Consider the following 56,614-nt stretch of genomic DNA (forward strand, 5'->3'; position numbering starts at 1 on the left):
GGGCTGCTGGCCATTTTCGGCATCGCCGCCGGCAATCTCGTCCAAGGCACGGCGGTGGGGCTGGGGCTGGGCACGCTGCTCGTGCGGTCGCAGCCGCTGTTCTTGACACTGCGCTGGGCCGGAGTGGTTTACCTGTGCTATCTCGGCTTCCAGGCGCTACGCGGGGCGTGGCGCGGCGACTACGCGAAGCTCGATGTGCTCGGCTCGCGCGCGACCGGATTCCGGCGCTGGCGCGAGGGTTTCCTGTCCAACATCACGAACCCGAAGGTGCTCGCGCTGTACCTGTCCGTGCTGCCGCAGTTCCTCGACCCGCACGGCACGAGCGCAGGGGACGCTCTGATGCTCGCGTACACGGTGGCGGTGCTGGGCGCCTTGTGGCTGCTGGTGTTGATGGCGCTGGTGCACCGCGTACGCATCTGGCTGCAGCGCCGCCGGGTACGCCGCTCCCTCGACGCGGTCACCGGCACGGCCCTGATCGGCTTCGGCATCGCGCTGGCCGCGGAAGCCTAGAGCAGCTCGTCGAAATGCACCGAGAACGCGAATGGCTGGGCGAGCGACATCTTGGTCGTGAATACTCCAGCCGAGGCGTAGGTGCCCGTCGTCGGGTCGAGCCGGTAGCAGAACACGCTGATTCCGCTGGGCTCGTCGTTGCTGTTCTCGACGCGCCAGAAGTGCGGGATCCCGGCGCGGGCGTACTCCGCGGGCTTGTCGGTCTGGTCGGCGGTCATCGAACCGGGTGACATGACCTCGACGACGAGGGTGCAGTGCTCTGGCCTGAGCACCTCGTCCGCGTCGAGCGAGGCGTCGTAGACGACGATGTCCGGCCGCCTGTTCAGCAGCGGCACATCCCGCAGCCGAAGATCGACGTCATTCGCCACCGCCGAATCCGAGTCGGTAGCCGACTCCAGCAGGTTGGCTAGTCGGCGTGCCAGAATCTGATGCGGTCGGCGGGGGGCCGGGTTCACGACAATCGCTCCATCGACGATCTCGAGGCCCCGGCAGACATCCTCCGGTAGTGCCTCGTATTCGGCTGCGGTCAGCCCTTCAGGCGGGAGGACCATCCAGTCAGGCAGCGCTGTCATGAGAACCCCAAACTGTGCGATCGTTTCCCCATCATACGGTGCCACGGGGTCATCGATGCACGTGAACGCGGTCGCGGTCAGGCGCGGTCCGGCTCGCCGGTGACGCGCTCGATGCGGGCGCCCAGCCGGTTCAGGTTCTCCACGAAGTGCGGGTAACCGCGGTCGATGTGGAAGACGTCCCAGATCTCGGTCACCCCGTCGGCGCACAGGCCGGCCAGCACGAGACCCGCGCCGGCGCGGATGTCCGAGGCCCAGACCGGCGCGCTCGACAACGCCTCGACACCGCGCACCACCGCGTGATGCCCGTCGGTGCGCGCGTCCGCGCCGAGGCGCTGCATCTCCTCGATGAACCGGAAACGCGCCTCGTACACGTTTTCCGTGATCATCGACGTCCCCTCCGACACCGCGGACAACGCGACCGCGAACGGCTGCAGGTCCGTCGCGAAACCGGGGTATGGCAACGTCACGAAGTCGACTGCCTTCGGCCGCTCCGCCTGGACGATGCGAAAACCCTTGCCGTCAAAGGGAATCACCTCCGCGCCGGCGAGGCGAAGCTTGTCCAGCACCAGATCCAGATGGTGGGGGTTCACCCCCCGCACCGTGAGATCGCCACGCGTCATCGCCGCCGCGAACGCCCACGTCGCGCCGACGATCCGGTCGCCGATGACGCGATGTTCCGTCGGGTGGAGGGCATCGACGCCGTGCACGGTCAGCGTGGACGTGCCCGCGCCCTCGATCTTCGCGCCCATCTCGATGAGCATCGTGCAGATGTCGGCGATCTCCGGCTCACGCGCGGCGTTGTCGATCACCGTCGTGCCGTCCGCCAGCACTGCGGCCATCAGGATGTTCTCGGTCGCGCCGACACTCGGGAAGTCCAGCCAGATCTGCGCGCCCCGCAGCTCGTCGGCCTTCGCCACCACGCAGCCGTGTTCGATCGTGCTCGTCGCACCCAGCGACCGCAGCCCGCTCTGATGCATGTCCAGCGGCCGCGAACCGATCGCGTCCCCGCCCGGCAATGCGACCACGGCCCGCTTGAGCCTGCCGACCAGCGGGCCGAGGACACACACCGACGCCCGCAGCTTGCCCATCGCCGGCGAGTCGGCGCGGTGGGAGAGCGCGGAAGGCGTGGTGATCCTGACCGTGTCGCCGTCGATCTCGACCTCGCAGCCGACGCTGCGCAGCACATCCCCCATCAGCGGGACGTCCAGGATCTTGGGGCAGTTGGTGATGGTCGTGGTGCCCTCGGCGAGCAGCGCCGCCGCCATCAGCTTGAGGACGCTGTTCTTGGCGCCCACAACTTCGACTTCGCCCACCAGACGGGCCCCACCATGCACATCGAAGTGCTCGCTCATGGCCGTCATCATGCCTGCCGGACACGCCACCCGATCGGTGGGGCACGCGATGACACGCCGCGACACGATTCATGCAGAAGTGTGAAACACTACGCGCTCTCGTAGCGACAGACGGCTGATCGCGTGACCATTTTGGGGAAGGAAGGCCCGATGGTGGCTCGCCCGGCCGTGCCGGATCTACCGACAGTTCACCGGACCGAGGTAGACGGCGTTCCGGTGTTCTGGCATACCCAACCCGGTCGGCTTAACGCGAGCCTCGTGTTCGGGGTGGGTGTCGCCCACGAGACGTTCCTCGGCACGGGCCTGACCCATCTCGTCGAGCACCTGGCGATGCGCCCGTTGCGGACCGCCCGGTACGACGCCAACGCGACGACCGCGATGGTGCATACCAGTTTCGAAGTCACCAGCGGTCCGGAAACGGTCGTCGAGCACCTGCGCCGGATCTGCGTTTCGCTGGGCAACCTCGACACCGGGCCGCTCGAGCTGGAACGCGGCGTGCTCGTCGCCGAGGAGCGCGCCAGCGAAGGCCCCGGCGTGACCGCGTGGCTGCCGGCGTCGATCTGGTTCGGTAACCAGGCCTACGGGCTCGCGGGGAACCTCCAGGTCGCGACCGTCCACGCCGGTGCGGACGACGTGCGCGCGTGGTGTGCCCAGTGGTTCCATCGCGGCAACGCGGCGCTCGTACTCTCCGGACCACCGCCTGCGGACCTGCGGCTCCCGCTGCCGGACGGGCCGCGGCGCCCGGCTCCCCAAATCACGCCGTTCCCGCTGGCCACACCCGCGCAGACCACCGTGCCCAACGGCGTCGTCGGCTGCGCACTCGTCGGCTGGACCGCGGAAATGGCTTGTGCGGCAAGCATTCTGATCACCCGGCTCACGGATCGCCTGCGTCATCTGGAAGGTCTGGTCTACGACATCGCGTTCGACCACCAGCTGATCGACGGGCGCCGGACGGTGCTCGGGTTCGGTACCGACGTACCGGACCGGCACGCGCCCCGGGTCTTCGCCGCGATCCGCGCCGAACTCGCCGCACTGGGCGAGCAGGGGCCGACGGACGACGAGCTGGCCGCGGACCGGATGGGCCTGATGGAGCAGCTCACCGAGCACGAATTCACCGGGTACCGCGCGTTCGACGACGCGATGAGCGAGCTGACCGGCTGGCCTTCGTCGGCGGCGCACCAGAAGCAGGTCCTGGCCGGGCTCGACGCCGGCGCGGTGGCGGCGGCCGCCCACGAGCTGGCCGGACAGCTCGTACTGTGTGGTCCCCAAGGCCGCCTGCCCGCGGATCTGCCGGAGCTTCCTGGCAGCCCACTCGCGCCGGTCCGGGGCCGGGAACTCAAGCGCGCGATGGTCGGCTCGACGGCGCCACGCGGCTTCCGGCTCGTGGCCGGCGACGAGGGGCTGACCACGTATTACGGTTCGAGCCCGATACCGGTGACGGTCGTGCGCTTCGACGACGTCGCGGGCGTCGGCGTCGAGCACACCGACGGTGGGCTGCCCATCCTGCACGTGTTCGCCCGGCACGGCGGCATGATCACCGTCCGGCCCGGCGACTGGCGCAGCGGCCGGAATCTGGTGCGTGACCTGCTTGCCCGCCTTCCCGCCGGGTTGTGCTTCGACGCGCCGGACGCCATGCGGCTGTTCGAACAGTCCTGACCCGGCCCCTAGCGCCGCAGTACTCTCGCGGCATGCCCGTACGGATCAACCGCGTGTACACCAAGGTCGGCGACAGCGGCACCACCGCGCTCGGCGACGGCTCGCGCGTCCCGAAGACCGACCCGCGGCTGGGTGCCTACGCCGATGTCGACGAGGCGAACTCCGTCATCGGGCTGGCGCTCGCGCTGGGCGGGCTGAGCGACGAAGTCGCCGACGTGCTGCGCCGGGTGCAGAACGACCTGTTCGACGTCGGCGCCGACCTGTGCGCACCCGTGGTGGAAAATCCTCCGTATCCCCCGCTGCGCATCACCGATGCGTACATCACGCGGCTCGAAGGCTGGTGCGACACCTTCAACGAGCGGCTGCCGAAGCTGACTTCGTTCATCCTTCCCGGCGGCACTCCGGGCGCGGCGTTCCTGCATCAGGCCCGCACCGTGGCACGCCGGGCCGAGCGCAGCGGCTGGGCCCTCGTGGCGGCCGAAGGTGAGCGCACGAACACGCGCGCCGTGAAGTACCTGAACCGCCTGTCGGATCTGCTGTTCATCCTCGCCCGCCTGGCCAACCCCGACGGCGACGTACTTTGGCAGCCCGGCGGCGACACTCAGGCGAACGGCTGAGCCCAGCGGAGCCCGGGAAACTTGGCGAAATCCCGGTCGTTGCTCACCCAGGTGGCGTCGTTCTCGAGTGCGAGCGCCGCGTGGTAGGCGTCCGGGACGAGGTTGGCGCGAGCATCGACGGTCCGGCAAAGGCCGGCGAAGATCTGCCAGTGCCGCGAGCCAGGCCGGATCGAAACCGCGGCAGGGGCACGTCGGATGGCCTCGCAGAACTCCAGTGCCGCACTCGGGGTGGTGGGCACACGAAAGATGCGATGGTTGGTCACCAGCCGGAGAAAGCCGGAGAGCACCAGCTCGCTGATTCCGACGGGTTCAACCCCGAGGAGCTTGTCCTGCAACCAGGACCGGTGTTTTTCGTGCTGCTGGGCATCCACTCGGAACGCGTACACCAGCACGTTGACGTCAACGATCAGCATCAGCGACCTTGGATGTCCTCATCAAGCAGCGCAGCAAGCTGCTCCTTGTCGTCCAGGTCCACACCCGGCTGCAAGCCACCCTCGCCACCGGTGGGCAGGTGGAAAGTCGATGCCGTCCGCTGTGCATCTGCCGCCCTGCTGATGAAGACCCGGAGCGCATCGTCGACGACGGCACCCAGTGGCCGACCGCTTTGCATGGCGAGACTCTTCGCCTCCCGCAGCAACGTGTCGTCGATATTCACCGTGGTCCGCATGCGAACATCATAACATCACCCATGTGCATCATGATGCACCACAACGCTGACCTGCGGAAATCAGCTTGCGCGCGGTAGTCGCCGCCCCGGGGGAGCCGATTCCAGCCAAGACAGGAAGCCCGTCAGCGCGCCCGGGCCCATGGCGATTTCGATCGGCTCGTGTCCGTCGCATTCGCAGCGCAGTACGGTCGCGTCGGCAGGCACGGCGTAGGCCTCGGTGCCCGCCGGGTCACGGCGGTCGGCGATCATCAGGGACTGGCGCTCGAACACCCGATCCGGCCCGGTGCGAAGGCTCCACACGCGGTACCAGGCGAAGATCTCGCCCTCGTACCGGCCGATCCCCAGATGCCAGCCCGCCCTGGTGTTGTCCGGGTTCCATCGCAGCGCGACGCTGACACCACCGCCGCGGCGCATCCGCACCCAGCGCAATCCGTACCAGGCCGCGATGACAGCAAGGCCAAGCAGGAGGACCAGGACCACCAACGCGATCTCCATGGCCGGCTCCTGCTCGTCGCCCGCGTCAGGCCGGCTGACCGGCCGCTCGCAGGCGGGCGCTCGCCCTCGCCCGTTCCGCCTCGTCCTCGGCGCTGAGCGCGGCCCGCGCGGCTTCGACGTCGATCTCGTCGGCCAGCTCGGCGGACTCGGCGAGCACGCTCACTCGCTCGTTCGTCACGGACAGGAACCCGCCGTGCACGGCGGCGTGGACCGTGTCGCCGTCAGTAGTGTTGATCTTGACGATGCCGCCCTCGACGAGCTGCCCGAGTACCGGCTCGTGACCGGGCATGATGCCGATCTCGCCCTCGGTGGTCTGCGCGACCACGAACGTGGCCTGGCCCGACCAGAGGCGGCGCTCGACGGCGACAAGCTCGACGGATATCTCAGCCACGTAGCCATCTCCTTGCTGTGTCAGGGGGCGCCGCTCACGCAGAGTGTAATACGCCCGGATCGGTTGACGAAAACGGCGGGACTTGAGTCCATAAAGGACACACGCCCCGCCGTGTTCCGTCAGCTCACTTCTTGGTCAGCTCGTTGTACTTCTTCTCGAGGTCGTCCAGTCCACCGATCCCAAGGAACGCCTGCTCCGGATAGTGGTCGAAGTCGCCCTTGGCGATCTTGTCGAACGCCTCGACGGTCTCCGAGACCGGCACCGTCGAACCCGGCTGGCCGGTGAACGTCTCGGCGACAAGCATGTTCTGCGACAAGAACCGCTCGATCCGGCGCGCCCGCTGCACGGTCAGCTTGTCCTCTTCGGACAGCTCGTCCATACCGAGGATCGCGATGATGTCCTGCAGTTCCTTGTACTTCTGCAGGATCCGGATGACCTCCGACGCGACGCGGTAGTGGTCCTCGCCGACGATCGCGGGGTCGAGGATCGTCGAAGTGGAGGCCAGCGGGTCCACCGCGGGGAAGATGCCCTTCTGGAACACCGACCGGGAAAGCTCGGTGGTGGCGTCCAGGTGGGCGAACGTGGTCGCCGGGGCCGGGTCGGTGTAGTCGTCCGCCGGCACGTAAATCGCCTGCAGCGAGGTGATCGACCGGCCCTTGGTCGAGGTGATCCGCTCCTGCAGCTCACCCATCTCGTCGGCCAGCGTCGGCTGGTAACCCACCGCCGAAGGCATCCGGCCCAGCAGGGTCGACACCTCGGAACCGGCCTGGGTGAACCGGAAGATGTTGTCGATGAACAGCAGCACGTCCTGGTGCTGCACGTCGCGGAAGTACTCCGCCATCGTCAGCGCGGACAGCGCGACCCGCATACGGGTGCCCGGCGGCTCGTCCATCTGGCCGAACACGAGCGCGGTGTCGTTGATGACGCCGTCCTCGCTCATCTCCAGGAACAGGTCCGTCCCCTCACGGGTGCGCTCGCCGACCCCGGCGAACACCGACGTACCACCGAAGTTCTTGGCGACACGGGTGATCATTTCCTTGATCAGCACCGTCTTGCCGACGCCGGCACCGCCGAACAGGCCGATCTTGCCACCCTGCACGTAGGGGGTGAGCAGGTCGATGACCTTGAGGCCGGTCTCCAGCACCTCGGTCTTGCCCTCGAGCTGGTCGAACGCCGGGGGCTTGCGGTGGATGCCCCAGTGCTCGAGGTCCTCGCCGTAGCCGGGCTGGTCGAGGCAGGCGCCGAGCGCGTTGTACACGTGCCCCTTGACCTTGTCGCCGACCGGCACCGAGATCGGGCCGCCGGTGTCGAGCACCTCGGCGCCACGGACGAGACCGTCCTGCGGGGCCAGGGAGATCGTGCGCACCAGGTTGTCACCGAGGTGCTGGGCGACCTCGAGGGTCACGGTCTTGCGCAGCTCCGCGAAGTCGATGTCGACCTTGAGCGCGTTGTAGAGGTCGGGCACCGCGCCACGCGGGAACTCGACGTCGACGACGGGACCGGCGACGGAAACGATCCGCCCCTTGGTCCGGGTTTCAGTGGTGGTCATCTACTCATCACTTCCTACAGCGGCGAGCGCATCGGCCCCACCGACGATTTCGCTGATCTCCTGCGTGATCTGGGCCTGCCGGGCCTGGTTCGCCTGCCGGGTGTAGGTGTTCACCAGGTCGTTGGCGTTGTCCGAGGCCGACTTCATCGCGGTCCGCCGCGCGGCCAGCTCGGATGCCGCCGACTCCAGCAAGGCCGAGAAGATCCGCGTGTTGATGTACTTCGGCAGCAGGGCCGACAACAGGCGGTCCGCGCTGGGCTCGAACTCGTAGGCGGGCAGGATCTCGCCGGGCTGAGCCGCCGCGGCGCCTTCCTGCTCCTCCTCCGCGTACTCGATCTCCAGCGGGGCCATCCGCTTGGCCGTGGGCACCTGGCTGAGCATCGAGCGGAACTCGGTGTACACGATGTGCACCTCGTCCACGCCGTTCTCGGCCAGGAACGACTCGGTGAGCGCCCGGCCCGCCTCGGCCGCGTTCTCGTAGTGCGGCTGGTCGGAGAACCCGGTCCAGTGCTCCGCCACTTCGCGGCCGCGGAACCGGTAGTAGTTCAGGCCCTTGCCCCCGATGACGTACACCGACGGCTCCTTGCCTTCCTTACGCAGCAAGGAAAGCAACTCCTCGGTGGTGCGCAGCACGTTGGTGTTGTAACCACCGCACAGGCCCTTGTCACTGGTCACCACCAGCACCGCCGCCCGTGTCGGGTTGACGCGCTCGACGAGGAACGGATCGTCCAAATTGGACGCCGCTCCGGCGAGCGCCGAGAGCACCTTCGTGATCTCGGTCGAGTAGGGCCGGGAAGCCTCCACCCGCGCCTGCGCACGGCCGATACGCGAGGTGGCGATCAGTTCCATCGCCTTGGTGATCTTGCCGATCGATTTGGTCGCCCGGATCTTTGCCCGGAGCTCACGAAGTTGCGCCATCAGCTATCCGGTCAGTTCTTCGGGGCGGGCTTGTTGACCTTCACGGTCTCCTGCCCGACCTCGTCGGCGTCCAATGCCTCGGCCTCCGCCTCGTTGACGATGCGCCCGCCCTCGGCGGTGGTGAAGCCCTTCTTGAACTCGCCCGTCGCGGTGACGACGCGCTCGGCCAGCTCGTCGGTCCACTGACCCTTGTCCCGGATCTCGGCGAGGATGTCGTCGTGCTTGTGGCGCAGGTTCTCCAGCAGCTCGTGGTTGAACCGCGCGACATCCTCGACCGGCACGTTGTCGAAGTGCCCGTTGGTGCCGAGGTACACGGTGACGACCTGCTGCTCGACCGGGACCGGCGAGTACTGGGGCTGCTTGAGCACCTCGTACAGGCGGACACCACGGTCCAGCTGGGCGCGCGAGGTCGCGTCGAGGTCGGAGGCGAAGGCGGCGAACGCCTGCAGCTCCTGGTACTGCGACAGGTCGATCCGCAGCGAACCCGAGACCTTCTTCATCGCCTTGATCTGCGCGTCACCACCGACGCGGGACACCGACGTGGTCACGTCGACCGCGGGGCGCTGGCCCGAGTTGAACAGGTCCGACTGGAAGAAGCACTGGCCGTCGGTGATCGAGATGACGTTCGTCGGGATGTAGGCCGAGATGTCGTTGGCCTTGGTCTCGATGATCGGCAGCCCGGTCAGCGAACCGCCGCCCAGCTCGTCGGACAGCTTCGCGCACCGCTCGAGCAGCCGCGAGTGCAAGTAGAAGACATCGCCGGGGAACGCCTCGCGGCCCGGCGGGCGGCGCAGCAGCAGCGAGATCGCGCGGTAGGCGTCGGCCTGCTTGGACAGGTCGTCGAACACGATCAGCACATGCTTGCCCTGGTACATCCAGTGCTGGCCCAGTGCCGAACCGGTGTAGGGGGCGAGCCACTTGAAGCCGGCCGAGTCCGAGGCCGGAGCCGCGACGATCGTGGTGTACTCCAGTGCGCCGGCGTCTTCCAGCGACTTGCGCACACCGGCGATGGTCGAGCCCTTCTGGCCGACCGCGACGTAGATGCAGCGGACCTGCTTGGCCGGGTCGCCGGTCTCCCAGTTCGCCTTCTGGTTGATGATCGTGTCGACGCAGACCGCGGTCTTGCCGGTCTTGCGGTCACCGATGATCAGCTGGCGCTGGCCACGGCCGATCGGGGTCATCGCGTCGATCGCGGTGATACCGGTCTGCAGCGGCTCGGACACCGGCTGCCGCTCGACCACCGAGGCGGCCTGCAGCTCCAGCGCGCGGCGCTCGTCCGAGGCGATGTCACCGAGGCCGTCGATCGGCGCGCCCAGCGGGTCGATGACCCGGCCGAGGAAGCTCTCGCCGACCGGGATCGACAGGATCTGCCCGGTCCGCTTGACCTCCTGGCCCTCTTCGATCTGCTCGTAGTTACCCAGGATGACGACACCGATCTGGCGCGGCTCCAGGTTCTGCGCGACGCCGAGGATGCCGCCGGGGAACTCCAGCAGCTCGTTCGCCATGGTCGAGGGCAGGCCCTCCACGTGCGCGACGCCGTCACCGGTGTCCACGACGACGCCGACCTCTTCCCGGCTCACGTCGGGTGAGTAACTCGAGACGTAGTTCTCGATCGCGCTCCGGATCTCGTCCGAGGAGATCGTCAGCTCCGCCATGTCGTTCCCGCTCTCGCTTCGTTCTTGCCAGTGTCCAAAGTCTTTGTTGTCGTCACGCCAGCTGCCTGCGCAGTGCCGCGAGCCTGCCGGCCGCGCTGCCGTCGATGACCTCGTCGCCGACCCGGACGACGAGTCCGCCGCCGAGCCGGGGGTCCACCTCGACATGCAGGGCGATCGGCCGCCCGTATATCCCGTGCAGTTTGTCGGCCAGCTGCTCTTCCTGCTGTGCGGAAAGGGCGCTCGCGCTGGTGACGTAGGCGACCGAGCGCAGACGCCGTTCCGCGGCCAGCTTGACCAGCCGGTCGAGGCCGAACCCGACACCCCGGCCCGTCTGACGGACGACCACCTGCTCGACCAGCGCCAGGCTCACCGCACCGACCTTGCCCCCGAACAGGTCCCGCACGAGCTTGCGCTTGGCCTCGGCGGGCGCGGTCTGGTCGGACAGGGCCTGCTCGAGTTCGGACTCACCGACCACAATACGGGCGATCCGGAACAACTCGTCTTCGACGGTGTCCAGGGTCCCGGCCTTTTCCGCGCTGGTCAACAGTGCCGTGCGGCCGAGCGACTCCAGTCCGTCGAGCAGCTCACGCGGACTGGACCAGCGCTGGCCCGCGACGGTGTCGAGCACACGCAGTGCCGGCGCGGACACCTTGCCGCCCAGCAGCGACGAGACGAGGCCCTTGCGGGACTGCGGGTCGGACGATCCGTCACCGACGGCCCGGCGCAGCCCGATCTCCCTGGTCAGCAGCTCGACCACGGAGAACAGCTCCGCACCGACGGCGTCCGGTTTCGCACCGGCCTGGCCCAGCACCTCGTCGAGCGTCCGTTCGGACTCGGCGAGTGCTTCGCGGCTGGCGGCGTGCAGTGTTGTCGGGCTAGTCATGGGCCCTTACTTCCCCGCGCCGTTGCCGGTGCCGAGCTCGGCGAGGAAGCGGTCGACCGTGCCACGGCGCCGGGCCTCGTCCTCAAGGGACTCGCCGACGATCCGGCTGGCCAGCTCGACGGAGTTCCGGCCCAGTTCGGCCCGCAGCTCGGCGACGATCTGCGCCTTCTGTGCCTGCAGCGCGGCGTGGCCCTGCGCGATGATGCGCGCGGCCTCGTCCTGTGCCTCGGCACGCAGCTCTTCCTTGATGCGCTCGGCTTCGAGCCGCGCGTCGTCGCGGATCTTCGCCGCTTCGGTGTAGGCGTCGGCGAGCTGGGCCTTGTACTTGGCCTGCGCCTCTTCTGCTTCCGCCTGCGCCTTCTCGGCCTTCTCGATACCGCCTTCGATCTTGGCGGTGCGCTCCTCGTACAGCTTCTCGAACCGCGGTACTGCGAACTTCCACAGCAGGAACAGCAGGAGAAGGAACGCGATCAGCCCGACGATGATTTCCGGGATGTTCGGAAGGACCGGGCTCGGCGCATCCTCCGCCGCAAGCACGATCTGGGTCTTCAGCACAACGACTCCTTCAGCGAGCGGTCAACTCAGGCGGCGGAGGCGATGAAGTAGACGACCAGACCGATCAGCGCCAGCACCTCGGTAAGCACGAAGGTGGTCCACGCGATACCCATCAGCTTGCCCTGCGCCTCCGGCTGACGGGCGGTGCCGTTGATGACGGCGGCCCAGATCAGGCCGATGCCGATACCAGGGCCGATGGCACCGAGGCCGTAACCGATCGCAGCGAGACCGGGGTTGAGGTTCACGGCGGCCTCGGCGGCCTGGGCGACGACGATGTTGCTCACTTGGTACTTCCCTTTCAGTCGGTCCGCGGTAGGTGCGGATCGGGCCTTGTGGTTTTCGTTTGGCCTGTCAGTGGTCTTCGGAGAGCGCGGCGCCGATGTAGTTCGCGGACAGCACCGCGAACACATATGCCTGGATCACCTGGATCAGCGCTTCGACGAAGGTCATCAGGATCGCGAACGCGAACGAGATGATCGAAACCGGCTTCGCGATCGGACCACTCGCCTCGACCAGCAGAAACTCGCCCGCCACGGTGAACACCAGCAGGATGAGGTGGCCGGCGAACATCGCCGCGAACACACGGATGGCGAGAGTGATCGGGTTGAGCACGAACTTCTGCAGGAACTCGATCGGCGTCAGCAGCAGGTAGATCGCCGCGGGCGCGCCCGGCGGGACCGTCTGATGTTTGAGGTAGCCGACGAAGCCATGCTTGCGGAAGCCGACGTAGTGGTAGACCGGGTAGACCACCAGCAGGGACAGCGCAAGCGGGAAGCCGATGTGAGCCAGCGTGGGGAACTGGAAGATCGGGATGAGCCCGAACAGGTTGTTCACCAGCACGAAGCTGAACAACGAGAGAACCAGCGGGACGAACGGCTTGAAGTCCTTCGAGCCGATCTGCTCGCGGGCGATGCCGTTGCGCGCGAAGTCGTAGACATACTCGGCGACGAACTGCCCCTTGCCCGGCACGATTTTCAGCTTGCGCGAGCTGATCAGGAAGTACGCGGCGATGATGATCATCGCCAGCACGACGAGGATCATCGGCTTCGTGATGCCGGCGAAGATCGGCGGCAGGTTGAAGTCTCCAGCACCCGGGGGTGTGAAACCACCCGCGGTCAGTACAGGCGCGCCCAACTGGGCTCCTTCCGGTTCTCCCGGCCGGCGTTCACTCCGCCGGGGGAATCGTCACGATCTGGACTTAACGTACCCGATACGTTTCGGATAGTTGGAAGCGGCTCCCGTCAGTGAACCGGGGGTTAACGATCGGCTACCGGAGAGTTCGGCGCTGCGTTTCCGAAGACGGGTCAGCCTGCGACCACACCCGAGGCTCCGTCACGATCGCCACAGTGCTGGTCGGGTTCCGCCTTCGGGAGCGCGGCCGGTACCCGCCTCCACAGTCGGGACGATACCAGCCGTAATCGGGCTGCCGTACGGGCGTACTCCTTACGACTCGCTCGCGGGAATGATCGTGGGAATTTTCGTCCGGCGAAACGCGGCGAACTCGGCGGCCGCCCAGACCAGAATGACGGCCAGCATCGTGAACGCGAGCGCTTTCGAATGCAGGAACGATACGTGCCGCAGCAACATCATCACGCCGAGTAGCACCAAGATCTTGAGGATGTAGCCGCCGAGCGAAACGGCCAGCACCGCCATCGGGTCCATCGCCGCGGTCTTGCGCATCATCCACAACGTGACCAGCGACGACCCGAACGCGATGACACCACCGACGATCGCACCGAACAGGCCGGGCAGCCCGACCAGGAACACCGACACCACCGCGCCGATGACAACGGTGGCCACCGCGGGCCACAAAGCACCGCGGTACATCGCGTCCGCGAGTTTCAGCACGGACTGCGCGTGCGGGTTTTCGGTCTTCTCGGTCATGACACTCCCTGCTGGTTCCTCGACCTCAGTCTAGGGATGACCGAAACGATCGCCGCGAGCACCAGTCCCGCGACAAAGATCCACAGCACCGCGGCCGTATTGAACAGGGTCAACGAAACGGCCCCGAATCCGAGCAGACCGGCCCACAGATAAATGAGCAACACGGCCCGGCGTTGCGAGTGGCCGATTTCCAGCAGGCGGTGATGCAGGTGCATCTTGTCGGCCGCGAACGGGCTTTCCCCGCGCCGGGTCCGCCGGACGATGGCCATCAGCAAATCCAGCACCGGAAGGAAAAGCACCGCGACCACGACCAGCAGCGGCGACAGCAGCGCGAGCGCGTCCGAGCCGCCGAACCGGGTGTAGTTGATCTTGCCGGATGCGGACGTGGTGGCACCGGCGAGCATCAGGCCGATCATCATCGACCCGGAGTCGCCCATGAAGATCTTCGCGGGCTGGAAGTTGTAGGGCAGGAAGCCAAGGCACGCGCCGGCGAGGGTGGCGGCGATCAGCGCCGGCGGGTAGGTGCCGACGTCACCGCCGGCCGAGTTGAGCAGGCCCAGCGAGAACGCGCAGGTGGCGGTCGCGGCGATGAACCCGAGGCCGGCGGCGAGCCCGTCGAGCCCGTCGACGAAGTTCATCGCGTTCACCAGCACCACGACCAGCAGCACCATGAGCAGGCTGCCCTGGTTGGAGTCGAGCGTGACGACCTGGCCCAGCGCGGCGCCGTTGCCGCCCCACGGCACCCAGAACACGTTCCATTGCACGCCGAAGATGACCAGGATGCCGGCGCAGAGCACCTGCCCGGCGAGCTTTGTCCAGGCGTCGATTTCGAACCGGTCGTCGACGGCACCGATCAGCACGATGACGGCACCGCCGATGAGCACGCCGATCGGGTCGAGCGAGTATTCGAACGCGCGGCGCAACACCGGCAGCTGGTGGGCCATGGCCATGCCCCCGGCGACGCCGAGGAACATCGCGAGCCCGCCCATCCGCGGGATCGGGATGACGTGCACGTCGCGCGCACGGGGGTTGGCGATGGCGCCGACGCGGATCGCGAACCGGCGGACGAGGCCGGTGAGCAGGAAGGTCAGGGTCGCCGAGATGAGCCCGACGAGGATGTACTCCCGGATGGGCAGCCCGGCTGTGGCGATCGGAGTCATCAGGACGGGACGGTCACCGGAAAACCGAGCACTTCGGACACCGCATCGGCGCTCACCGCACCCGCGCGCAGCAGCACGGGCTCGTCACCGGTGAGATCGACGATGCTGGAGGGCACCGGATCACCACTGGGACCGCCGTCGAGGTACACCGCGACGGACTCGCCGAGCTGATCCTGCGCCTCCTGCGCGTTGGCCGCGGGCGGCTGCCCGGACACGTTGGCGCTCGAGACCGCCATCGGGCCGACCTCGCGCAGCAGTTCCAGCGCCACCGGGTGCAGCGGCATCCGCAGCATCACCGTGCCCTGCGTGCTGCCGAGGTCCCACTGCAGGCTCGGCGCGTGCGGCAGCACCAGCGACAAGTCGCCGGGCCAGAACGCTTCGATCAAAGTTCTTGCCTGAGGCGGCATCCCGAGCACCAGACCGTCCACTGTGGACCAAGACCCGACCAGCACACCGACCGGCATGTCCGGCCCGCGATGCTTCGCCCGCAGCAGCGAACGCACCGCGCCGGCGTCGAACGCGTCCGCGCCGATGCCGTACACCGTGTCCGTCGGCAGGACGACGAGACGGCTCGAACGCACCGCACCCGCGGCCGCCGCCAACCCTTCCGCCCGTGACTCCGGCAGGCTGCAGTCGTACACCGCACTCATGGACCAGAGACTATTCCGTGGCGCGAAGCGTCTCCGTGTGAGGGTGGGGGCGTCAGGCTCGGCGCGCGGTGACGAACCGGGGGCGGCCGGCCAGATCCTTGTGGTCCTGGACGTCGGTGAGGACTTTCCGCGACGCGACGACGGCGGGCGCCGCCGCACCGTGGGAGTCGTCGTGTTCGATGGCCATCCCGCCGCCGGGTTTGAGCAGCCGCGCCGCGGTCGCGACCGCCTGGCGGATCACGGCGAGCCCGGCCTCGGCGGCGAACACGGCCTGCGCCGGGTCGTAGTCGAGCACCTCGGGTGGCAGCTCACCGCCCGGCGGCACGTACGGCGGGTTGCACAGCACGAGATCAACGAGCCCGTCGAGCTCGGCGAAAATCGTGCTGTCCCCGACGTCGCCCGAGTACAGCCGGATCGGCGTGTCACCGTCGGCGGCGCGGGCATCGGCGTTGTGCCGGGCCCAGGCGAGCGCGTTCGGATCGATGTCGACCGCGTAGACGACGGCATCCGGCCTCGCGTGCGCGACGGCCAGCGCCAGCGCGCCGGAGCCGGTGCACAGATCGACGACCACCGGGTACTCGCGGTTCTTGAGCAGCTGGAGGCCCCATTCGAGGAGCAGTTCGGTCTCCGGGCGCGGGATGAACACACCAGGCCCGACGCTCACCGTGATGTCGCCGAGCGCCGCCCACCCGGTCAGGTGCTGCAGCGGCATCCGTTTGGCGCGCTGCGCGACAAGCTGGCCGATCGCGTCGATCACCGGCGGATCCACCAGCGGAATCAACGGCAGCCGCCCGCGCTCCACTCCCAGCACGTGCGCGGCCAGCAGTTCGGCGTCAGTCCGCGGGGACGCGACGCCGGCCTGCTCCAGGATCCTGGTCGCTTCGAGAATCGCCAGGCGCAAGGGTTGCCGCTTCACGGCTCTAACTCTGGCACAGCCGGTCGGGGAACTCGTGCACCCCGGTCAGCCGAGTTGGTCCACATCGAACGGAAGTTCCCGCCGCGCGAGTTGACCGTTCCCGCCGCGCGAGTTGAACGTTCCCGACGCGCGAGTTGAGCGTTCCGCGCGACCGTTACGCGCAACTCGCACCCACAGAACGCGCAACTCGCGCGCACAGAACGCGCAACTCGCGCGCACGGAACGTGCAACTCGCGGGTTGGCGTTGATTACGAACCCGCTGCGGCGAGGCGTTCCTCGCGGTCCGCTGTCGCCAGCGCGTCGAGGACCCCGTCGAGGTCGCCGTCGAGGACCTGGTCCAAGTTGTACGCCTTGTAGTTCACGCGGTGGTCGGAGATCCGGTTCTCCGGGAAGTTGTAGGTGCGCACCCGCTCGGACCGGTCCACCGTACGGACCTGCGAACGCCGCGCATCGGCCGCCTTGCTGGCGGCCTCCTCCTCGGCCATCGCCTGCAGGCGGGCCTGTAGCACCTGGATCGCCCGCGCCCGGTTCTGGATCTGCGACTTCTCGTTCTGGCACGACACGACTATCCCGGTCGGCAGGTGGGTCACGCGCACCGCCGAGTCCGTCGTGTTCACGCTCTGCCCACCCGGCCCCGACGACCGGAACACGTCGATACGCAGGTCGTTCGGGTCGATCTCCACCTCGACCTCTTCGGGCTCGGGATAGATGAGCACCCCGGCCGCGGACGTGTGGATGCGGCCCTGCGACTCGGTCGCCGGCACCCGCTGCACCCGGTGCACACCGCCTTCGAACTTGAACCGCGACCAGACACCTTCGGCGTCAGTCCCTTTGCTCTTCACCGAGACCGTGACGTCCTTGTAGCCCCCGAGGTCCGAGTCGACCGAGTCGAGCACCTCGGCCTTCCAGCCGTGCCGTTCCGCGTAGCGCAGGTACATCCGTAGCAGGTCACCCGCGAACAACGCGGATTCCTCGCCGCCCTCCCCCGACTTGATCTCCATCACGACATCCGAGCCGTCATACGGGTCGCGCGGCAGCAGCAGCTCGGTGAGCCGGGATTCGAGCGCCGGGATACGCGCGGCGATCTCCTCGGCTTCGGCCGCGAAAGCCGCGTCCTCGTGCGCGAGTTCCTGTGCGGCGGCGAGGTCTTCACGGGCCGCGTCCAGCTCGCTGATCGTCTTGATCACCGGGCTCAGCTCGGCGTAGCGCCGGCCGAGCTTGCGCGCGCGAGTCTGGTCGGCGTGCACGGCCGGGTCCGCGAGTTGCTTCTCCAGTTCGGCGTACTCGTCGCGCAACCCGTGCAGGGAAGACGAATCCACTTCACGACCTCTGTTTCCGCACAACAACCCTGAAGATACGAGCGGCGCCCGCCCCGGGGTCCGGGTGCGGGCGCCGTGAATCAAGCTACTTGGCGTCGGTCTTCTTCTGACGCTTGCCGTACCGCGCCTCGAAGCGCGCGACCCGGCCACCGGTGTCCAGAATCTTCTGCTTGCCGGTGTAGAACGGGTGGCAGTTGGAGCAGATCTCGACCGTGATCTGGCCGGAGGTCTTGGTGCTCCGCGTCTGGAAGGTGTTACCGCAACCGCACGTCACCGTGGTCGGGACGTACTCGGGGTGAATACCGCTCTTCATGGGGTCCTCTCATCGTGGCCGCCGGGTCCCCGCGCACGAGGTGAACCGGAGCCGGACTGCAGCGGATTGATTCTGCCAGACCAGCCAACGCGTCCCACCCCCGGGCTATTCCAGGAGGTGGGACGCGCTGCGTCAGTCTTCGTCGGCGCTGCCGAGAGCCGTCTTCGAGACCTGCATCAGGAACTCGATGTTGGTCTTGGTCTTGCGCAGGCGGGACAGCAGCAGATCGATCGCCTGCTGGGAGTCCAGTGCCGTCAGCACCCGGTGCAACCGGTGGTGGATGGCCAGCTCGTCCGGCGAGAGCAGCAGCTCCTCCTTGCGGGTGCTGGACAGGTTGACGTCCACGGCCGGGTACACCCGGCGCTCGGAGATCTTGCGGTCCAGCTTCAGCTCGGCGTTGCCGGTGCCCTTGAACTCCTCGAAGATCACCGTGTCACCGGTGGAGCCGGTCTCCACCAGTGCGGTGGCGAAGATCGTCAGCGAGCCGCCGTTCTCGATGTTGCGCGCCGCGCCGAGGAAACGCTTCGGCGGGAACAGCGCGGTCGAGTCGACACCACCGGACAGGATCCGGCCGGACGCCGGGGCCGCCAGGTTGTAGGCGCGGCCGAGGCGGGTGATCGAGTCGAGCAGGACCACCACGTCCATGCCCATCTCCACCAGGCGCTTGGCCCGCTCGATGGACAGCTCGGCGACCGAGGTGTGGTCTGACGGCGGCCGGTCGAAGGTCGAGGCGATGACCTCGCCCTTCACCGAGCGCTGCATGTCGGTGACCTCTTCCGGACGCTCATCGACCAGGACGACCATCAGGTGACACTCGGGGTTGTTCGTGGTGATCGCGTTGGCGATGTCCTGCATGATCATCGTCTTGCCCGCCTTCGGCGGGGACACGATCAGCGCACGCTGCCCCTTGCCGACCGGCATCACCAGGTCGATGATCCGCGTCGTCAGCTTGTGCGACTCGGTCTCCAGGCGCAGCCGCTCATTGGGGTAGAGCGGGGTCAGCTTGGTGAACTCGGGCCGCTTGCGGGCCTGCTCCGGGTCGAGCCCGTTGATGGTGTCCACCCGCACCAGCGGGTTGAACTTCTGCCGCTGCTGCTCGCCTTCGCGAGGCTGCTTGACCACACCGGTGATCGCGTCACCACGGCGCAGGTTGTACTTGCGCACCAGCGAAAGCGACACGTAGACGTCGTTCGGCCCCGGCAGGTAACCCGAGGTGCGGACGAACGCGTAGTTGTCCAGCACGTCGAGAATGCCGGCGACCGGCAGCAGGACGTCGTCCTCGCGGATCTCGGTGTCCGGTCCGCCGCCCTCGCCGCGGCCACCTCCGCCGCCACCACGACGGCGGCGGTCCCGGAAGCGACGGCCGCGACGGCCGCCCTCTTCGTCGTCAGCATTGTCACTGCCGGCGGCGTTGTTCTGCCCGCGGTTGCTGTTCTGCTGCTGGTTGTTGTTCTGCTGGCGACGCTGGCCGCCGCCCTGCTGCTCGCGCTGCGGCGCCTCCGTGCGCTGGCCACCCTCGCGCTGCTGGCCACCCTCGCGCTGCTGGCCACTGTCACGCTGCTGGCCGCCATCGCGCGGGGCGTTGTCCCGCTGCGCGTTGTCGCGCTGGCCCGCCTCGGGGCTGCCCGCCGCGCGGCTGGCACCGCGGCGACGCCGGCTGCCACCTTCCCGGCGGCCACCGTCCTCGCTCTGCTGCGGGGCTTCCTCGGCGGTTTTCGCCTGCTGTTGCGACTTCTCGGGCTCCGGGGCCTTCTCCGCTTCCGGAGCCTTCGCCGGTTCAGGAGCTTGCTCGGGAGCTTTCTCCGCCGGCTTCTCCTGCTTCGTGGCGGCGCCACGGCGCCCGGTGGAAATGCCTTCGAAGGGCAGCGTGTCGTCGTCGGATACGGCGCGCTTGCGCGGCGCCTTGCCCTGCCGCTCCCGGATCGCGGCGATGAGGTCTCCCTTGCGCATGCCCTTGGTGTCCCCGACACCCAGTTCCGCCGCGAGTTCCCGCAGGTCGGCGATCACCATTCCGGACAGGCCGCCAGTGCGGCGCTTTGGCGCACTTCCGTTCGCCTGTTCGTCTGATCCCGACGGGGCCGGAGCGGCCTGGGTCTCCAGGTCACCGCTCAAAAGATCGGTGTTGCTCACACATGTCCTTCCTGACCGATCCACGCCTCCAGGTGGATCAGCGGACTACCGCCCGCGGCTGATCGCGAAGCGGTTCGCTACCGCCCGTGCGGCTTCCTCCGGATCGAGACCGGCTGGTCAGGAGCGGCGTAACGGCCACACGGGATGCCTGCTCCGGAATGGAGCACGCTGAATTCGTCACCGCGGCCACCGGAAACCCGCCTGAGGTCCATCCCTGCACAGCTATGCGGAATCATCGGCTTCGGCTGAAGATGCGATCCGGGAAGAATCCCCCGGGACCGTCACCGGGTGCGGAACTGCGCACGGTGATCGAACGCCCCCGAGGGTAGACCGCACCGGGTCGAGGTGCAACAACCACCCCCGGCGTGCCGCGAAACCGGGGCATGCCCGCTACCGGGCCGTGACCTGGACTCCGCTGGAATCCACGGGCAGTTCGGAGACTGCAAACCCCTCAACATCGACTCCTGCCGGAATTATTCCGTCCGTCGTCAGTGCCAGCACCGTGGGACCGGCGCCGGACACCGTGGCCGCCACACCGGCGTCGCGCAACTCGTTCACCAGCCGCGCGGTCGCCGGGTAGGCGGGTGCGCGGTAGTGCTGGTGCAGCCGGTCCGCGGTGGCGGCCAGCAGCAGGGAAGGATCACAGGTCAGTGCGTGAATCGCAAGGGCGGCACGGCCCGCGGTGAACGCGGCGTCGGCGTGCGGTACTTCGGCGGGCAGCAGGCCGCGGGTCGCGGCGGTGGAGGACTTGACTTCGGGGACGGCGAGCACCGGGCGGATCGATGGGTGCACGGTGAGCTTTTCGGCGTGGAACCTGCCGCTCTGTGACCATGCGATCACCAGACCACCCAGCAAGCTCGCGGCCGCGTTGTCGGCATGCCCTTCGAACTCCGCCGCGATCTGCACCGCGGCGGCGTCAACCGGTTTGTCCGCCAGCGCATACCCCGCGGCGACACCGGACACGACCGCCGCGGCCGAGGAACCCAGCCCGCGTGCGTGCGGAATCTTGTTGAAACAGCGCAGATGCAGCCCCGGCGGGCGGACACCGAGCCGCTCGCAGGTCCGCCGGATCGCCCGCACCACGAGGTGAGTTTCGCCCGTCGGCACGTCGCCGACCCCGCCCGCGCCGGCGTCAAGCACCTCGACTTTCAGCCCGGAGTCGGTGACCTGCACCTCGATCACGTCGTAGAGCCCCAGCGCGAGCCCGAGCGCGTCGAAGCCGGGGCCGAGGTTCGCCGACGACGCCGGCACCGTCACCGTGACCGAGTTCACGTCAGATCCAGAGCCGCCGCGACCGCACGTGGATCGACGGTCAGCGGCTCGACCTCGACGTTGCCCTCGAGTGCCGTCGCCGGATCCTTGAGCCCGTGCCCCGTCACCGTGCACACGACGGTGGATCCCTTGGGCAGGCGCCCATCTCCGGCGGTCAGCAGCAGTCCCGCGACGCTCGTGGCCGACGACGGCTCGACGAACACGCCTTCCTTGCGGGCCAGCAACCGGTATGCGGCAAGGATTTGCTCGTCGGTGACCTTCTCGAACAGGCCACCCGAGGCGTTGCGAGCGTTGACCGCGCCCTGCCACGAAGCCGGGCTGCCAATCCGGATCGCGGTGGCGATCGTGTCCGGGTCCTTGACCGGCTCACCCAGCACGAGCGGCGCGGCACCGGCGGCCTGGAAACCGAACATCCGTGGGGTGGTCTCGATTTTCCCGTCTGCCGCATACCCCGTGTAGCCGGCCCAGTACGCCGTGATGTTGCCCGCGTTTCCCACCGGAAGGCAGTGCACATCCGGTGCCTTGCCGAGCACATCGCATACCTCGTAGGCCGCGGTTCGCTGCCCGATGAGGCGAACCGGGTTGACCGAATTCACCAGCGTGACCGGGTGATCGATCGCCGTCTTGCGGGCAAGTTCGAGGCAGTCGTCGAAGTTCCCGTCGACCTGCAGGATGCGGGCACCGTGCAGCACGGCCTGGGCGAGCTTGCCCATCGCGATCTTGCCCTGCGGGACGAGCACCGCGCACGTGAGCCCCGCGCGTGCGGCATAGGCGGCGGCCGAGGCGGACGTGTTGCCCGTCGAGGCACAGATCACCGCCTGCAGGCCACTGGCCAGCGCGTGCGTGATGGCCACGGTCATCCCCCGGTCCTTGAAGGAACCGGTGGGGTTGGCACCTTCCACCTTGAGGTAGACCTCGGCGCCGGTCAGCTCGGACAGGTGCGGCGCGGGCATGAGCGGGGTGTTGCCCTCGCCGAGGGTGACCACCTTGGCCCCCGCCGGGATCGGCACCCGATCGGCATAGGCTTCGATGATCCCCGGCCAGCCCGGCTCGCTGTTCATGTGTCTTCGCCTTCCACCCGCATCACGCTGACCACTTCCCGAACGACGTCCATCTTCCCGATCGCTTCGACCGTCGCGTCGAGAGCCGCGTCTGGTGCGAGGTGGGTCACGATGACGAGGCTCGCCGTGGACAGCCCGTCCCGCTGGCGCACCGCCGCAATGCTCACCCCGTGGTCGGCGAAGACCTGCGCGACCTGGGCCAGCACGCCGGGACGGTCGGCGACGTCGAGGCTCACGTGATAACGCGTGGGGGTCTGCCCCATCGGCCGCACGGGCAGATTGGCGTGCGCCGACTCACGCGGCCCGCGGCCGCCGAGCACGCGATTACGCGCTACCGCAACGAGATCGCCGAGCACGGCGCTCGCCGTCGGCGCGCCACCGGCGCCCTGGCCGTAGAACATCAGCTCCCCCGCGGCGTCCGCCTCGACGAACACCGCGTTGAACGCGCCACCGACACCGGCGAGCGGATGGCTGCGCTCGAGCATCACCGGATGCACCCGTGCCGACACCGATTCGGCACCGTCGTCCGCCGTGACGCGCTCGCAGATGGCCAGCAGCTTTACCGTGCGCCCCAGCGCTTTCGCGGCCGCGATGTCCGACGCGGTGACTGACGAGATGCCCTCGCGGTGCACGTCGGCCGCCGTCACACGGCTGTGGAAAGCCAGCGAGGCAAGGATCGCGGCTTTGGACGCGGCGTCGTAACCGTCCACATCGGCCGTCGGGTCGGCCTCGGCGTAACCGAGACGGCTTGCCTCGTCGAGGGTTTCGGCGTAACCGGCACCCGTGGAGTCCATTGCGGACAGAATGAAGTTGGTGGTGCCGTTGACGATGCCCATCACCTTCGTGATCCGGTCACCGGCCAGCGACTCGCGCAGCGGGCGCAGCAACGGGATCGCACCGGCGACGGCGGCTTCGAAGTACAGGTCCGCGCCGGCGGCGTCCGCGGCCTCCGACAGCTCCGCGGAGTACTCCGACAGCAGCGCCTTGTTCGCCGTGACGACCGACTTTCCCTTGCGCAGCGCGGTGAGCAGCCAGCTGCGGACCGGCTCTATCCCACCGACGAGCTCGACCACGACGTCCACATCGGACTCGACGAGCGCGGCCGCGTCGGCGGTCAGCAGATCCTGCGGTAGTTCCGGATGCTTGTCGGGGCGGCGCACCGCGATCCCGGCGAGCTCGACCGGCGCCCCGGCCCGAGCGCCAAGCTCGTCGGCCTGCTCGGTGAGCAGCCTGACGACCTCACTGCCCACCGTGCCGCAGCCGAGCAGGGCCACACGCACGGACCGGCCGTCCGAAGTGGACAGTGCGGAGTTCACGACACCTCCAGGTGCAGCATGTCATCCACGGTTTCCCGGCGCAGCAGGAGCCGCGCGCTGCCGTTGCGGACCGCGACCACCGCCGGGCGCGGCAGCCGGTTGTAGTTGCTGGCCATCGAGTAGCAGTAGGCCCCGGTCGCGGCGAGCGCGATCAGGTCACCGGGGGCGAGCGTGTCCGGCAGCCAGCAGTCGCGGACGACGATGTCCCCGGACTCGCAGTGCTTGCCCACCACACGCGACAATGCGGCACCGGGCGCGCCGTCCCCCTCGTCGGCCGAGCGCGACACCAGGCGGCAATCGTACGTCGCGTCGTAGAGGGCGGTGCGGATGTTGTCACTCATCCCGCCGTCGACGCTGACATAACGCCGGCTTTCGTTGTCCCCCAGCGAAACATCCTTGATGGTGCCGACCTCGTACAACGTGATCGTGCCGGGCCCCGCGATCGCGCGCCCCGGCTCGCCCGCGATCCGCGGCACCGGCAGTCCGGCGAACTCGCACTCCTTGCGCACGATCTCGCGAATCTGCGTGATCATCTGCGCGGGCGGCGGCGGATTGTCCTTGTCGGTGTAGGCAATCCCGAAGCCGCCACCGAGGTCCACAATGGACAGCTGCTCGAGCAGGGATTCCCCGTGCTCCTTGGCGAGTTCGGCGAGCAGGCCCACCACCCGCCGCGCGGCCACCTCGAACCCGTCGGCGTCGAAGATCTGCGAGCCGATGTGGCTGTGCAGGCCGACGAGCTTGAGCGACGGCGCGTTGAGCACCCGGCGCACGGCCTCCGCGGCATCCCCGGCCGCGAGCGAGAACCCGAACTTCTGGTCCTCGTGCGCGGTCGCGATGAACTCGTGCGTGTGCGCCTCGACCCCGACCGTGACCCGCACGAGCACGTTCTGCACGACCTCCCGCCGTGCGGCGACATCCGCGAGGCGAGCGATCTCGTAGAACGAGTCGAGCACCACCGTGCCCACCCCGGCGTCCACAGCGGACTCCAGCTCGGCGATCGATTTGTTGTTGCCGTGGAAGGTGATCCGCTCCGCGGGGAAGCCGGCCCGCAACGCCACCGCGAGCTCTCCCCCGCTGGCGACGTCCATGCTCAGCCCCTGCGCGGCCACCCAGCGCGCGACTTCGGTGCACAGGAATGCTTTCGCCGCGTAGTGCACCAGCGCCGGGTCGTCGAAGGCCTCGGCGTACTCGGCACAACGGGACTTGAAATCGGCTTCGTCCACAATGAACAGTGGCGTGCCGTAGGTGGCGGCGAGTTCGCGGACGTCGACGCCGGCGATCCGCACCACGCCGTCCAGGGCACGGAAAGTATTGCGGGGCCAGACTTTCGGGTACAGCCGGTCGAGCTCCTGCGCCGTGCTGGGCGGGAAACCCGACGTGTCGACGTGCGGGTGGACGTCGGCGTGACGAGGACCTGCGGGGTGAACCATGAGCTACATCCGTTCCGGGGCAGAGACACCGAGCAGCCGGAGCCCGTTCGCGAACACCTGGCGGGCGGCTTCACACAGCGCCAGGCGCGCGAAGGTGAGTGGCGAGGCTTCTTCGTCACCCTTGGGCAGAACCGGGGCGACGGCGTAGAACTTGTGGAACGCGCCGGCGAGGCTTTCCAGGTAGCGGGCGACCCGGTGCGGCTCACGCAGCTCCGCCGCACGCAGCACGATCGTCGGGAACTCGCCGATGGTGCGGATCAAGTCGCCCTCCTGGGCCAGCGTCAGCAGGCCGAGATCGGCGTCCGCGTCGGCCTTGAGCCCCAGATCCGCCGCGTTCCGTTGCAGCGACGCAAGGCGGGCATGCGCGTACTGCACGTAGTAGACCGGGTTCTCGTCGCTGCGCTTGCGCAGCAGATCGAGGTCGACATCGATACTCGAATCGACGGAATACCGGGTCAGCTCGTACCGCGCGGCATCCACGCCCACGGCGTCGACGAGGTCCTCCATGGTGATCACGGTGCCCGCGCGCTTGCTCATCCGGACCGGCTTGCCGTCGCTCACGAGATTCACCAGCTGGCCGATGAGCACCTCGACGACGTCCGGGTCCTGGCCCATCGCCGCCGCGGCCGCCTTGAGCCGGGCGATGTAACCGTGGTGGTCCGCGCCGAGCATGTAGATGCACAGCTCGAAGCCGCGGCCGATCTTGTCCTCCAGGTACGCGATGTCGCCCGCGATGTACGCGGGAGCGCCGTCGCTCTTGATGACCACGCGGTCCTTGTCGTCACCGAACTCGGTGGAGCGCAGCCACCACGCACCGTCGGCGTGGTAGAGCTTGCCGGACTCCTTGAGCTCCTCGACCGCGCGCTCGACCGCACCACTGGTGTGCAGCGAGTCTTCCTGGAAGTAGACGTCGAAGTCGGTGCCGAAATCGTGCAGGCTCTGCTTGATCTCGGCGAACATCAGCTCGATGCCGATGCTGCGGAACGTCTCGTGCCGCTCGTCTTCCGGCAGCGACAACGCACTCGGCTCGCGGCGCAGCACCTCGGCGGCGATATCGGAGATGTAGGCGCCCGCGTAGCCGTCCTCGGGTGCGGGCTCGCCCTTCGCGGCGGCGATCAGAGACCGGACGAACCTGTCGATCTGCGCACCGGCGTCGTTGAAGTAGTACTCGCGGGTCACGTCCGCACCCTGGGCGGACAGGACCCGGCCCAGCGCGTCCCCGACGGCCGCCCAGCGAGTGCCGCCCAGGTGCACCGGGCCGGTCGGGTTGGCCGAAACGAACTCGAGGTTGATCTTGCGTCCGGCGAGCGCGTCACCGGTGCCGTACCCCTCACCGGCGGCCAGCACCTGGCGCACCTGCTCACCCTGGGCGTCCGCGGCGAGCCGGAAGTTGAGGAAACCCGGGCCGGCCACCTCGGCGCTGTCCACCCCGCCGTTCTTCGCAACCTCGTCGGCGAGCGCCTGGGCGAACTCGCGCGGCGGGATTCCGACTTTCTTCGCTACCTGTAAGGCAAGGTTGGTGGCGTAATCTCCGTGTTCGGGGTTGCGGGGTCGCTCGATCGTCACCAGGTCGGGCAGCACGGCGTGGTCGAGGCCACGGGCATCGAGTACCTGCACAGCAGACGATCGGACGAGTTCGGCGAGCACGGCGGGAGTCACCACGCGAGTGTATGTGGCCGTTGACGTCGCTCTGACATCCAGTCCCTAGACTCACCTTGGATATTTGGATCGCGAGCGGATGCGGGAGCCATGGCCAGCGGCACGAAGAAAAAGGCCTCGTCGAAGAAGGCCATCAGAGCGGCGCGCAACTCAGTGGTGACCAAGCGCGGCTTCCCATGGGGCACCGTGATCGCGATCGTCGCCGTCGTGGCGCTCGCGGCCGTCGTCGTCACCTACTACCTCGTGCAGTCGGCGCCGAAACGCGCGCTGGCCGAATGGGCACCGAGCGACTCCAACAAGGACCCGTCACTGCAGCTGGCCGGCATCGTGACCGGCACCTACAAGGGCAGCGTGCACGTGCTGCCGACCGAACGCGTCGCCTACGACCACTTCCCGCCGATCGGCGGGCCGCATGACGGTTACTGGGCCGCGTGCAACGGGACCGTGTACACCACGGCCGTCCGCAACGAGAACATGGTGCACGCGCTCGAACACGGCACGGTGTGGATCGCGTACAACCCGGCGCAGGTCACGGGCGATGCGCTGAACACACTCAAAACCAAGGTCCAGGGCAAGCCGTACACGATGATGTCGCCCTACCCCGGTCTCGACAAGCCGATTTCGCTGCAGGCCTGGGGGCACCAGCTCAAGCTGGACTCCGCGGGCGACCAGCGCATCGACGAGTTCATCACCGCGTTGCGCACCAACCCGAACACCACACCCGAAGTCGGCGCTTCCTGCGACGTGCTCGGGCCGGGTCAGTTCGACCCGGACAATCCGCCGCCGTTCGTCGCGACTCCGCCGGGACCGGATGCGAAACCGATGGACTACCAGGGCACCCAGGGCACGCAACAGGACACCGGCGCCGTGATGCCCTCGACCACCGGCACGCCGTGATGACCGAAACTTCCGCTCCGGTGACCGAGACTCCCGCGCCGCGGCCCACGGCTCGTCCGGTCGTCATCGCCGCGACGGTGATCGTGGTGCTACTGGTGGGCGCGGTGCTGGGGATGTTCCTGACCCAGCGCGCACTCGACTCGTCAGGGCCCGCGACCCCCGGCACGGGTTCGGTGGAGGTCGGTTTCGCGCAGGACATGTCGGTGCATCACCTGCAGGCCGTGACGATGGCGAACTGGGCGCGGGACCACAGCACCGACCCGGAGGTCCGGCAGCTGGCGTTCGACATCCAGAGCACGCAGCTGGAGCAGGTCGGCCGGATGAAGGGCTGGCTCATGTTGTGGGACCAGCCCGAGCAGGCGCCCGGCGCGTACATGACGTGGATGACACAGCCGTCCGGGCACGACATGGCGGGGATGCCGGGGTCGTCGGCTGGTGCCGCCGTGATGCCCGGGATGGCGAGCGACACGGAGCTGGCGAAGTTGCGTTCGTTGTCCGGCAAGGATCTTGACGTGTACTTCCTGCAGTTGATGTTGCGTCACCACCAGGGCGGCACGGCGATGGCGCAGTATGCGCACGATCATTCACCGGTCAGCGCGGTGAAGACGTTGACGCAGAGCATTCTGAATTCGCAGGGCGCGGAAATGGTGCTGATCAAGCAGATGCTCGGCGCGCGTGGTGCGCAGCCGCTGTAGTCACCAGGAAAGCTCTTCGCAACGTTTGGCGGACTCGGCGGGCTCGACCTGCAGGGTGGCGTGCTGGATGTGGTAGGCCTCGGCGAGCAGATTCTGGGCCTGGGTAAGGACTTCCGCCGGTTCGGCCGAGGGGTCGACGACGAGGTGTGCGGAGGCGACCTCCATGCCCGAGGTCAGCGTCCACACGTGGATGTCGTGCACGTCCCGCACGCCGGTGAGGTCGGCCAGCGCGGTCTCGATGCGCTCGACGTCGACCTCGGCGGGCGCATGCTGGAAGAGGATCCGCAGGGCGCGGCCGGCGAGCTTGGCCGTGCGCGGGAGGACGAACAGCCCGATGGCCACACCGATGAGGGGGTCGGCGTAGCGCCAGCCGGTGGTGAGGATGATGGCGCCGCTGGCCAGGACGCCGACGGAGCCGATGAGGTCGGCGAGCACTTCGAGGTAGGCGCCACGGACGTTGAGGCTTTCCTTGGCGCCGGAGCGAAGCAGGACGAAGGCCGCGAGGTTGGCGACGAGCCCGGCGAGTGCCGTGAGGAGGACGGGAAGCCCTGGCACTGGCGGCGGGTCGCTGATGCGGCCGATCGCTTCGATGAGAACGTAGCCGGCGACGCCGAACAGCAGGAGCGCATTCCCCAGTGCGGCAAGCACTTCGGCGCGGTAGAACCCGAACGTGCGACGGTAGGTGGGGCCGCTGCGGCGGGCCAGGATGATCGCCGTGAGGGCGAGGCCGAGCCCGAAGACGTCGGTGAGCATGTGGGCCGCGTCGGAGATGAGGGCGAGGGAGCCGGTGAGGATGCCGACCACGACCTCGAGCGCGAGGAAGGCGATGCCGATCGCGAGCGCCGCCACGAGCCGGGGCACGTAGCGACCCGAGGCACTCGGCACGCCATGCCCGTGACCGTGTCCCATGGCCGCCCTCCTCGAAGGCAAGTTATAGCGACATGCGCATGTATGCAATACAGGTGAGCCTAACCTACTCTGGCACGGTACCGCCAGGCGATCTCCAGCACATGGGGTGCCCACTGAGTGGCACCGGGCATGCGCTACGCTTTGTCCAGTCGTAAGGCGATAGGCCCTCGTAGCTCAGGGGATAGAGCACTGCCCTCCGGAGGCAGGTGTCGCAGGTTCGAATCCTGCCGAGGGCACCCAGGTCAGATGGGGTGTCAGGGCCAGCCAGCGGAGACACGTCAACGTGGTCACATCGAGGAGCGCCCAGGCGGCACTCTGCGAGTCCGGGTCTATGCCGGAAAAGATCCACTGACACGCAAGGACCACTACCTCGACGAGTCGGTGGGACTCGTCTCGCCGCGCGCGAACACGGTCTCGTCCCGGCCGAGCCGGTCCGGCAACGCTGACGGACCCCGGCGGCGGTCGATGCTAGGCCGCAGCTTTCGCGTCGACCACCATGACCGCCATCAGGCAGGGCTCGTCGCCGCGGTTCTCCCACGCGTGGTTGGTTCCACGCTGAATGACGATGTCACCGGCGGTGAGCGTGACATCCTCCTCGTCCAGTAGCAGGGTGATGGAGCCGCTGATGACGATGCCGAAGTCGACCGTGTCCGTACGGTGCATGGCCGGGTGCCGCGCATCCCCGACATGCGCATCGGCCGAGCCCATTTCGGAGAAGGCAGCTTTCGCGTCGATGACCGCATCGGCCGGCAGCGGGTCGAACTGGAGCACGCGGAAGTTCAGCCCGCCGACGACAGGGCCGATTGCCATCGGCGTACCCAGGTCTCGCTTCTCCCAGGCGTCGATGCTGGTGGGAACGCTCGTCAGCGTCCACATGTCGGCGATCGCGACGCGAGCTGTGTCGATGAGCAGGACATCCTCGGACGGTCCATCCGCGACCACCACCGCCCTTCCGGCCGAGTCGTGACCGGTCACCACTCGGCGGACAGCCCTCGGCTTCATCGGATTCGCCTCAGCGTTCGTTGTCGACATGCTTTCTCCTGTTGTCTCGATACGGGTGTCTGCGTTTCTGGGGCCGGGCACGGTGTCAATCGCCCACTGCCGTGGAGGATCCTGGCCGGAGCGGCTTGCGACCCCAGAAGACGTGGACACCCCGCCACTCCATCGCCCTGGCACCCTCGACCCGGTCACCGAACGCGTCCTTGATCTCCTCCGCGGTGTAGGCGCCGAGTTCGGACAGGGCGACCTTCAGCGGGCCCACCAACTTGTCGAACCAGGTCTGGACATGAATGTCGACGTCAACAGACCTGGTGAGTCCTCCTCCGCCGGGAATGAGCGCCTCGGCCGACACGATGCGCTTGCCGGGCTTCAGCACCCGCACGAACTCCTCGCTTGCCTCCGACCAGTCGTCACAGTGTTGTGCCGCCTGCGCGACCAAAATCGCGTCGTAGGTCTCGTCAGGCGTGTCGTGCGTGTACGTCCACTGCCAGGCCGCAAGAAGGCCGTTGCGTCCGTACTTGCCCTCGAAGATCGCCGCGTTGCCTTCGTCGATGAGTTCGGCCACGTCCACCGTGCCGGCCGGGCCGACGGCTTCCTCGACCGCGCCTCGCCAGCCGCACGACTCCACCTCCTCACCGACGATGAGGACCCGGTCCCCCGGCCGCAAATCCAACAACGCATAAGCGATGTCCTGGATGTTCGCCGCGAGCCTCGTCCACATATACGGCAGCCCACCGCCGACCAGGAAAGCCATCGCCCACCGCTCCCGCTCCGCGGGATCGCGCAGGACCTCACCCATCCGTTCGATGTCCCGGTCGCGAAGGAAGCTCCACGGATCCGCCTTACCGCGGGTCTCACTGACATGGGCGTAATCGATTGACACGAACTCACTCTCCTCGCCGTCTCACCCGCACCACCTCATGGCGATACGGGGCCGTCCAGACTGACTGTGTAATCGCTTCGGGCTGTCCCGATCAGTGGCTCAGATTGACCTGTTCCCGGTGGTGCTCGCCCTTCTCGATCAGGTCGACGAACCCGAGGCCGTAGTCCGCGGCGGAGATCGCGCCGCCGTCCTTGGGCCGTACCGCGACGTCGTCGCCGAGCCGGTACGTGCCGCGCCGTTCGCTGGGCATGCGGGCGCCGAACCGCATGGGTGGGCTGACAAAGACCCAGTCGAGGCTGGCGGGCGTGGCCGGGAGGTCCTCAATGATCAGTGCTGCCCCGATGCGGATCTCGTCGTGGAGTTCCGCGGGGATGTGGCTCAGGTCGGTGACGAAACGATCGGCTCCTGGCGCGGGGCGCAGCGACGAGAAGCCACCGACGACGTAAAACCGAGCTCCCGCGGCATCGACCAAACGCGCGATGGCGCTATAGACCTGTCGGAAGCTGTGGATCAGCGGGCCACGCGGGGCCAATGCGCCCACCACGATGTCGGCACCGTCGATGGTCGCGGACAGCGTTGCCTCGTCGGTGGCGTCGCCCTGAACGTAGGCCACGCCGGGGGCGGGTGTGACGGGCGGATTGCGGCTCAGCGCGGTGACCTGGTGGCCGCGAGCGGCGGCCTCCGCAACGATCGCCGAGCCTGCGTAGCCGGTGCCTCCGATAACGGTGATGCGGGACATGGAGCGTGCCTTTCTGCGGGATTGATGGTGTGGGACGACGTCCTTGGGTTACGGTAAGAGGGTTGGTCTCCGATGGGAAGTAGGCACTTTGTGGTAACCAACCAGACCGAACCCGTGCCGCTGGACGACCCCTACCGCGCGGACTGTCCGACCCGGCACCTCCTGGATCGCATCGGCGACCGGTGGACGATGCTGGTCGTGGGCATTCTCAGCGAGGGCGACAGCCGCTTCTCCCACCTGCGCCGCCGCGTGGAGGGGGTGTCGCAGAAGATGCTGACCCAGACACTGCGAGGGCTCGAACGCGACGGGCTCGTGCGTCGCACCGTCTACCCCGAGGTTCCGGTACGAGTCGAATACGCACTCACCGACGCAGGGCGCACCCTGTGCGAGCCGCTACGCGCACTCCAGGAATGGGCGATCACGCACGCTGTCGACGTGGCAGCCGCGCAAGCGGCCTACGACTACTCGCACTGAACCTCGCGCGCGGCGCGACGGTCGTCCTCGCCGACGAACTGTCTCGGTCCTGCACACAGGTCAGTTCCACTGATCTCGATCGCGACGCCAGGCCGGTCAGCCAGCATCGGCAGCGCGTCGGTGGTAAGCCGCATCGTGTCGAGGCCAGCCGGCCTGGTAACCCCATTCCCAGCTGATCTCCAACGCATGACCTGTGCCGTACGACGCGTGCAGAGTCAGCGTCGGATCCGAGATGGCCGGCGGAGTGAAGGTGTCGTCGGACGAAACGACGTCTGCTTTGCGGGAATCTTCAGGCTCTGGCCGGCCAGTACCATGCGCTACTTCTCCGAAGAACCGGATCGGCACCGACACTCTCCCCTCGCCATGCCGTTCCCGCCCGAGCAACCGAACCGGGTCCGCCGGTATCCGCCCGGCCGGACCTTCGCATGGGCGGCCTTCAAAGTGACCGACAACCCGCTGACCAGGAGGTTTAGGTTCGTATACTGGCTTGTTGGGTGCACCCAGTCCTCATCGACATGCGTTCTGGCCTGCGGAAACGTGTTGTTTCTGCGGCAAGAGAACCTTATGTAGGGTCAGTGCCTCGGTGTATGGGCACGATCTTCGGTTCAGTGACCATGATCGGTGCGCGCTCAGCCGTCTGAGCGGACGCAGTCCTGCGGTGGGCGAACGGGGCGTCATCCCGCTTGGCAGGTTGGGTGACGCCTACGGTTTGACCGAGGAGGTTGTCAACGTTCCGGTCTGGCCCCGAAGTCCGGCACCTCTGTGTAGTCGGGCAGCTCGATGCCGTTGATCGCGCGCCCGACCAGCTCGGTGAACCATTCGCCGCCGAAATCGGGGCTCGGCTCCGCGTCCGGCCCGGGGACGTCGCGGCTGCGGGCGTTCAACCGGCCGATCTCCTGGTTGGCCTCGACGAACGAGCGCATCCGAGCCTCGTAGCCGGCGAAACCTGCCTCCGGGTCCCATCCGGCAGCGGCCAGTTCACCGGCCAGCAGGTAGGCGCCCACCAGGGCAAGCCCGGTGCCCTGCCCGGACATCGGCGACGAGCTGAACGCCGCATCCCCCAGCAGCCCCACCCGTCCACTCGACCAGCGGTCCATCACCACCTGGGCGACCTGGTCGAGGTAGAAGTCCGGGGTGTCGTCCAGATGCGCGAGGATGTCCGGGGTCAACCAGCCCAGACCCGCCATCCGCTCACGCAGCAGGCGCTTCTGGGCCGCGACGTCACGGTAGTCGACGTCGAAGTCAGCCGAGGTGAAGTAGAACATGGCCATCGCCCGGGTAGCGTCCTGGATGGGGCGCAGCAGGGCGGAGCGCCCCGACTCCTGGTACTCGAGCAGCCAGCGGTCCAGCCCGAACTCGTTCGGCACACTGTAGAAGGCCAGCACGTGCCCGAGATGGCGGAGGAACCGCTCCGGCGGGCCGAACACCATCGTCCGCAGCGCCGAGTGCAGTCCATCCGCCCCGACCACCAGGTCGAAGCGGCGCCGGTCGCCGCCCGCGAACGCCACGTCGACCCCGTCCGCGTCCTGGGTGAGCTCGGCGATCCGGTCACCGAAGACGTACTCAACACCGTCGCGGGTGTCGTCGTAGAGCACCCGGGACAGGTCCCCACGCAGGATCTCGATCTCCGCGATGAACCCATCACCGCCGTCGCTATCCGCAGGGAAGGTTTCCAGCACGTTCCCGTCCACGTCCACGGTGCACGCGCCGGCGGTTTCGGTGCAGGTCGCGCGCACTGCCGCGTCCAGCCCCATCCGCCGGATGACTTCCTTGGCCACCCCGCGCGCGTCCACCGCCTGCCCGCCGGGGCGCAGCTCAGGGGCCCGCTCCACCACGGTCACCTCGGCCCCCCGCCGGCGCAGCCAGTGGGCCAGCGCGGGCCCCGCGATGCTCGCCCCCGCCACCAACACTCTGCTACCGCCCACTGTGCCTCCCGCTCACCCCGCCGGATCACTGTCCGGATCGATTGCTTCTGCCATGGCCCACCCGCTGTCGGTGTATCCAGAGGTACAGACAACGGATCCACCCCGAATTCATCGGTGCAACCGACCGGGGTACCCCGGCGGCAGGCGTGGCGGCTCAAGCCCGGACCGGTGCCCGCTCCAGGCCCTCGACGATATCTTCGCGGTAGCGCACCGACCCGTCGCGGACCCACGGTCAGGCTGAGACTCAGGATGCTGCGCATGAACCCGGGCAGCCGGTCCGCTCCCCCGGGTCCGCGCCCCCGGTCCGCGGCCCGGGCGCGTTGTCGTCGGCAACGCTAGTGGGCGGTGGGCACCAGCTCCGGGTCCAGGTGCACGTCGATGAGTACGGGCCTGTCGCGGTGCGGAAGGTGTGCGAGCGCACTGTCCAGTTCGGACAGATTGCGGACGGTGAATCCCCGCCCGCCGAGTGCATCCGCGACGGGCCCGAAATCGGGCCAGTCGAAGGTCGACATTCCGGGATCGAGCTCGCGACGGACGAACTGGATGTGCTCCGCGCCGTAGGCGCCGTCGTTGAGGAGCAGCACGATGAGATCGAGCCCGTGCCGGACAGCGGTGCTGAACTCGTTCAGACCACCCAGCATGAACCCCCCGTCGCCCGTCACCAGCAGCGTCGGATGGTCCGGCCGCCCGACGCTGGCGCCGATCGCGGTGCCCATGCCGAGCCCGATCGAACCGTAGTTCGCGGTGTGGGCGAAGTGTCGCGGATCCTGGACGCCGATGACGGGCCACGTGGAGAAGATGAAGCGCCCGCTGTCGGTGATCACCGTCCGGTCAGGGGCCACGGCGGCGTCCACCCGGCGCAGGGCCGAGTGAATGTCGACAGATCGATCGGTACTGCGATCCGCCTGCTTGTCGATGCGGCGGACGAGTTCCGTTGCCAGCTCCTCCGAGGCAAAGCCGGTCGGTGGGATCCCCGCCTCGTCGAGTAGTGCGACGAACTCGTCCGCGGTCATGGCGGCGTCGCCGAGCACGCCGGCGTCCGGCACCACATGGCGGCCCAGGCTGTGCCGGTCGTCATCGATCTGCACCAGGCGCCGCTTGTCGACGAGCCAGCCTTCCATGGTCGTGAAGCGGTTCAGCGACGCCCCGAAAGCGATGACGCAATCCGCGGCGGAAAGCGTGGAAAGGGCGACCTCGTGCGCCACCGTCCCGCAAATACCGAGATCGTGCGGTTCCCCGCGGAAGAGGTCGCGAGCCTTCAAGGTCGTCGTCAGCGGAGCACCGATACGAGCAGCGAAACGCACCAGCGCCGCGCGGGTCGCCGGGTCGATCGCGCCTCGTCCGGCCAGCACCACCGGACGTTTCGCGCCGGCGATGATGCCGAGCGCCGAGTCGAGCGCATCCTCGGACGGCCGGACGCCGGCATCGCTGACCAGACGTGACGGCGACCGGAGGTACTCCGTCTCGGCCCACTGAAAGTTCGCCGGCATGTCGAGCACGATCGGCCGCCGCTCGACGTGGGCACGGCGAATCGCGCTCGCGAGATCATCCGCGAGCGTCAGCGGGCTACGCAACTGTTCGAACCCTGCGCCGGCGGCCAGGACCACCTCTCGCTGCGGGATGTTCTGCGTGTGGTCGTTGTCGTCCGGCCGGGTGTCCCCGGCGATCAGCAACAGCGGAACCCGCGCCCGGACGGCATCGATGAGCGGGGTGATGGTGTTGGTCAACGCCGGACCGTGCGTGACCGTCGCGACGCCTAAACGGCCAGTGATCTGTGCGTAGCCCGACGCCGCTTCCACCGCCGTGGCCTCGTTCACCACGCCGACGTAGGTCGTGCCCGGCCGCCGCCGGAAACTGTCCATGACAAACAGGTTTCCGTCACCGATCAGCCCGAAGATGGTGTCGATACCGTGATCGGTGAGACCGGCGGCCATCGCGTCCTGAAACAGCATGCGCTGAACGCTAGCCCGCCGATTCACCGTCGGCCATGGCTTCCCGAGCACAGTTGCCGCGCCAGGTATGTGTCGGCCGACATCACGCGACTCCGTCAAGTGATGTGCGGATCCGGTTGAGCCGCCCGGGACTCGTAGTCGTCGAAAATCGCCGCGACCCGGCGCTGCTGCTGGATGGTGACGGCGACGCCGGGCGTGCTCACCCCTTGCACGCCTTCGATTTCCCGCAGCCTGGGGTAGATGGAACCGACGATCGTGTTGCGCCGGAACGCACAGGCCGTGCACGCGCCGGTGAACTCGATCTTCACCGTGCCACCGTCATCGATACCCACGACATTCGCGCCGCCCAGATGGGACGCGAGCAGGGGGCGGATCTCGCGGTCGAAGAGCTCCTCCACCTCGATCAGTCGCTGGTCAGGGCGCGCGGATACCGGCTCCTCGCTCATGCCTCACCTCCGGCCGCCGCGGCCTTCTTCTTCTGCACCTCGACGTCGATGCCCAGGATGCGGGCCGCGTTGAGCCCGAAGATCTGCTCCTTGATCTCCCGGGTGAGCGCCGGATAGCCGTACCCTTCCTGGAGATCCTCCGGCATTTCGAGCTCGCTGAATACGTCGATGAACGTCTGCACGCGGGGCCACAGGAACGCCTCGGAGCCATAGAGCAGGCGCTCCGGGCCGAGTTCGAAGAGCGCCTTGCCGAGAACCTTGATCGTCGGACGCGGCTGCACCATGTATTGGTTGAACCACAGGGGCAGCACCATCATGATGTTGGGACGCAGGCTGGCGACGGCGAAAGTCTCATCGAGGTAGGGATAGCCGAGGTGGTGCAGGCCGAAGGTCAGGTCGGGGAAGTCAAGAGCCGCGCCCTGCATGTCGAGCGAGCGCAGGTCCTCGACGTTCTGGTCGCCGATCGCCCCGCCCTTGTGGAACTGGATGTAATTGATTCCGAGCTCCTGGGCCTTCTCGTAAAGCGGGTAGGCCACCGCGCGATCGTCGGCCCGCCACTTCAGATGACGAGACTGAGCCTGATAGAACTTGAAGCTTTTCGCGCCCAGCTCTTCGACTTGGCGCTCCATTTCCTTTTGCGCGCCACGTACGCCTTGCATCAGCGGGTCCACCCCACCGCAGAACAGGATCTTGTCCGGGAACGCCGCGGCCAGTTCGGCTTGCGCATCGGCAGGCGCGGAACCGGTTTCCCAGTAATCAAGGAGCGGGACCGTCTGGACCATGGCCATATCGGTGTCCGAGTTGCCGAACAACTCGACTGCCTCGGCGAGCTCATCCAACTTCCCGGGAACGGCGACCCGGGGGTTGCTGGGCATGGCGTCGCTGGCCCACCCATCCACCAGCCCCCGGAGCCAGTCGACGTAGCGATCCGCAACCGGAGCGTTGACGGTGTTGGGCGCGCGGAAGTCGAAGCGATGGATCACGGCGTCGAAAATGAACATTCCGTCTTTCATGAACTGAGCCCCTTCGGTCAGCCGATTCCGGTTTGTTGAGTCTCTGGCGCACCGAAGGCCAGCGCAATCGTTGTGGGACATATAGTTTCGGGCCCCGCTATGTGTCGCCTGACATTCTTCTTTGTGTGCTTGGCAGGCTAGATTCAGCAGGTGAACACTGAACGCACCCGGATCGGGATCGTGGGCGCCGGCGACATCGCCAGGAAGGTGAATCTGCCCCATTTGCGGGCGATTCCCGGTGTCCAACTGGTTGCGGTGTGCAATGCGAGGCCCGAGAGTGCCCGTCAGGTCGCCGGTGAGTTCGGTATTCCCCATGTCGTGGACCACTGGACGTCGATGGTCGACCGGGACGACGTCGATGCGATCTGGATCGGGACGCCGCCGGTGATGCATGCGCCGATCGCCATCGCAGCGCTCCAGCAGGGCAAGCACGTCTTCTGCCAGGCGCGGATGGCGATGGACCTCGCCGAGGCCCGGTCGATGCTGGCGGCCGCCCGGCAGCATCCCGAACTCGTCACTATGTTGTCGGCTCCGCCGATGGGGATGAAGGCCGGCAAGCTGATGCGGCAGCTACTGAATGACGGCTACGTCGGCGAGCCGTACCACTTCCGGCTGGTGGCCGACAGCGACATGTTCGCCGATCCGGACGCACCGGCTCACTGGCGCCAGCGCCGCGAGCTGGTCGGGATGAACGTGCTGACCGTCGGTATCTACGGCGAGATCCTGCAGCGCTGGTTCGGCTCGCCCGTCCGGCTGCATGCGCGGTCCAAAGTGTACGTTCCGGACCGGGACGGCTACGCCGTGCAGGTGCCCGACGTCGTGCAGGTGACCGGCGAATGGGGCGACGGCGTCCTCGGTGTATTGGAGTGGAGTGGCGTGTCGCTGTTCGCGCCCGACTCGACGTTGACCCTGTACGGCCGGGACGGAACCCTGGAATACAACTTCACCAGGGACCAGGTCCGCGGCGCCCGGCGAGGCGACGACGAGTTCCGGACGTTCGAGCTTCCCGCCGATCTCGAAACCCCCTGGACCGTCGAGCACGATTTCGTCACCGCGGTGCGGGCGGGGGGACGGCCGGAGCCGTCCTTCGAGACCGGAGTCGCGTACATGGAGTTCACCGAGGCCGTCCACCGCAGTGCGCTGACCGGCATTGAAATCCTGTTGCCGCTGCCGTGAGGCGCGCCAGCTTGGCGGTGCCCTCAACGCCAAGACGTCAGCGGGGCTCGCGTCCGCAAAGCGCGACCAGCCGGTCCGGCGCGGATGCGTCGTCCGGCACCTCGACCGGCGGGGCGAGGATCCCGGTGCCCTGCGCCGCCGCGATCATCGGGCGCACGACGGGGATGAGCTCCTCGGCGACATCGTCCTCGATCGGTTGCGGCGCGCCGATGCCCATCGCGAGGTCCCACGCGTGCACCGCGAGGTCCATCGTCATCTGCCAACCGTAGAGGGACGCGTCAAACTTGCCGAAAGACAGGTGCACCATCCGGTCGACCGCCCCTTCCTCGGTCCACGCCGCACGCGCGGCTCTCGAGGACTCTTCCCACGCGCGGACCGGGTCGTCGCCCAGCACGTCGCCGTCGTAGCGGTCGCCGACCTCAGCGAGCGTGGCGCCGCCGAGCAGGTGCGGCACCCACAGCTGCTCGGAAACGAGGTGGTTGACCAGGTCCCGCACCGTCCACTCGGTACACGGGGTCGGGTTGTCCCACTGGTCCGCCTTGACGAGATGCACTGTCCGGTCGAACTCGGCCAGCGTCTGGCCGTGTCTGTCGAGCAAGCTCATGATCCCCATGATGCCCCCGATAACGGCTATGCGGTGAAACCCGAGGTGCCACTGCGGGACAGCACGACCTTGGTCAGCGAGGTGGTCGCGCCGAATTCGAGCAGCATCCGTACCACGGCGACGACATCGTCGACGGGGATCATGGTGTCGGCCGGGATGGTGTCGGTGGTCCAGGCGGACATGTCGGTCGCGACGTAGGCAGGAGCGATGGCGGTTGCCATGACGCCGTTCGCGGACTCCTCGGCGTTCACCGTTTCCATCAGCGAGATCAACGCGGCCTTCGAGGCGCCGTAGACGGCCAGCCCTCGCTCGGCGTGCACACCGGTGATCGAGGAGAGTGCGATCACGCGTGCACCATGCTCACGGTCGGCAGCGGCGGCGGCTCGCAGCAGTGGGAGCGCGGTCTGGACCATGGCGATCGCCGAGGTCAGGTTGACCGCGATGGTCTTGTCCACGCGGTGTGCGGGCAAGGTCTCCAGGGCCCCGCCGGTGCCCACGCCGCCGGAAAGGATCAGGGCGTCCATGGTGGCGTAGGTCTGACGGTGCCGGTCGATGACCGCGGCAAGGGCCGTCCGGTCGCCGAGGTCGGCCGCGACTGGGACGACACCTGGTGCGCCGGTATCGGTCAGTTCTGCCGCCAGCGCGGTCAGATCCTCGTCACGGCGTGAGGTCACGGTGAGGCCGAAGCCCTGGCGCGCCAACTCGACCGCGATGCCATGACCGATGCCACGCGACGCACCCGTGATCAACGCGGTCCTCACCTGGCGCCTCCGTCGAACGTGTGGAGTCCGAGGTCGAGGTAGGTGCCGACGGCTTCGCCCGCGGTGTCGAAGCCCGGGCCGGTCGCGGCGCCGACGTGGGCGCGGTGGGCGATGCCGGCGGCGATGACCGCGATCTTGAAATAGGCGAGCGCCAAGTGGAACTCCCAGTCCCGCAGCGGGACGCCTCCGGCAGCCGTATATGCCTGCGTAAGTTCGGCGATCCCGGGGATCCGTGCGCTGGTCCACGCGCTGGGCGCACCGACGATCAGGTCGAAAACCGGGTCCCGATATGCACACATCATCGCCACGTCGGCGACCGGGTCCCCCAAGGTGGACAGCTCCCAGTCCACGACCGCGGCGACCTCCGGATCGTCGTCGACAAGGGTGAGCAGCACGTTGTCGATCCGGTAGTCGCCGTGCACGATGCTCGTACCGCCCTGGGCCGGCGTGTGCGACGAGAGGCGCCGGCTGAGTTCCGTCGCGGCCACCCCGTGGTCAGGCGCGCCGACCAGCTCCCATTGGCCGGTCCACCTCCTCAGCTGACGAGCCGCGTAGCCATCAGGTCGCCCATAGCCCGCCAGGCCCACCGATTCCGGGTCGACGCGGTGCAGGGCCGCCAGCGTCTCGACCAGCCGGCGCGTGACCGTCCCGACCGCGTGGCCGTCGAGTTCATCCAGATCCGCCGCGGTCCGGACCGTCACCCCGGGCACATATTCGACGACCGTGAACGGCGCTCCGAGCACAGATTCGTTGTCGCACAACAGGAACGGGCGAGCGACCGGAACCTCGGAGCCGGCCAGCGCCTTCGTCACCCGGTACTCGCGAGCCACGTCGTGCGCCGAGGGCGTACGGCCGCTGCGTGGCGGCATGCGCAGCACCCACGACGTCTCCCCGTCATCGAGCCGGTAGGTCAGATTCGACCGGCCGCCGGCCAGCAGAGTCGCCTCCAGTCCGGCCACCGGCTCGATACCGGCCGCCGACATGACTTTGGCGACGTCGAGCAGTTCGTCATCCGACAACGTAGGCGAGCTCACCGGGCCGCCTTCGTCACTTCGGCCACCGCGCGCCGTGCGATGGACCACCGGTGCACCTCGGAGGGGCCGTCGTAGATCCGGAACGGGCGCAGCTCGCGAGCGATCTTGGCCACCGGAAGATCAGCGGACACTCCCAAGCCGCCACAAAGCTGAACGGCACGGTCGGCGACCCGGTTCAGGGCTTCCGCGGCGAAGGTCTTGGCGATCGAAGTCGCCTTCGAGGCGCGGTGCCCGGCGTCCAGCTCCTCGCAGGCACGCAGCAGCAGCGCGCGGGTCGCCGCGAGGTCGATCTCGTTGTCGGCGATCAGCTGCCGGGCCATCCCGAGATCGGCCAGCGGCGACCCGAAAGCCCGCCGCTCACTGGCGTGGACGATCGCCACCTCGTGCGCACGCCGAGCCGCCCCGGTCCACCTCATCACGTGCGTCATGCGGGCCGGGCCCAGCCGCACCTGTGCGTATCGGAAGCCCTGATCGACCTCGCCGAGCACATCTTCGTCCGGCACGAAGAGATCCGTGAAGACGAGCTCACAGTGCCCGCCCACCATCGACCTGTCCATGGTGCCGATGTGGCGGACCACGTCGATTCCCTGCCGATCGGCCGGCGCGAGGAACATTGTGGCCCCGCCGGCGTCGCCGGGTTCGCCGCTGGTGCGCGCCATGATGATGAAGAACCCGGCACCGTCCGCGCCGGTGATGAAATGCTTCCGGCCGTTGATCTGCCAGCCACCGTCGACGCGCCGCGCGGCGGTCGTCAGCGCCGCCGGATCGGATCCCGCCCCGGGCGCGGGCTCGGTCATCGCGAACGCCGACCGCCACTCACCGGCCACGAGCGGCCGCAGGTACCGGTCCCGCTGCGCCTCGGTGGCCACGTGGTCCAGCAGATGGATGTTGCCCTCGTCCGGTGCGGCCACGTTCAAGGCCACCGGGCCGAACAGCGAGTAGCCGGCCTCCTCGAATACCGCGGCACGGTCCACCATCCCCAGGCCCAGACCGCCACAGTCGACCGGCGCATGGACGGCCAGCAGGCCCGCCTTCGCGGCGAGGGTCTGCCACCGCACCCGCAACTCGTCGCCGCCGGCCGCCTCGATATCGCCGTCATACCGGTCGTCGATGTCGAGCACCTCCGCCCGGATGAACTCCCGCGTCCGCGCCACCAACTCAGCTACCCGCACCACATGCCTCCGATGGACCGACCGATTGATCGCTCGGTCAGCATCGCAGGCGTCCCCCAGTGTCGTCAACAGCGGATTCTTTTAGCCTTGGCCGGCGGCGCCGATGAGCCCGCGGGCGAAACCCAGGTATCGCTTCACAATCTCGTCCGGGGACAGGGGGCCATCCTCGCGGTACCAGGTCGCAACACCCACGCACATCGTCGACAGTGCCCGGGCGGCATCCCCGGCGTGCTCGGTCACCGTGTCGTAAACCTTGCGCGCGTCGCAGATCGTGGTGGCGAGGATCTCCTGTTGCTCGTCTCGCAGCGCGACGCAGCGGCTCCGGTTCTCGGGGATCAGGCTGCGCAGCTCGGTCGAGGCGACGAACGCCTCGGCACGGCGGAACATGTGGAACCTGAGCAGCGATTCCACCGAGGCGTCGAAACGCGCGAGTGGATCGTCCCCACCCGAGGCCAGTGCGGCTCGACTGCGATCCAGCAGCTCGGTGTACACGATCTCGAGCAGGCTGACGAGGATCTCCTGCTTCGACTGGTAGTGGTGGTAGAGGCCCGGCACGGACAGCTCGGCCGCCGTGGCGAGCTCGCGGATACTGGTCGCCTGATAGCCGTGTTCGGCGAACGCACCGAGCGCCCCCCGCAGAATCTTGGGCAACGGCGAAGGACCGTAGCTGCGCCAGTCAGTCGGTTGCCCTGCCGAGGCGTCCTGGCCGATCACGTCATGGGACACAGTCAGGAGTCTAGGTGCGTTCAGGTGCGACGTGCTCCGGCGCGCAGCACGGTCTTCTGGATCTTGCCCGTCGAGGTCTTCGGCAGCTCGGCGAACGTGATCGCCTTGGGAACCTTGAAGCCCGCCAGCCGCTCACGCAGGTAGGCCATCAGTTCGGCCTCGGTGACCGTCGCGCCCGTTCGCCGGGTCACGAACGCGATCGGCACCTCGCCCCACTGGGGGTCCGCAACGCCCACCACGGCGGACTCGACGACATCGGGGTGCGCGTCGATGACTCGCTCCAGCTCGACCGAAGCGATGTTCTCGCCGCCCGAGATGATCACGTCCTTGGCGCGGTCGCGGATCTCGACGTAGCCATCCGGATGCATCACCCCCAGATCGCCGGTCAGGAAACATCCGCTGCGCGTCACCGCATCCGTTGCCTTTTCGTCCTGGTAGTAGCCCAGCATCACGTCGTTGCCGCTGACCGCGATCTCGCCCATCGTCCGCCCGTCCGGCGGCACGTCGGCGCCCGACGGGCCGAGCACGCGCAGTGGCCGCGCGATGAGGTTGCCGATGCCCTGCCGTGCCCGCAGTCGCGCAGCCTCTTCCGGGCCGAGCTCGTCCCACTCCGGCTGCCACACGTTGACCGCGACCGGACCGTACGTCTCGGTCAGCCCATACAGGTGCGTCACGTCGAAGCCGAGCGGATCCAGGCGCTGCAGCAGGGCCGGTGACGGCGGGGCGCCTCCGGTGTCGACGTGCACCCGGCGGGCGAGCGGCCTCGCGCCGGCATCCTCCGCGATCATGGCCAGAACGGTCGGCGCGGCGCTGAGGTTCGTGACGTCGGCCTCGCGCAGCAGCCGCCAGATCGCACCGGAATCAACCCGGCGCAAACACACGTGAGTACCCCCGGCCGCCGTCACCGCCCAGGTGAAGCACCACCCGTTGCAGTGGAACATCGGCAACGTCCACAGATAGCCGGTGGCGGGCCCCAGGCCGGCGTGATACGCCATCGCCACCGCCTGCAGGTAGGCGCCGCGATGGTGGTACATCACGCCCTTCGGCCGCCCGGTGGTGCCTGAGGTGTAGTTGATCGCGAGAAGGTCGCGTTCGTCCACACCGATCCGATCAGCGGTCGACGCCGTTGTCGGCAACCACGACTCGTACTCGTCCCCCGCACCGCCGGCGATCACCACGTCGACCCCGGTGCGCTTGCCGAGCTCCTCGGCCTGTGCGGCGAATTCGCCTGTAGCCACCAGGAGCCGGGCGCCCGAATGCTCCACGAGGTAACGCATCTCCTCGACAGCCAGGCGCACGTTGATCGGCACCAGCGCGGCACCACGCGCCGGCACGGCCTGATGGAGCTCCAACATGACATGGCTGTTGGCGCACAGAGCGGCCACCCGGTCGCCGGCCTCGATCCCCGACCGGGCCAAGGCGCTGACAAGCCGGTCGCAGCGAGCCGCGAACTCCGTGTACGTCAGCCGGATGTCCGCGTCGACCACGGCCAACCGCTGGGGGAACGCCTGCGCCGCCCGGTCCAGGAAGTGGATGGGCGACAACGGCGCGAAAGTGAACTCAGCCATAGCTCGGTTCTGCCCTAAGCGTCCGGCACGATGCGGAGAGTCGCGGGATCATATTCGTGCAGCGATTCCAGGCCGGTCTCGGTGAAGACGCATGCCGACGCGACCCAGAGGGCCCGGCGACGGTCCTGGGTGTGCGGGTTGACGCTGATGCGGACGGCCATGCCGGGCTCGAACGTCGTGGGGACGGTCCGGTTCCGGATGGCCTCGTCGACCGATGACGGCCACCCGGCCATGGGCGGCGAGTTGTAGGCGCTCCACCCGCTCACCAACGGAAAGGGGACGGTGTACCCCGCCTTGGCGAGCGGCTCCATCAGCCGGTCGGCATCGGCGTTCGTCATACCCGGCTTCAGCTCCGCGAGCGCCGTCCGATAGAGCTCCGCGGCAGCGTCGAACAGAGCGCGGTATTCCTTCGTCGGTTCGCCGGTGAACCAGGTCGTCATGAGTTTCCCGTAGTAGCCCCCGAAACCGACGCTGTGCTCGGAGAGGACCACTTCGTCCCGGCCCACCTTTTTGTGCGTGGGATACGGGTCCGGGTAGGTCATGGCAGGGCTGGTCATCGAGGTCGAGCTCAGGTGGATGTAGGCCGTGTTGCCCCGCAGCTTCTGGGCGGTGGCATATCCGGCTTCGGACAGCTCGTGGTGGCTCACGCCGGGCTTCGTGGCCTGGATGATCGCCTCCTGCGCGGCGTCGTTGATCGACGCCCCGCGCCTCTGATGCTCGAGTTCCTCTGCGCTCTTGATCAGCCGCCACTGCTCATACAGTTCGGTGACGACGCGAAACCCGGCTTCCGGGAGCGCCTCGGCAAAGTGGTCCCTGGCCTCGACGGGGAGCGACATGGTCCACCACGACGCGTTGAGCGGCCCCACGATGCCGATCTTGCCGCGCTCGAGGCCGACCTCCTTCAGCCGGGCGGAAACGCCGAACTCGCAGCGCGTCCCGCCGGCGTTGCGGATATCGGTGAGGCAGGAAAGGTCCTTGGCGTTCGGGATGTGCTGGGCGATGGGGACGAACACCGTGGGCTCGTCGTGGAGCGGGACGACGACGTAAGTCTGGATGAATGCCGCATAGTTCGACAGGTATACGGCGTTGATCTGACCGAGGTCCCGGCCGGCGAACGCGTGGGCCCCGTAGATGACGAGGGCGTCGAGCCCGTTCTCCTTCATGCCGGCCCGGACGAGTGCGAAACGCCGCTCGTATTCCTCCAGCGAGAAGGGCGGCAGCCAGTCGTTGTCGACCATGTTCTGGTTGAGGGTGAGCGTCATGTCTCCTCGTCCAAAGGGTTGTGGTGGAACGGTCACGACGCGACGTTGAGCGGAGCGACCGGGCCCTGACGGTTGCCGGCCAGCACCTGGCCCATGATCATCAGCTGTACGTCCAGCGGTGCCGGATGCAGCCCGGTTGCCGCGTCACGGAACAACTTCTCGACGCCGACGTCGGTGAAGGTGCCCGGACCGCCGTGGATGCGCACGGCGTCCAGTGCGACCTTCATCGCCGCTTCGGAGCCGAGCACCCGCGCCATGCGCAGGACGATCGGGTCGGCCTGCTCCGGGTGCTCGGCGGCCCACGCCGCTTTCCAGATCGTGTTGCGCGCCGCCTCGATGGTCATCGCCATCTCGCCGAGCTGCCGGGCCACCATCTGGTGCTCGATGATCGGCTTGCCGCCCTGGACCCGCGTCTTCGCGTATTCGAGCGCCAGGTCGAACGCCGCACGGGCCACGCCGAGGCACCGCGCACCGACCCAGTACCGGCCGACGGTGAAGCGAGACATCTCCGCGAACCCGCCGTTCCACGGCGTCAGCTGGTTTTCCTTCGGGATGCGGCAGTCGTCGAAGTGAAGCTCGGCGATGGGCGCGAGCCGGTGCCCCATCAGGTCGAAGGTCCGCGCGACACTGAACCCCGGCGTGTCCTTCGTGACGATGAAGGCGGTCATGCCCTGCGTCAGCCCGACCGACTTGTCCGTGCGCGCGAACACGATGATCACGTCGGCGACGTTGCTGTAGCTGGAATACGTCTTGACCCCGTTGAGCACGATCTCGTCCCCGTCGGGTACGGCTTCGAGCATCGGGCCGCCGTCCGGCGCGTCATAAGGGAGCTGCGCGTCGGTACCCGCCGTGGGCTCGGTCATGGCCAGCGCGTAGATGGCCCGCGGATTGTCGAGATACGGCCGGATGAACGTGTCACGGTGGAAGTCGTTGCCCATGCGGTCGATGAGCGCGACACAGTTCCAATACTGCGCGATGATCCCGCCCACGCCGATGTCCGCGGCCCCGAACTCCTCCATGAGCAGACAGAGGGTGACCTCGTCGACCGGCGTGCCGCCGTACGCCTCGGGCAGCCCGAATCGCATCAGGCCCTCGCCGTGGGCCTTCTCGATGATGCCCCACGGGAAGCGCTCGTCCGGGTCGCTGATCTTGTCCAGCTCAGCCACCACCGGTCGCACGTGGGAATCCATGAACTCGCGCACCCACGCCACATGTCGCACCTGCTCTTCGCTGAGCGAAAAATCAACCACCGCGCGCATCCTTCCGTGGCCGGCGACATCGCTGACCGCATTGGCTCAGGTGGCGATAGCCACGGGTGTCAGTCTGCGCGGGAAGCGCATCCCCACGCCATAGTTGCCAGAACACACTTGAGGGCTATCTATGTGTCGGCCGATACCCGGCTAGGGAATCTCGACACCGGCGGCAGCCCACCGCGATGCAGTCCATATTGGACACGGCATGGGCGCCGTGCGCCGCCTGAGCGTCGTTGAGCGGGAAGGTGCTGTCGATCGCCACGCGGATCGTGCCGTCCTCGAGTGCCCGATTTCGGCGAGCTGTGCGCCGTCCGAGCGAGATGCCCAGCCTGGCGTTCTCCTCATCGTCGAACTCGCCGCTCCGCACCTCAGCGGCCGTCCGTTGAACGATGTAATGAGGGCTATACATTGACCGGCCCGGTGTCTTCGATGACACTCACCGAGTGAACCGGAAACGGACCTCGGAGTTGCGGTCCTGGTTGAAGGCCATCGGTACCGTGACGGCGGCTGTCAACGCCGCTTGTGATCTCAAGTCGCTGCTGGACCTGGTCGCAGCTACCGCGCATGACCTCCTGGACCTGAGCTATTGCGCCATCATGCTCCCTGACGACACGGAGGAGTACCTCTCTGTCGCCGGTGCGAGCGGACTGCCCGACCAGTACATCGCGCGGGTCAATCGTGATCACCCGATCCGCCTTGAGGCGGGTCCGCTGGAAGGCGCGCCCGCGAGTCGCGCCTTCCGATCTGGCAAGCCGTGCATGGTCAGCGACATGGCGGCGGAGCCCAGTTCGAGCTGGACCGATGTGGCACGCGAAGAGGGTTACCGGTCGATCCTGGTTGTTCCCCTGCTGACCAGCGCCGGCGTCGTCGGCACGCTGAACAGCTACCGGACCACGCCGCACGACTTCTCACCGCAGGAGGTCGAGCAACTGGAGCTTCTCGCCGAGCATGGCGCGATCGCCCTGACTTCGGCCCGTATTCTCGACGACCTCCGCGACCAGCACCGGCGCATCGTGCGGTCCGAGGAGATCCACGACCGGCTGCTGCGAGTGGCCGTCCGGTCAGGCGGCGTAGCGGGAATCGCCTCGGCTCTGAACGACCTTCTGGGCTGCGAGGTGGTCATCCGGGACGCCTACGGCGCAACACTCGCCGCCGAACCGGCGCTGTCGGTCGCCGATCGCATCGCGGCGTCGCCGGCGCCCTTTTCACCGCAGTCCGCCGGCGACTCCGGATTGGTCAAGGAAGTGGGCGAACACGTCGCGGCCAACGTCATGCTGGACGGCACGAGCGTCGCGACGGTGTGGCTACTGGACCGCGCGGGCAAGCTCGATCCACTGGGGGTCCGGGCGGTGGAGCACGCCTCAGTGGTGCTTTCGCTGGAACTACTGCGGCAGCGGACCGCGGCCGAGGTCGAGCAAACCCTTCGAGGGGAACTCCTCGCCGACCTTCTCGACGGCGCAGACCCGCGATCCCCCGCTATCCGGGACCGTGCGGGGCTCATGGGCCACAACCTGAGCCTGCCCCATCGGATGCTGGTCGCCGCGGCCCGGAGCCAATCCCGAGCCGATATCGGCGGGCACACCATTCTCGACGACGTCGATGTCGCGCAGCGCGCGGCGTCCGAAGCCGTTCGCCTGACCTCACACCTGAGACCACGTCCGCTCATCGCCGCGGTGCGCGGACTGGTTGTCGCGCTCTGGCCGCAAAGCGACGCGGTGCCGACGGGGGAACAACTCCTGCGTCGCGCCTTCGCATCGGCACAGCGCGGCGGGAGCGTCGCGATGGCCGTCACCGCGGTCGACACCAACGGAATCCCGGCGGCGTATCGGGGCGCCAGGGGCGCACTCGCTTTCGCCGCTGCGGACGGCGAATCCCGCACCGCGGTGACACTGGACGACCTGGGGGCCGCCGGTCTTTTGCTGCAGTTCGCCGAACCCGAAGAGCTCCGCCGATACGCCGAACGCACCATCGGTGTGCTCCGCCGATACGACACCGCCCATGGTGCGGAGCTCCTCAAGACCCTGCGGGCCTACCTGAACTGCGACCTCGACCGGCGCACCACCGGCGAAATCCTGGTGCTGCATCCCAACACCGTGAGCCAACGACTTCGCAGGATCGAAACACTGACCGGCCTCGACCTGCGCTCTCCCCGATCCGTGATCGAGGCGCGGACAGCGCTGATGCTCACCGACGTCGCCGACGCGGTGAGCGGGGTACCGGGATAACCCGCGCTACTGGTCCGCCTCGAGGTAGTGCCGCGCCAGGGCCTCGACCTTGATCGTCAGATAGCGGAACGCAGGGAGGCCGGCCAGGAGCTGGTCGAGCTCGGAAACGTCCGGAGCAGACCAGATTCCGACGTTCGACGTGGTTCCTGGCACCCGCCAGATCCGCTGAATGGCACCGCGCCGGCGATAGTCGAGCCCCACCGCACGCTCGGCATCGAGCACTGCCGCCCAGGTTCGGTCATCGATGGTGTCCGGTCGCTTCAGGGCGATCCGGACCAGATATTCAGGCATCGTCGGCCTTCGCCTCGTCCGAAAGTTCTTTGAGCACTTCGTCCGTATGCTCGCCGAGCGCGGGCACGCGAGGTGTGCCGCGTCCGGCGAACGGGAAGGGAGGGGCGAGCACCGACACACTGTCGCCGCTGGGCAGTTCGACGGCCCGCCACCGGTGTCCCTCCTCGAGTTGCGGGTGCCGGGCGACATCGGCCGTCTCGTTCAGCCGTCCCCATGGCACACCTTCTCGGTCGAGCGCCGCTGCCAGCTCGGCCGCCGACCACGTCGACACCGCTTCCGCGACTGCGCTTTCGACCTTCTCCCGGTGCCGCAGACGTCCGGAGTTCATGGTCAGGCGGGTATCGCGCGCGAGGTCGTCCAGTCCGAGCACCGCACACAACCGCAACCACTGCCGATCGTTCTGCACGGCGATGTTGAGGACACTGCCGTCAGCCGCACGGAACGGCCCGTATGGCGTGATCGTCGCGTGCCGGGTCCCGGCCGGTTCGATGACGGCCCCGCCTTCGGTGTAAGCGAGCAGCAATGGACTCATCCACTCGACAAGGACGTCGAACATCGAGATATGGAGCCGCTCGCCACGGCCGGTCACGTCCCGGGACCGCAAAGCCGCCAGGATTGCTGTCGCCGCATAAATACCGCCCCCGAGATCCGCCAGCGAGACACCCGGCTTCGCTGGTTCGCCGGGCAGCCCCGTATTCGCCGTGACTCCCGCCTCCCCTTGCACGAGCAGATCGAAGGCCTTCCGTTCCCGATACGGTCCGACCGGGCCGTACCCGCTGATCTGGCAGGTCACCAGTCGTGGGTTGAGCTTCTCCAGCTCGTCGGCCGACGCGATGCGTTCGACCGCGCCCGGACTCAGGTTGGAAAGGAACACGTCGGCGGTTTCGAGCAACCGAAACAACGCCGCCTTTCCCTCCGGTGACTTCACATCGAGCGTGATGGAACGTTTCCCGTAGTTCAGCCACACGAAGTGGGAAGCCATGCCGTTGACGAACGTGTCGTAGCCGCGGGAGAAGTCGCCTCCGTCCGGTCGCTCGACCTTGATGACATCTGCCCCCAGATCGGCGAGATGCCGTGAGCACAACGGCGCGGCAACGGCCTGCTCCAGGGCCACCACCCGCAACCCCGCCAACGGTGCACCGGCTTCACTCATGGGTGCCGAAATTCAGGACCGTGCCCACGGCGGGCTGCAGATAATGATCGGGCATCTCGTCGTGGAGTGCGGCGTGCGTGTGGAGTCCACTGCAATGCATGGGAATGATGCGGGACACCTCACGCTCACGCATACCGTCGATCGTGAGCCGCACATTCTCGCGCGGAGTCGTCGGGAACCCCAGGTGAAAACCGCCCATGACGGCATGTACCGGCTTGGGGCCACAGATCTCGCGCGCCCGGTCGATCGTGTTCAGCACACCGGCATGCGCGCAGCCGGTGAGGACGACGAGCCCCTTGTCCTTCACGTCGATGACGAGCCCTTGCTCCTCCGAGACTTCGTCGAGTCCGTAGGTTCCGTCCGCTCTCACCTGATACAGGCCGGGCGCGTGTGGTGCCGGCGGCGCCACGGGGCCCTCGAACGGAACCGTTCTCGGGATGTACCCCGTGGTGAACATGCCACAACCCAGATCCAGCGCCCCACCGCTGAGCACCGGGCGCCCGCCGTGGCGTTCGACATCGTCGAGAGTGAAAGCCTGGTTGTAGTACTGCGACACTCGCCCGTCCCCCATGACCGCGTATCTGGGCAGGAACGCATCGGCGTTGGTGGCGACCGGAATCGTGCGATCGAACGCGTCGAGGAACGAGTACAGGCCGCCGTAGTGGTCCGGATGGCCATGACTGATGACGACCTGTTCGATCCGGCTCGCGTCGACACCCAGCACCTCCAGGTTGTGCCTGAGCACGGACCCGGTGAGCCCGACATCGAAAAGGACCGTCGATTCATGCCGGCCACGGCGCGCGGTGACCAGGAGACTGATGCCGTTTTCGGCCTGCGGTGGAGTCCGGCGAGGATCGAAATGCTCGATCAGCCCGGCACGCACACAATGACCGCCGTCACCGAGGTCGAGATCCGGCAGGAGCATGTCGACCCAGTTTTCGACCAGCACCGTGATTTCGACGCTGTCGGCCTGAAAGATCCCCATCAGAAGATCGCAAGCGGGTTGACGGGGGACCCCACGGCGCCGGTGATCGGCAAAGGTGGTGCCGTGAAAAAGAATTCGTAGCGGCCTTCCTCCATGCAGGCGGCGGCGAGGGCTTCGAGGTCGAAGATCTCCCCGATCGTCATGCCCGCATTGACGAGCAGGATCAGGTGCAGTGGCTGGAAAACTCCCGGCGTGTCGTTGGGCAGAACCTCGGTCCCCCACGTATCCGTGGCCAGCGCCGCAATCTCGTTCGCCGCGAACCAGTGCGCTGCCGCGTGACCCAGCCCCGGAGCGGGTCCCCCGTCGTACTGACCCCACGACCCGCGGGAGCGGACTTGGGCCAGCTGACCGGTCCGGACCAATACGATGTCGCCCGAGCGGACCTCGACTCCTTGCGATGCGGCGCAGGCCGCCAGCTCGGCGTCGTCGATGGACTCCCCGGCCTCGAGCCACTCCACCCCTCGGTGACGGGGGATATCGAGCAGGATTCCCCGCCCGAGCACACCGTCGGAGATCTGTTCGATGCCGTTCACGGTGGCGCCGGTGCTGGTCACGTGTTCGAGCCCGTGACCGTTGTACATCTGCTCGCGGTAGAAGATGTGCGCCAGCGCGTCCCACTGCGTGCCGCATTGCAGCGGCATGGCGACGGCGTCATCGGTGTAGCGCAGTACCGCGAGGTGGTCCTGCGCCCCCAAAGCGATATCGCCGCCGTCCTGCAGCATGGAGTGCACGGGATTGGTCCGCCCGCCGAACCCGCCGCTTTGCGGGCCATTGCTGTCGAAGGGAAGGGCGCAGGAGACGACCCGGCCCGACCTGATCATGGTGGCGGCGTATTTCAGGACATCGGGCGTGATGAAGTTGAGCGTGCCCCGCTGATCGTCCGTCCCCCAACGGCCCCAGTTGCGGTACCGGATGCACAGCTCGTCAACCAAGCCGATCCATTCTTCTTCCGTGACCGGCAAGGCCTTATGGCTACTCGCGGATTCCACGTCTGTCATGGGAAAACCTTCCCAGAGCGATCCGTGGCGAGCGACGTCTACCGCGACATAATTGACGGCGATTGATGTTTCTCGAAACACTGACTGGAGAAGGCGATCAAAAGAGAGGAGGGGCAGCGCTTCGCATGCGCTGCCCCCGGAAATGGTGCGGTGTCTCAGAAGGCGACGTTCTCGTGGCCCTTGAGCTCCAGGATTTCCCGCGCTTCGGCCGGGGTGGCGACTTCGTATCCGAGGCCTTCCAGCACCTGCCGCATCTTGTCGACCTGCGATGCGTTGTCGGGGGCCAGTTCACCCGGCCCCAGCCAGAGCGAGTCCTCCAACCCGACACGGACGTTGCCACCCATGGACGCGGCCATCGCGGCGATCCGGAATTGCGACGCCCCAGCTCCCAGCACCGACCAGCGGTACGCGTCGCCGAAGAGCCGATCGGCCGTGCGCTTCATGTGCATGACGTCTTCGGGATGCGTGCCGATTCCACCCAGGATGCCGAAAACGGACTGGATGAACAGCGGCGGCTTGACGAGGCCGCGGTCCAGGAAGTGCTTCACGTTGTACAGGTGCGCGATGTCGTAGCACTCGAATTCGAAGCGCGTGCCGTTCTCGTAACAGGTCGAGAGAATGTACTCGATGTCCTGGAACGAGTTGCGGAAGACGAGATCCTTGGTGGCGGCCAGGAATTCCGGCTCCCAGTCGTGCTTGAACTCCTGGTAGCGATCGAGGAGGTGGAACAGCCCGAAGTTGATCGAGCCCATGTTCAGCGAGGCGACCTCGGGCTTGAACACCGCGGCCGGCTTGACGCGTTCGTCGACGCGCATATACGGACTGCCACCCGTCGTGATGTTGATGGCCGCATCGGTGCCCGCCTTGATCTTCGGCAGGAACGGGCGGAACGCCTCGGGCGTCTGATCGGGCTGGCCGGTTACGGGATTCCGCGCGTGCAGATGAAGGACGGAGGCCCCTGCGGCAGCGGCGCCGATGGCCTGCTCGACGATCTCGTCGGCGGTGATGGGGAGGTACTCCGACATCGACGGCGTGTGGATCGCACCGGTCACCGCACACGTGATGATCACCTTGTTTCGCTGCGCCATCGCAACCACCTCCAGCATGAACCATCGACGCCTTTACTGAGGAGACATTCAATAGTGTGTGCTGGTCCGTGTCAAGCAGTGCCGCGCCTGACCCGGGTTGCCCGCCTCGCCGGCGCCTGGGCCGCCAAGGTCTCGATGAAGGCGTTGACCGCCATCGAGGCCACAGCGGAGCGGTCCTCGGCGACAGCTGTCAGGTGGATGTGCTTGCGGATCAGGAAATAGATCAGGGTGGAATGGAGATGCCAGACAAGTTCCGGGTCGACCTCCCGGTCGAGGCCCATCGAAGCAGCAGACTCGGTGGCGATGATGCCCAGCACCTCGTCGACGCGGTCCCTGATGTACTGGCGGGTCATGTCGAGCCCGTCAAGGCTGGCGTACATGACGATCCGCACCCAGACGCCGTCGTCGATCGCGTCCAGATAGCGGTCGTAAAAGGCCAGGAGCCGTTGGGACAGCGGGATGTCGCGATCGCGCAGCAGCGTTGTCCACCCGCTGTCCCAGCGGGACTCGATCACCTCTTGGAATACCCGTTGGATCAGCGCTTCCTTGGTCGGGAAGTACCGATAGATGAGGGGTTCGGAAATGCCGAGGCGCGCGGCCAGTTCCCGCGTCTGAGCGGCGAACCCTCTCTCGGCGAAGAACTCGATCGCCGCGTGCAGGATCATCGCTTCGCGGGCTTCGGGCGAGAGCCTTGTCCGTCGCTTGTGGCTCGGAGCGCTGGCCACGGGGCCTCCATTCTGGTCGCGCGTCGCGCGCCATCGTAAGCCGCGGGTCGCGCGCAGGGGCGTCGGATGCCGCCGGGGCCCGAACCTACCAATCCGCTTGTGGCTGGCGGAAACCGTGCCGGTAGCGTTGTGGGCTGGTGCCGAGATCGCGGGCGAAATGCGCGCGCAACGCGTTGGCCGAGCCGTACCCGCTGCGCTCGGCGACCTCCGGCACGGGCAGATCTGTGGTCTCCAGTAGTTGCCGCGCCAGCAGCAGACGCTGGTTGTGCAGCCACCGTTGCGGGCTCACGCCGAGCTGGTCGGAGAATCGGCGGGACAAGGTGCGCACGCTGAGGGCGGCATGCCGTGCGATATCGGCCAGTGTCAACGGGTTCGCGAGGTTGGCCTGCATCCACTCCAGTGTGCCCGCCAGCGAACCGGTCTGGCTTTCGGCCGTGGTGTCACCGATGAACTGCGCCTGATCACCTTCGCGCACCGGCGCCATCACCACCGCCCGCGACGCGTTGGCGGCAACCGCCGCACCATGATCGCGTGCGACGAGGTTCAGGCAGAGGTCCAGACCAGCTGCGACACCGGCGGACGTGAAGATCCGGCCGTCACGCACGAAAAGCGCCTTGGCGTCCACCGTGACGTCCGGGTACCGGCGGGCGAGTTCGCATGCGGCGGCCCAATGGGTGGTCGCGCGCCGCCCCGACAGCAACCCCGCCTCGGCGAGGACGAAGGCACCGGTGCAGATGGACACCACCCGCGCGCCACGGACCGAGGCCGCGCGAAGCGTGTCGAGCAGTTCGGCCGGAACCTGGTACGGGGCGGCCAAACCCGGGACGACAAGGGTCGCCGCCTCGGCCGCATCGTCGAGGCCGTAAGGAACCTGGATGTCGTAGTAGCGAACCAAACCCGCCGTGGTCCGCACCACCGGCCGCGGCCCGCAGACCTTGACCTCGTAGGGCCGGGTCCGGCCGGTGAGCCGCACCATGCCGAACACGTGGCACGGAATCGACAGGTCGAAGCCGACCACGCCGTCCGGCGCCAGTACCGCGACGACATGCGGTTCAGCCGGCATCGGCGGCCCCGGCACGGACGGGGACCCGCTGCGCGCAGCTCCAGTGACAGGACGACGCGGGACACACGCAGCGCGGCCGGAGACCGAACCTGGGCCGGCCGGCCACTTTGTCCACTGTGGACTCGACGCCGAACACGCCGAGAAGCGCTTGCTCGGTCAGCACGTCCACCGGAGCTCCGATGTGGACAGTGCGGCCACGGTCGAGCAGGATGACGGTATCGGCGTACGTCGCGGCGATATCCAGGCTGTGCAGGGCCGCGATGACCGTGATACCGAGTCCGCGCACGAGTTCCATGAACTCCAGCTGGTGGGCGATGTCGAGGTGGTTGGTCGGTTCGTCGAGGACCAGCAGCCGTGGACGCTGGGCCAGCGCGCGGGCGAGCAGCACGCGTTGCCGTTCACCACCGGACATTTCCGCGATGCGCCGGTCGGCGAACCGCCGCAAACCCGTCCGCTCCAGCACATCCTCGACGATGTCCCGGTCGGCCGGGGTCAACCGGTCGAAGGTGCTCAGATGCGGGGTCCGGCCCTGTGCCACGGTTTCCGCGACGGTGAACTCGAACCCCGAGTGCTGTTCCTGCAACAGCACGCCGACCTGACGAGCGGCGTCCCTGGCGGACAGCCGCCAGACATCCTTGCCGTCCACCAGGATCCGGCCGCGGTCCGGC

Annotated in this window: 57 protein-coding genes and 1 tRNA gene (1 of these 58 cut by a window edge); 9 read left to right on the plus strand and 49 right to left on the minus strand. The window is 67.7% G+C overall.

What is annotated here, in order from left to right:
* A partial coding sequence (locus tag GKO32_RS06570) for a LysE family translocator (RefSeq protein ID WP_154755902.1) occupies positions 1-510 on the plus strand: 510 nt, incomplete at its 5' end.
* Here the strand turns inward: GKO32_RS06570 and GKO32_RS06575 are convergent.
* Positions 507-1,082 (minus strand): Uma2 family endonuclease, encoded by a 576-nt coding sequence (locus GKO32_RS06575; RefSeq protein ID WP_154755903.1) that lies wholly within the window; start codon positions 1,080-1,082, stop codon positions 507-509. The two genes, GKO32_RS06570 and GKO32_RS06575, sit on opposite strands and share 4 nt — an antisense overlap.
* Before the next feature lie 77 nt (positions 1,083-1,159).
* Positions 1,160-2,434: a UDP-N-acetylglucosamine 1-carboxyvinyltransferase gene (murA, locus tag GKO32_RS06580; RefSeq protein WP_154755904.1), complete on the minus strand. Its 1,275-nt coding sequence runs from the start codon at positions 2,432-2,434 to the stop codon at positions 1,160-1,162.
* A gap of 258 nt (positions 2,435-2,692) precedes the next feature.
* Here murA and GKO32_RS06585 point away from each other — a divergent pair, with 258 nt between their 5' ends.
* Both GKO32_RS06585 and GKO32_RS06590 read left to right on the plus strand, forming a co-directional pair.
* Complete coding sequence (locus GKO32_RS06585) at positions 2,693-4,090, plus strand: insulinase family protein (RefSeq protein WP_312867592.1); 1,398 nt, start codon at positions 2,693-2,695, stop codon at positions 4,088-4,090.
* Between the two features lie 32 nt (positions 4,091-4,122).
* Complete coding sequence (locus tag GKO32_RS06590) at positions 4,123-4,707, plus strand: cob(I)yrinic acid a,c-diamide adenosyltransferase (protein ID WP_154755906.1); 585 nt, start codon at positions 4,123-4,125, stop codon at positions 4,705-4,707.
* Here the strand turns inward: GKO32_RS06590 and GKO32_RS06595 are convergent.
* From GKO32_RS06595 to argS, 23 genes are all read right to left on the minus strand, one after another.
* Positions 4,692-5,120: a type II toxin-antitoxin system VapC family toxin gene (locus GKO32_RS06595; protein ID WP_154755907.1), complete on the minus strand. Its 429-nt coding sequence runs from the start codon at positions 5,118-5,120 to the stop codon at positions 4,692-4,694. The genes GKO32_RS06590 and GKO32_RS06595 overlap by 16 nt on opposite strands.
* Complete coding sequence (locus GKO32_RS06600; RefSeq protein ID WP_154755908.1) at positions 5,120-5,374, minus strand: type II toxin-antitoxin system VapB family antitoxin; 255 nt, start codon at positions 5,372-5,374, stop codon at positions 5,120-5,122. Before GKO32_RS06600 ends, GKO32_RS06595 begins: the two co-directional genes overlap by 1 nt.
* A 60-nt stretch (positions 5,375-5,434) precedes the next feature.
* On the minus strand, positions 5,435-5,869 hold the full coding sequence (locus GKO32_RS06605) for a DUF2550 domain-containing protein (protein ID WP_154755909.1): 435 nt from the start codon (positions 5,867-5,869) through the stop codon (positions 5,435-5,437).
* A gap of 25 nt (positions 5,870-5,894) precedes the next feature.
* Entirely contained in the window at positions 5,895-6,260 is a 366-nt protein-coding gene (locus tag GKO32_RS06610; RefSeq protein ID WP_312867593.1) for a F0F1 ATP synthase subunit epsilon, read from the minus strand.
* A gap of 124 nt (positions 6,261-6,384) precedes the next feature.
* Positions 6,385-7,809, minus strand: coding sequence for a F0F1 ATP synthase subunit beta (atpD, locus tag GKO32_RS06615; RefSeq protein WP_154755911.1), 1,425 nt, complete (start codon positions 7,807-7,809; stop codon positions 6,385-6,387).
* Positions 7,810-8,730: a F0F1 ATP synthase subunit gamma gene (locus GKO32_RS06620; RefSeq protein WP_154755912.1), complete on the minus strand. Its 921-nt coding sequence runs from the start codon at positions 8,728-8,730 to the stop codon at positions 7,810-7,812. It lies immediately after the preceding gene.
* An 8-nt stretch (positions 8,731-8,738) separates the two neighbouring features.
* Positions 8,739-10,382, minus strand: a complete 1,644-nt coding sequence (gene atpA, locus GKO32_RS06625) for a F0F1 ATP synthase subunit alpha (RefSeq protein WP_154755913.1) — start codon at positions 10,380-10,382, stop codon at positions 8,739-8,741.
* Positions 10,383-10,434: 52 nt separating this feature from the next.
* Entirely contained in the window at positions 10,435-11,265 is an 831-nt protein-coding gene (locus GKO32_RS06630) for a F0F1 ATP synthase subunit delta (RefSeq protein WP_154755914.1), read from the minus strand.
* Between the two features lie 6 nt (positions 11,266-11,271).
* Entirely contained in the window at positions 11,272-11,820 is a 549-nt protein-coding gene (locus GKO32_RS06635) for a F0F1 ATP synthase subunit B (RefSeq protein WP_312867594.1), read from the minus strand.
* Between the two features lie 26 nt (positions 11,821-11,846).
* Entirely contained in the window at positions 11,847-12,104 is a 258-nt protein-coding gene (locus GKO32_RS06640) for an ATP synthase subunit C-like protein (protein WP_312867595.1), read from the minus strand.
* A gap of 67 nt (positions 12,105-12,171) precedes the next feature.
* Positions 12,172-12,954 carry a F0F1 ATP synthase subunit A gene (gene atpB / locus GKO32_RS06645; RefSeq protein WP_166459411.1) on the minus strand — a complete coding sequence of 261 codons (783 nt, stop codon included), beginning with the start codon at positions 12,952-12,954 and terminating at the stop codon, positions 12,172-12,174.
* Positions 12,955-13,263: 309 nt separating this feature from the next.
* On the minus strand, positions 13,264-13,704 hold the full coding sequence (locus GKO32_RS06650; protein WP_154755915.1) for a Cg1360 family ATP-synthase-associated protein: 441 nt from the start codon (positions 13,702-13,704) through the stop codon (positions 13,264-13,266).
* The gene (locus GKO32_RS06655; RefSeq protein ID WP_154755916.1) at positions 13,701-14,864 is read right to left on the minus strand and encodes a glycosyltransferase family 4 protein; all 1,164 of its coding nucleotides are present in this window, start codon (positions 14,862-14,864) and stop codon (positions 13,701-13,703) included. Before GKO32_RS06655 ends, GKO32_RS06650 begins: the two co-directional genes overlap by 4 nt.
* Positions 14,864-15,514, minus strand: coding sequence for an L-threonylcarbamoyladenylate synthase (locus GKO32_RS06660; RefSeq protein ID WP_154755917.1), 651 nt, complete (start codon positions 15,512-15,514; stop codon positions 14,864-14,866). The genes GKO32_RS06655 and GKO32_RS06660 overlap by 1 nt, the downstream gene beginning before the upstream one ends.
* Before the next feature lie 52 nt (positions 15,515-15,566).
* Positions 15,567-16,430: a peptide chain release factor N(5)-glutamine methyltransferase gene (gene prmC / locus GKO32_RS06665; RefSeq protein WP_312867596.1), complete on the minus strand. Its 864-nt coding sequence runs from the start codon at positions 16,428-16,430 to the stop codon at positions 15,567-15,569.
* A gap of 248 nt (positions 16,431-16,678) precedes the next feature.
* Positions 16,679-17,749 carry a peptide chain release factor 1 gene (gene prfA / locus GKO32_RS06670; protein WP_312867597.1) on the minus strand — a complete coding sequence of 357 codons (1,071 nt, stop codon included), beginning with the start codon at positions 17,747-17,749 and terminating at the stop codon, positions 16,679-16,681.
* A gap of 85 nt (positions 17,750-17,834) precedes the next feature.
* Positions 17,835-18,062: a 50S ribosomal protein L31 gene (gene rpmE, locus GKO32_RS06675; RefSeq protein ID WP_139099489.1), complete on the minus strand. Its 228-nt coding sequence runs from the start codon at positions 18,060-18,062 to the stop codon at positions 17,835-17,837.
* A gap of 132 nt (positions 18,063-18,194) precedes the next feature.
* Positions 18,195-20,192, minus strand: a complete 1,998-nt coding sequence (gene rho, locus GKO32_RS06680) for a transcription termination factor Rho (RefSeq protein WP_312867598.1) — start codon at positions 20,190-20,192, stop codon at positions 18,195-18,197.
* A gap of 390 nt (positions 20,193-20,582) precedes the next feature.
* Positions 20,583-21,464, minus strand: coding sequence for a homoserine kinase (thrB, locus tag GKO32_RS06685; protein ID WP_312867599.1), 882 nt, complete (start codon positions 21,462-21,464; stop codon positions 20,583-20,585).
* Positions 21,461-22,525, minus strand: a complete 1,065-nt coding sequence (gene thrC / locus GKO32_RS06690; protein WP_154755919.1) for a threonine synthase — start codon at positions 22,523-22,525, stop codon at positions 21,461-21,463. The genes thrB and thrC overlap by 4 nt, the downstream gene beginning before the upstream one ends.
* Positions 22,522-23,829, minus strand: coding sequence for a homoserine dehydrogenase (locus GKO32_RS06695; protein ID WP_154756039.1), 1,308 nt, complete (start codon positions 23,827-23,829; stop codon positions 22,522-22,524). Before GKO32_RS06695 ends, thrC begins: the two co-directional genes overlap by 4 nt.
* 8 nt (positions 23,830-23,837) lie before the next feature.
* On the minus strand, positions 23,838-25,271 hold the full coding sequence (gene lysA, locus GKO32_RS06700; protein WP_154755920.1) for a diaminopimelate decarboxylase: 1,434 nt from the start codon (positions 25,269-25,271) through the stop codon (positions 23,838-23,840).
* A 3-nt stretch (positions 25,272-25,274) separates the two neighbouring features.
* Positions 25,275-26,930: an arginine--tRNA ligase gene (gene argS / locus GKO32_RS06705; RefSeq protein WP_312867600.1), complete on the minus strand. Its 1,656-nt coding sequence runs from the start codon at positions 26,928-26,930 to the stop codon at positions 25,275-25,277.
* Positions 26,931-27,020: 90 nt separating this feature from the next.
* Between argS and GKO32_RS06710 the strand changes: the two genes are divergently transcribed.
* Both GKO32_RS06710 and GKO32_RS06715 read left to right on the plus strand, forming a co-directional pair.
* Entirely contained in the window at positions 27,021-27,827 is an 807-nt protein-coding gene (locus GKO32_RS06710; RefSeq protein WP_154755922.1) for a thioredoxin-like domain-containing protein, read from the plus strand.
* The gene (locus GKO32_RS06715) at positions 27,827-28,522 is read left to right on the plus strand and encodes a DUF305 domain-containing protein (protein WP_154755923.1); all 696 of its coding nucleotides are present in this window, start codon (positions 27,827-27,829) and stop codon (positions 28,520-28,522) included. The genes GKO32_RS06710 and GKO32_RS06715 overlap by 1 nt, the downstream gene beginning before the upstream one ends.
* Here the strand turns inward: GKO32_RS06715 and GKO32_RS06720 are convergent, their stop codons facing one another.
* A complete protein-coding gene (locus GKO32_RS06720; RefSeq protein WP_154755924.1) occupies positions 28,523-29,431 on the minus strand; it encodes a cation diffusion facilitator family transporter in 909 nt (302 codons plus the stop codon). It lies immediately after the preceding gene.
* 163 nt (positions 29,432-29,594) lie between these two features.
* On the opposite strand from GKO32_RS06720, the gene GKO32_RS06725 reads away from it, so the two are divergent.
* Positions 29,595-29,667 (plus strand) — tRNA-Arg (locus GKO32_RS06725).
* Between the two features lie 232 nt (positions 29,668-29,899).
* Here GKO32_RS06725 and GKO32_RS06730 read toward each other — a convergent pair.
* The 3 genes from GKO32_RS06730 to GKO32_RS06740 all read right to left on the minus strand — a co-directional run bounded on the left by GKO32_RS06730 (position 29,900) and on the right by GKO32_RS06740 (position 32,052).
* Complete coding sequence (locus tag GKO32_RS06730; RefSeq protein ID WP_154755925.1) at positions 29,900-30,463, minus strand: cupin domain-containing protein; 564 nt, start codon at positions 30,461-30,463, stop codon at positions 29,900-29,902.
* Positions 30,464-30,518: 55 nt separating this feature from the next.
* Positions 30,519-31,313 (minus strand): class I SAM-dependent methyltransferase, encoded by a 795-nt coding sequence (locus GKO32_RS06735; RefSeq protein WP_154755926.1) that lies wholly within the window; start codon positions 31,311-31,313, stop codon positions 30,519-30,521.
* A gap of 91 nt (positions 31,314-31,404) precedes the next feature.
* Positions 31,405-32,052, minus strand: a complete 648-nt coding sequence (locus GKO32_RS06740) for an NAD(P)-dependent oxidoreductase (protein WP_154755927.1) — start codon at positions 32,050-32,052, stop codon at positions 31,405-31,407.
* Between the two features lie 90 nt (positions 32,053-32,142).
* On the opposite strand from GKO32_RS06740, the gene GKO32_RS06745 reads away from it, so the two are divergent.
* Positions 32,143-32,526: a winged helix-turn-helix transcriptional regulator gene (locus GKO32_RS06745; RefSeq protein WP_312867602.1), complete on the plus strand. Its 384-nt coding sequence runs from the start codon at positions 32,143-32,145 to the stop codon at positions 32,524-32,526.
* Positions 32,527-33,251: 725 nt separating this feature from the next.
* On the opposite strand, the gene GKO32_RS06750 is transcribed toward GKO32_RS06745, so the two are convergent.
* The 4 genes from GKO32_RS06750 to GKO32_RS06765 form a co-directional block, all read right to left on the minus strand.
* On the minus strand, positions 33,252-34,451 hold the full coding sequence (locus tag GKO32_RS06750) for an FAD-dependent monooxygenase (protein WP_312867603.1): 1,200 nt from the start codon (positions 34,449-34,451) through the stop codon (positions 33,252-33,254).
* A gap of 335 nt (positions 34,452-34,786) precedes the next feature.
* Positions 34,787-36,403 (minus strand): thiamine pyrophosphate-binding protein, encoded by a 1,617-nt coding sequence (locus GKO32_RS06755; RefSeq protein WP_154755929.1) that lies wholly within the window; start codon positions 36,401-36,403, stop codon positions 34,787-34,789.
* 95 nt (positions 36,404-36,498) lie between these two features.
* The gene (locus GKO32_RS06760) at positions 36,499-36,849 is read right to left on the minus strand and encodes a NifU family protein (protein ID WP_154755930.1); all 351 of its coding nucleotides are present in this window, start codon (positions 36,847-36,849) and stop codon (positions 36,499-36,501) included.
* A complete protein-coding gene (locus GKO32_RS06765) occupies positions 36,846-37,862 on the minus strand; it encodes an amidohydrolase family protein (protein WP_154755931.1) in 1,017 nt (338 codons plus the stop codon). Before GKO32_RS06765 ends, GKO32_RS06760 begins: the two co-directional genes overlap by 4 nt.
* Positions 37,863-38,012: 150 nt before the next feature.
* Between GKO32_RS06765 and GKO32_RS06770 the strand changes: the two genes are divergently transcribed.
* Positions 38,013-39,038, plus strand: a complete 1,026-nt coding sequence (locus GKO32_RS06770; RefSeq protein ID WP_154755932.1) for a Gfo/Idh/MocA family protein — start codon at positions 38,013-38,015, stop codon at positions 39,036-39,038.
* Positions 39,039-39,075: 37 nt separating this feature from the next.
* On the opposite strand, the gene GKO32_RS06775 is transcribed toward GKO32_RS06770, so the two are convergent.
* The 8 genes from GKO32_RS06775 to GKO32_RS06810 form a co-directional block, all read right to left on the minus strand.
* Complete coding sequence (locus tag GKO32_RS06775; RefSeq protein ID WP_154755933.1) at positions 39,076-39,642, minus strand: TIGR03086 family metal-binding protein; 567 nt, start codon at positions 39,640-39,642, stop codon at positions 39,076-39,078.
* Positions 39,643-39,668: 26 nt separating this feature from the next.
* Positions 39,669-40,403: an SDR family NAD(P)-dependent oxidoreductase gene (locus GKO32_RS06780; RefSeq protein ID WP_312867604.1), complete on the minus strand. Its 735-nt coding sequence runs from the start codon at positions 40,401-40,403 to the stop codon at positions 39,669-39,671.
* Positions 40,400-41,437 carry a phosphotransferase family protein gene (locus GKO32_RS06785; protein ID WP_312867605.1) on the minus strand — a complete coding sequence of 346 codons (1,038 nt, stop codon included), beginning with the start codon at positions 41,435-41,437 and terminating at the stop codon, positions 40,400-40,402. Before GKO32_RS06785 ends, GKO32_RS06780 begins: the two co-directional genes overlap by 4 nt.
* The gene (locus GKO32_RS06790) at positions 41,434-42,609 is read right to left on the minus strand and encodes an acyl-CoA dehydrogenase family protein (protein WP_312867606.1); all 1,176 of its coding nucleotides are present in this window, start codon (positions 42,607-42,609) and stop codon (positions 41,434-41,436) included. Before GKO32_RS06790 ends, GKO32_RS06785 begins: the two co-directional genes overlap by 4 nt.
* A gap of 81 nt (positions 42,610-42,690) precedes the next feature.
* Positions 42,691-43,335, minus strand: a complete 645-nt coding sequence (locus GKO32_RS06795) for a TetR/AcrR family transcriptional regulator (protein ID WP_208024291.1) — start codon at positions 43,333-43,335, stop codon at positions 42,691-42,693.
* Positions 43,336-43,355: 20 nt separating this feature from the next.
* Entirely contained in the window at positions 43,356-44,903 is a 1,548-nt protein-coding gene (locus tag GKO32_RS06800; protein WP_154755935.1) for an acyl--CoA ligase family protein, read from the minus strand.
* Between the two features lie 14 nt (positions 44,904-44,917).
* Positions 44,918-46,165 (minus strand): M24 family metallopeptidase, encoded by a 1,248-nt coding sequence (locus tag GKO32_RS06805; RefSeq protein WP_154755936.1) that lies wholly within the window; start codon positions 46,163-46,165, stop codon positions 44,918-44,920.
* A 32-nt stretch (positions 46,166-46,197) separates the two neighbouring features.
* Positions 46,198-47,415, minus strand: coding sequence for an acyl-CoA dehydrogenase family protein (locus GKO32_RS06810; protein WP_166459412.1), 1,218 nt, complete (start codon positions 47,413-47,415; stop codon positions 46,198-46,200).
* Positions 47,416-47,861: 446 nt separating this feature from the next.
* Between GKO32_RS06810 and GKO32_RS06815 the strand changes: the two genes are divergently transcribed.
* Positions 47,862-49,643, plus strand: coding sequence for a helix-turn-helix domain-containing protein (locus GKO32_RS06815; protein ID WP_312867607.1), 1,782 nt, complete (start codon positions 47,862-47,864; stop codon positions 49,641-49,643).
* Between the two features lie 6 nt (positions 49,644-49,649).
* Here GKO32_RS06815 and GKO32_RS06820 read toward each other — a convergent pair whose 3' ends face one another.
* The 8 genes from GKO32_RS06820 to GKO32_RS06855 all read right to left on the minus strand — a co-directional run.
* Complete coding sequence (locus tag GKO32_RS06820; protein WP_154755938.1) at positions 49,650-49,934, minus strand: muconolactone Delta-isomerase; 285 nt, start codon at positions 49,932-49,934, stop codon at positions 49,650-49,652.
* A complete protein-coding gene (locus GKO32_RS06825; protein WP_154755939.1) occupies positions 49,927-51,087 on the minus strand; it encodes a CaiB/BaiF CoA transferase family protein in 1,161 nt (386 codons plus the stop codon). Before GKO32_RS06825 ends, GKO32_RS06820 begins: the two co-directional genes overlap by 8 nt.
* Entirely contained in the window at positions 51,080-52,072 is a 993-nt protein-coding gene (locus GKO32_RS06830) for an MBL fold metallo-hydrolase (protein WP_154755940.1), read from the minus strand. The genes GKO32_RS06825 and GKO32_RS06830 overlap by 8 nt, the downstream gene beginning before the upstream one ends.
* Positions 52,072-53,070 carry a cyclase family protein gene (locus GKO32_RS06835; protein WP_154755941.1) on the minus strand — a complete coding sequence of 333 codons (999 nt, stop codon included), beginning with the start codon at positions 53,068-53,070 and terminating at the stop codon, positions 52,072-52,074. Before GKO32_RS06835 ends, GKO32_RS06830 begins: the two co-directional genes overlap by 1 nt.
* Before the next feature lie 155 nt (positions 53,071-53,225).
* On the minus strand, positions 53,226-54,158 hold the full coding sequence (gene kce / locus GKO32_RS06840; protein ID WP_154755942.1) for a 3,5-dioxohexanoate:acetyl-CoA acetone transferase: 933 nt from the start codon (positions 54,156-54,158) through the stop codon (positions 53,226-53,228).
* Positions 54,159-54,229: 71 nt separating this feature from the next.
* Complete coding sequence (locus GKO32_RS06845; protein ID WP_154755943.1) at positions 54,230-54,883, minus strand: TetR/AcrR family transcriptional regulator; 654 nt, start codon at positions 54,881-54,883, stop codon at positions 54,230-54,232.
* Positions 54,884-54,968: 85 nt separating this feature from the next.
* Complete coding sequence (locus GKO32_RS06850) at positions 54,969-55,946, minus strand: GlxA family transcriptional regulator (RefSeq protein ID WP_154755944.1); 978 nt, start codon at positions 55,944-55,946, stop codon at positions 54,969-54,971.
* A protein-coding gene (locus GKO32_RS06855; RefSeq protein WP_154755945.1) for an ABC transporter ATP-binding protein crosses the window boundary here: on the minus strand, positions 55,936-56,614 show its 3' portion. The gene runs 158 nt beyond the window's last position; only the last 679 of its 837 coding nucleotides appear in the window; its start codon lies beyond the right edge, outside the window; the stop codon is at positions 55,936-55,938. The genes GKO32_RS06850 and GKO32_RS06855 overlap by 11 nt, the downstream gene beginning before the upstream one ends.

It is taken from the genome of Amycolatopsis pithecellobii (genome assembly GCF_009707865.1).
GTDB lineage: Bacteria > Actinomycetota > Actinomycetes > Mycobacteriales > Pseudonocardiaceae > Amycolatopsis_E > Amycolatopsis_E pithecellobii.

Bases quoted from the DNA above. Each gene is read 5' to 3' on its own strand.
- GKO32_RS06730 (WP_154755925.1), bottom strand. From the start codon at position 30,463: ATGTCGACAACGAACGCTGAGGCGAATCCGATGAAGCCGAGGGCTGTC.
- GKO32_RS06850 (WP_154755944.1), bottom strand. From the start codon at position 55,946: ATGCCGGCTGAACCGCATGTCGTCGCGGTACTGGCGCCGGACGGCGTG.
- GKO32_RS06760 (WP_154755930.1), bottom strand. From the start codon at position 36,849: ATGAGCGAGGAGCCGGTATCCGCGCGCCCTGACCAGCGACTGATCGAG.
- atpD (WP_154755911.1), bottom strand. From the start codon at position 7,809: ATGACCACCACTGAAACCCGGACCAAGGGGCGGATCGTTTCCGTCGCC.
- GKO32_RS06720 (WP_154755924.1), bottom strand. From the start codon at position 29,431: ATGGGACACGGTCACGGGCATGGCGTGCCGAGTGCCTCGGGTCGCTAC.
- GKO32_RS06825 (WP_154755939.1), bottom strand. From the start codon at position 51,087: ATGAGTGAAGCCGGTGCACCGTTGGCGGGGTTGCGGGTGGTGGCCCTG.
- GKO32_RS06765 (WP_154755931.1), bottom strand. From the start codon at position 37,862: ATGAAAGACGGAATGTTCATTTTCGACGCCGTGATCCATCGCTTCGAC.
- GKO32_RS06590 (WP_154755906.1), top strand. From the start codon at position 4,123: ATGCCCGTACGGATCAACCGCGTGTACACCAAGGTCGGCGACAGCGGC.
- lysA (WP_154755920.1), bottom strand. From the start codon at position 25,271: ATGGTTCACCCCGCAGGTCCTCGTCACGCCGACGTCCACCCGCACGTC.
- GKO32_RS06630 (WP_154755914.1), bottom strand. From the start codon at position 11,265: ATGACTAGCCCGACAACACTGCACGCCGCCAGCCGCGAAGCACTCGCC.
- GKO32_RS06655 (WP_154755916.1), bottom strand. From the start codon at position 14,864: ATGACTCCGATCGCCACAGCCGGGCTGCCCATCCGGGAGTACATCCTC.
- GKO32_RS06820 (WP_154755938.1), bottom strand. From the start codon at position 49,934: ATGCCTGAATATCTGGTCCGGATCGCCCTGAAGCGACCGGACACCATC.
- murA (WP_154755904.1), bottom strand. From the start codon at position 2,434: ATGAGCGAGCACTTCGATGTGCATGGTGGGGCCCGTCTGGTGGGCGAA.
- kce (WP_154755942.1), bottom strand. From the start codon at position 54,158: ATGGCGCAGCGAAACAAGGTGATCATCACGTGTGCGGTGACCGGTGCG.
- GKO32_RS06805 (WP_154755936.1), bottom strand. From the start codon at position 46,165: ATGACGCTCACCCTCAACCAGAACATGGTCGACAACGACTGGCTGCCG.
- GKO32_RS06835 (WP_154755941.1), bottom strand. From the start codon at position 53,070: ATGACAGACGTGGAATCCGCGAGTAGCCATAAGGCCTTGCCGGTCACG.
- GKO32_RS06710 (WP_154755922.1), top strand. From the start codon at position 27,021: ATGGCCAGCGGCACGAAGAAAAAGGCCTCGTCGAAGAAGGCCATCAGA.
- GKO32_RS06595 (WP_154755907.1), bottom strand. From the start codon at position 5,120: ATGCTGATCGTTGACGTCAACGTGCTGGTGTACGCGTTCCGAGTGGAT.
- GKO32_RS06715 (WP_154755923.1), top strand. From the start codon at position 27,827: ATGACCGAAACTTCCGCTCCGGTGACCGAGACTCCCGCGCCGCGGCCC.
- GKO32_RS06775 (WP_154755933.1), bottom strand. From the start codon at position 39,642: ATGAGCTTGCTCGACAGACACGGCCAGACGCTGGCCGAGTTCGACCGG.
- GKO32_RS06740 (WP_154755927.1), bottom strand. From the start codon at position 32,052: ATGTCCCGCATCACCGTTATCGGAGGCACCGGCTACGCAGGCTCGGCG.
- GKO32_RS06800 (WP_154755935.1), bottom strand. From the start codon at position 44,903: ATGGCTGAGTTCACTTTCGCGCCGTTGTCGCCCATCCACTTCCTGGAC.
- GKO32_RS06650 (WP_154755915.1), bottom strand. From the start codon at position 13,704: ATGACCGAGAAGACCGAAAACCCGCACGCGCAGTCCGTGCTGAAACTC.
- GKO32_RS06575 (WP_154755903.1), bottom strand. From the start codon at position 1,082: ATGACAGCGCTGCCTGACTGGATGGTCCTCCCGCCTGAAGGGCTGACC.
- GKO32_RS06660 (WP_154755917.1), bottom strand. From the start codon at position 15,514: ATGAGTGCGGTGTACGACTGCAGCCTGCCGGAGTCACGGGCGGAAGGG.
- GKO32_RS06830 (WP_154755940.1), bottom strand. From the start codon at position 52,072: ATGGGGATCTTTCAGGCCGACAGCGTCGAAATCACGGTGCTGGTCGAA.
- rpmE (WP_139099489.1), bottom strand. From the start codon at position 18,062: ATGAAGAGCGGTATTCACCCCGAGTACGTCCCGACCACGGTGACGTGC.
- GKO32_RS06600 (WP_154755908.1), bottom strand. From the start codon at position 5,374: ATGCGGACCACGGTGAATATCGACGACACGTTGCTGCGGGAGGCGAAG.
- GKO32_RS06605 (WP_154755909.1), bottom strand. From the start codon at position 5,869: ATGGAGATCGCGTTGGTGGTCCTGGTCCTCCTGCTTGGCCTTGCTGTC.
- thrC (WP_154755919.1), bottom strand. From the start codon at position 22,525: ATGAACAGCGAGCCGGGCTGGCCGGGGATCATCGAAGCCTATGCCGAT.
- atpA (WP_154755913.1), bottom strand. From the start codon at position 10,382: ATGGCGGAGCTGACGATCTCCTCGGACGAGATCCGGAGCGCGATCGAG.
- GKO32_RS06755 (WP_154755929.1), bottom strand. From the start codon at position 36,403: ATGCTGTTTCAGGACGCGATGGCCGCCGGTCTCACCGATCACGGTATC.